Below are 57,671 nucleotides of genomic sequence, written 5' to 3'. Positions count from 1 at the left end.
AGGGATAGATTTAAAGACAGGAGAAAAGACTTTAACCCTTAAGCAGTTCGAAAAGAGATACACGCCCCGTTTCTTGAGAATTGCAAAAGAAGTTAAAAACTCTACGATGTTTCACAAGTACGAACAACTTGAGCCAGAAGAAAAGCAGGATAAAAAACTTATTCAGGCTATGAAAGAATTTGATGTAAATGTGAATATTAATTGGCTGCTTATGCATATGGGCGCCGCACATCGTTACCTTAGTAGAGATAAGGAAACGATTGCTGCTACGGGAGGTACAAACTGGAAAAAGTTTCTGCCACCGGGCTTTCAAAAGATATCTTTTTTCCCTAATCTGTGGAGTGAAGAGGAATTTAACGACTGGGGCAAACAATGGGTAAACCACATGTTTAACAGCGAAAACCGAAATAATTAAATTGAAAAAATTAAGCACCCTGATTCTTATCATTTTTGCATTTTTAGCTTGTAATGATGATAATGTTGTAGAAGAAAAGCAAAAAGAGGTAGCAGTTTTAAAGACTCCTCCGCAAGTCAAAAAGTATGGATTTGTTTTAAATGATTATGAAGTAGTAGAAGATACTATCCGGCCTGGTGATAGTTTTGGGAATATTATGGGTGAGCAGGGTGTGAGCCTTGCAAAAGTTTATGAAATTTCAGAAAAAGTAAACGATACCTTTAACCCCGCAAGAATAGTTGCCGGAAAAAAGTATATGATCCTTAAGGCTAAAGACTCTGCACAAACACCTCAATTTTTTATTTATGAAGAAAATAAAATTGATTTTACTGTGGTGGGGATTGGAGATGAAATCAAAGCCTATAAAAAACAACGACCAGTTTCTGTGAAGAAAAGGGAAGTTTCCGGCGTAATCACATCTTCGCTTTCTGAAGCAATGCAGGACCAGGGATTAAGTAATCTCCTGGTGTATGAGCTATCTAATATCTATCAGTGGAGTATTGACTTCTTCAGACTTCAGAAGGGTGATCAGTTTAAAATGGTCTATCATGAAAAGTACATAGATGATACTATTTTTGCTGGAGTAGATAGAGTGGAAGCGGCAGTTTTCAAGCATTCAGATAAGCCATTTTATGCATTTGAATATGAAACCGACAGTATTACTAATAAATCCAGTTACTATGATGATGAGGCAAAAGCTTTACAGAGCTTTTTCTTAAAGGCGCCCCTTGACTATAGTAGAATTTCTTCCCGCTACAGCAAAAGAAGGTATCATCCTGTGCAGAAGCGCTGGAAAGCACATTTGGGGACAGATTATGCTGCAGCTCATGGTACACCCATTGTTAGTACAGCAGATGGTACCGTTATTGCCGCAAGTTATACCTCAGGAAACGGAAACTATGTAAAAATAAGGCACAATAATAAATATACTACTCAATACCTGCACATGACTAAAAGAAATGTGAGAAATGGACAGGCTGTTAAGCAGGGTGATGTGATTGGATTTGTAGGTAGCACCGGTCTCGCAACAGGGCCTCATGTTTGTTATCGATTTTGGGTAAATGGAAAGCAGGTTGATCCTTACCGCCAAAACCTACCAACAGCTAAACATATAGAAGATGCTCATAAAGATGAGTATTATGCGTATATTAAACCTCTTAAGGAACAGTTGGATCAAATTCCTTACAAGAACATTTGAGAATAGTTAAACTAAAAATATTGCGATGAAAAATATAAATCCTACACAGACTGATAGCTGGAGAAAACTCGGAGAGCACTTTAAAGAAATTGGAAAACTTCAGATGAAGGATCTTTTCGAAGAAGATGAAAATCGCGGAGCGGACTTCAGTATTCACTGGGAGGATTTTTATTTGGATTATAGTAAAAACAGAATTACCGATGAGACGAGAAGTCTTCTTCTTGAGTTAGCCAGAGAATGTAAACTGGAAGAAGCGATCAGCTCTTATTTTGGAGGTGAAGTTATTAACAAGACAGAAGGTCGTCCTGTATTACACACAGCTTTAAGAGCTAAAGAAGATGAAAATGTTACTGTAGAGGGAGAAAACGTTCTTCCTGAGGTTCAGGAAGTAAAAGCAAAAATAAAAGCTTTTTCAGATGAGGTTATTGAAGGTAGCCGAAAAGGATATACGGGTAAAAAATTCACAGATATTGTGAATATCGGGATTGGAGGATCAGATCTGGGGCCCGTGATGGTAACAGAATCACTTCAATATTATCAGAACCATTTAAAGGTGCATTATGTTTCTAACGTAGATGGAGACCATGTACATCAGGCAATTCAGGATTTAAACCCTGAGACGACCCTGTTTATAATTGTTTCCAAATCTTTTACCACCCAGGAGACTTTATCCAATTCAATTACTATTAGAAGTTGGTTTAACAAAACAGCTCCGGAAGAGGCTGTCTCAAAACATTTTGTTGCCGTTTCCAGTAATGTGGAGAAGGTTAAGGAGTTTGGTATTGCTTCAGAAAATATTTTCCCGATGTGGGACTGGGTTGGTGGCAGGTTCTCACTTTGGAGTGCTGTTGGTCTCTCTATTAGTCTTGCTGTGGGATACTCAAACTTTGAAGCTTTACTAAAAGGTGCTCAGAAGATGGACACGCATTTTAAGGATACAGATTTTAATGAAAATATTCCCGTTCAGCTTGCGTTAATAAGTATGTGGTATAACAACTTTTTTAAAGCCGAAAGTGAGGCTGTAATTCCATATTCACAGTACCTCCACAGGCTGCCAGCTTACCTGCAACAAGCAATCATGGAAAGCAATGGTAAGAGTGTAGATAGAAACGGAGATAAAGTAGATTACCAGACTGGAACAATAATCTGGGGGGAACCAGGAACAAATTCCCAGCATGCCTTTTTTCAGCTAATCCACCAGGGCACAAAACTTATTCCTGCAGATTTCATAGGTTTTAAACATTCTCTTTTCCAGGATAAAGACCATCATGATAAGTTGATGGCCAATTATTTTGCGCAGACAGAAGCCTTGCTTCAGGGAAAGCCTGAAGAGGAAGTACGCTCAGAACTGGAAAAGAAATCGATGAGTGCAGACGCTATAGAGACACTGTTGCCTTTTAAAGTTTTTAATGGTAATAAGCCTACGAATTCAATCTTAATTGAAAAACTTACACCAGAAAGCCTGGGGAAATTAGTGGCTATGTATGAGCATAAAATATTTGTTCAGGGTGTAATCTGGAATATTTTCAGTTATGATCAATGGGGTGTGGAATTAGGTAAGCAATTAGCTTCAAAAATTCTTGCGGAAATAGAAAATAATTCCGTTGAAAATCATGATTCTTCTACTAAAAACCTGTTAAAATTCTTTTTAAAATAATTCTTTCGCTTTGTTTAGATCCTGTAAGTAACAATACTTTAGAGAATTAAAAAATAGCAGTAGTTTTGCACCGCGGTTGATGTTAAAGTTAAGAACCTTAACATTTGGATAAAGTATAGTCTTTAGGTTTTAGCTTCTTTTGCCGTGAATTTTTTAACTCAAAACAAACAAAGCGAAAAAATGAGGAAATTACTAGCATTAGCGTTGTGTCTAACATCTGCTACAATTTTTGCTCAAGGAACTGTTACCGGAACGGTAATAGATTCCGAAATGGATGGTCCCCTGCCGGGCGCAACTGTAATGGTTGAGGGAACAAACAATGGAACTACAACAGATTTTGATGGTAACTTCTCCCTGAGAGTAAATTCAGATTCGGGACAAATAAAAATTAGCTTCGTAGGCTATACCACAAAAACTTTGGATTTTGATCTTACCAACGGGTCTCAGGATCTTGGTGGTATAGTGCTAAATGCTGATGCCGGGGCTCTGGAAGAAATTGTAATTACAAGTTTTTCTTTGGCAATAGACAGGAAAACACCTGTAGCGGTTTCAACGATTAAATCTGAGGAAATAGAATTAAGATTAAGTAATAAAGAATTTCCTGAAATTCTTCAGTCTACTCCCAGTATATACGTTCATAAACAAGGAGGAGGATATGGAGATGCCGAAGTTCGAATAAGAGGTTTTGATGATGAAAACGTTGCGGTAATGATTAATGGAGTTCCAGTAAACGACATGGAGAATGGAAACGTTTACTGGAGTAACTGGGCAGGACTTTCTGATGTTACCCAAACAATGCAGGTACAAAGAGGTCTTGGAGCTTCTAAAGTAGCTGTGCCATCTATAGGAGGAACAATAAACATAGTTACCAAGTCTACAGATGCTGAAGAAGGTGGAAGTATATTTGCAACTACAGGTAATGACGGCTACCAGAAGTATGGAGGAACAGTTTCTACCGGATTATTAGATAATGGTTTTGCGGCTACAGTTTCTCTTTCTAAAACCACAGGTAATGGATTTGTAGATGGAACTGAGTTTGAGGGTTATTCTTATTTTGTAAACCTTGCAAAGAAATTTAATGAAGACCATGAGCTTTCTTTTACAGCTTTTGGGGCACCGCAAAGACACGGTCAAAGAGAAACTTCGCATTTAATACAAACTTTTCGCGCAAGCGAAAGGGGTATTAAATTTAATGGTGACTGGGGTTATTTAAATGGTGAAGTAAAACATGTACAGGATAACTTCTATCACAAACCTCAAATGTCTTTAAACCATTATTGGGATATTTCTGATAAAATGGAATTGTCTACAGCACTTTATGCCTCTTTTGGTACAGGTGGAGGTGGTGGTTACGAAGGTGAAGCCAACTTAAGAAGTATAGATTCTCCTTATAGAAATGGATATTTACAGCCATTAAATTTAGACCTTGTAGTAGCAGATAATATTGAAAACGGAGCACTTGGTTCTGAAACCATTCTATACGATTCCAGAAACGACCATAGCTGGTATGGCGCCCTATCAACTTTAACTACAGAACTAAATGAAGATATTGATTTGCTTGCCGGAATTGATCTGAGGTATTACGAAGGAAGACATTTTCAGGAAGTACGAGACCTTTTAGGTGGTACTTATTGGTTAGATGAAGGCAGTAATGAGAATAACCTAATAAACGTAGCAAGAGTTGGTGATAAAATTAACTATAATAACGACGGTTTAGTACATTGGGAAGGTGGATTCCTTCAGGCAGAATATTCTAAGAATGATCTGTCTGCATTTATATCTCTTGCCGCCTCTAACACATCCTATAAGAGGATAGATTATTTTAATTATCTTGATTCTGATCCCGAGCAGAAAACAGACTGGATTAGCTTCTTCGCTTCAAGTATAAAAGGGGGTGCAAATTATAACCTTAATGATAATCATAATGTGTTTGCCAATATTGGTTATTTTGAAAGGGCGCCTTTCTTTGACCAGGTTTTTCAGAATTTCGAAAATGATATTAATGAAGATGCTGAAAATCAAAAGATTTTTAGTGCAGAAGTGGGCTATGGGATCAGAAGTTCAAAGTTAAGGGCAAATTTGAACGTCTATAGAACGCATTGGCAGGATAAGCCTTTCACGCAATCTTTCTTTGACGATGAAACAGGAGAATCCTATTTTGCTAATATACTTGGGGTAAATGCGTTGCACCAGGGTATTGAATTTGATTTTAGTTATAAGCCTTTAGATAATCTTACTATTAATGGTATGGCTTCTATTGGAGATTGGAAATGGGATAGTAATGTTGAGGATGTAATGATTTTTGATGAAGAACAAAATCCTGTTTTAGACGAAGGTATTGATCTTTTTCTTCAAGATATTCCAGTAGGGGGTAGTGCCCAAAACACCTTCGCACTTGGTGGTGATTATGAACCACTTCCTGGAACAACAATTCGTGCAAACTGGACCTATGTAGACGAGTTGTACAGTCAATTTGATATACTTGGGGTTAGTTCTGGAGCAGATTACAGCCCATGGGAAATTCCATCTTATGGTTTACTTGATGTAGGTCTTACCCATAAATTTGAATTTGGAGGATTTGAAGCTATTTTAAACAGTAACGTGAATAATATTCTGGGTACAGAATATGTGAGTTTTGGTTTTGACGGTTCAGATTCTAATGCAGAAACTGCATCTGTATGGTACGGGTTTGGACGTACATATACTGTAGGAATGAAAATAAACTTTTAAAAAAACAGAGATGAAAAATACATTTTACATTTTAATGCTTTTCATAGGTGTCGCCATAACAGGTTGTGAGCCTATGGACGACATTTATGAAGATATTGATGAAAATATCAGCAATGTTGAAGGATCATTAGATTACAAATTAGAAGAGGAAGATTATGGATTTTTAGATCTGCCTGAGGAGCAGTATGAGTTTGATACGGAAGAGGATGCAAGGGCATTAATTCCTGTTTTGTTGTCAAATCGTCTTCCCGCTTTAGGTGGAAACTCTTCGGTAAATGTTAGTTATAACGTCTTTGCTCCTATTGAGCCGCAGGTTCATACTGTAAGCGCAGCAGATTATGAAGCTGCAGGCTTTTCAGACGGTTATCTTGCGAATATTTCGGAAATTCAGGATTTTTTACAGTATCAATTCCCACGAGCAGAGGCAGGTGATCATGTTGTGTTGACTTATAATGCCGTGGCAAATGAAATGCCGTATACATTAAATGCAGACGACTTTGATTTTATTGAAGAAGAATTGGGTGCCGATTATCCTGAACCAACTTCAAGTGCTGCGCAATATGGCAATTTCGAAAGAAGAGAAGGGAATGAAGCCTATTGGAGTAATGAAATGATCCTTGAAGCTATTGATGCCGTATTGCTCGAAAATCTTGAAGGTGTTGAGGGGCAGACTTACAATGTTAGCTATGACATATATGATGGATCAGCGGGTACTGAAAGTATGACCGTAAGGTTTGATGGAAATGCTTATGTGCAGTCTGGAGCTTCTGCTTATGAATTTGTAAATGCAGATTACGCACTGGTTGCTGAAGAATTAGCGGAAGAATATCCCGGGCCTGCTGAAAATACCGGGGACTTTAACAGTTTTACTGTAGATTCTGGTAATAGTAATTTCTGGACTGAGGAAATGCTGCTTGAAGCAATAAATATAGTTTTAATGGAGGAATTTCCTTCTGCAGAAGAAGGTGCTCAATTCGCAGTATCTTATGCGGCTTATGACGGTTCTGGTGTTTCTTCTCAAATGATGGCTGTTATCCTTCAGGATGGACAGTATGTAATTGATCTGGAAGGTTCTGTTTCCACAGTAGAAACCACAGATGTTTTTGCTTACACTAATGGAACGTGGAGTATGCCACTAACATTAGATAGTGAAGATTACACTACGATGGGGCAAACCTATCCTAATTTTGATGACGAAGCTGAGGCTTATCAAATGATCTCTGTATTTCTAGGACTTGAATATCCTTATGCAAGAGAAGGGGAGATGAAATCTGTTGCTTATGATTTTTATTCTGGTAGCACTTCAACAAGATATACGTTATTTGTATTTGAAGATGGTGAGTGGAATGCAATACCTAGAACTCTGGAACAAACTCTTCAATTTAGTCACAATGGATCTGAATGGGAACCAGATAACACCATAAGATATACCTTGGTTGCATCAGATTATGAATACATTGCAGCGGAGTTGGCAGCTGTTAGTGGTTACGAGGCTGCAGCCAGCAATTTGGCACAGTATGGGAATTTTAATCTTAATAACTGGGATGACGAAATGATCCTGGAAGCATTAAAGGTCTTTTTAAATAATTTTGACCCTTCTGCTGAAGTAGGTCAAAAATATATCCTTTCTTATGAAGTTTATCCTGGTTATATAATGACACAAATGAGGCTGATTAAAGATGAGTCTGGTGCCTGGGTTATTAATGAATAAATTTCAAACTGCATAAAAGTACAAGCCTCTTATCGATGTTTTCCGGTAAGGGGCTTTTGTTTAGTAGACAATGATGATTTCCAAATGTTAATTTTTAAATTTTATAAATGAAAAAGTTTTTCTTTCTTGCTTGTACTATTCTGTTTTTTGCAGGATGTAGCAGCGATGACGATAATGTAAATTCGGGTGAAAGACCTGAAGCAGGTGATCCTGTTGCCGTAGATGATGCGGTAACAACTTCAGAAAATGAAGAGTTAAATATTGAAAAAGACTTTCTGCTGGAAAATGACGAGTTAATAGATCGTTCCAGGATAAGTTCTTTTGATGAGGAAACTACCGAAGGTGGGGAAGTAATCGACAACCGCGATGGAACTTTATCTTATTTTCCTCCTGAAAATTTTCAGGGTGAAGATACTTTTTCTTACCAACTATGTGTGCCTGGTAGTGAGGGTAGCCGTTGCGCAACCGCAACTGTAATCATCACAGTAGGAGATGCCGGTGCCCCTGTAGCCCTAAGTGATACCTATGAAACCGAAGAAGGAGACGAGCTTCGCATTACAAATTATCTTTCTAACGACACCCTGCTGGACAATGCAGATATAACAGCAATAAACACCGAAGATACAAATGGTACAGCGGTGCTGGAAGAGGATGGTAGCATTACATACACCCCGGCAGAAGGTTTTTCTGGAGAAGATAGCCTTACATATACTGTGTGTGATAACGATCAAGAACCCGAATGTGCTACTGCGACTATTACAATAAATGTTATAGACGAAGGGTCTCCTGTTGCAAACGATGATACGGTTGTGGTCGATGCGGGAAATTCCGGTTTTGCCATAAACAACCTTTTAGATAACGATGATCCTATTGATGGAGCTGTACTTACTTCAATAGATGCTTCATCTGGTCAGGGAAATGTTACTTTAAATGACGATGGTAGCATAACCTACGAGCCGGTGGCCGGTTTTACGGGAGAAGATAGCTTTACTTACACTATCTGTGATGATGATCAGGATCCTACATGTGCAACTGCTACAGTTAAAATTACGGTAATAGAGCCAGTAGGTTTTGATATTCCTTCAGAACTTGAAGACTATTATGAGCAAGTTGTTTTTTCTCAGAATGAGGACTTAAACTATCATGTAGCTTCTGAAATAACTATAGGGCAGCACACAACTATTTTGAGTTATGGAGAGCGTCATAACTATTTATATGATGCAGATGAAGATCCCGACAACCCAGAAAATGTGATCTTAATGTATTCTGGGGAAAGCAGGTATTGGGAAGAATATACTTCAGGAAATAATTCCTATACCCCGCAAACCTTCAATACAGAACATATTTATCCTCAATCCAGGTTAAATGCAGCTAACGCGGTAACAGACCTGCATCATCTTCGTTCTGCAGATGCGGATATAAATTCCCTGAGACTAAATTATCCTTATACCGAAGGCAGTGGAGAATATGGACTGGTTGGTGAAAATGCCTGGTATCCCGGTGATGAATGGATTGGTGACGTAGCAAGAATGGTTATGTACCTTAACATTCGTTACGGGGAAGAATTTGATGAGGTAGGTGGTTTGGACCTTCTACTGAAATGGAACAGGATGGATCCGGTATCAGAACTGGAAATTCAACGTAATAATGTTATAGCTTCGGCACAGGGAAACAGGAATCCGTTTATAGATAACCCATATCTTGCTACTTTAATTTGGGGCGGAGACGCTGCTGAAAACCGATGGGAATAACGTTAGAAATAACAAGTTTATTATATGGTTAGCATTTGGAATGCAAGTGTGGCTTTCAGATTCTAAATTTTTCTTTTCAAATTTTTAAAAAGCGTCCCATAATGTGGGGCGTTTTTTTTTGTTTCAGTATCTTTATAAAAATTTCAAAACCCATGTATAACACCGTTCAGTTTATCCACTCCTATTGGGCATACCTCGTACTTATTGTTTTACTTATAGCTTCTTTTAACGCGATAATTGGTTTCGCCAGTAATAAGGAGTATAGTGCAACCAATTTCAGGATTGCTTTGTTTACCTTAATAGTTTCCCATATTCAGCTCTTAATTGGGATTGTTCTTTATTTAACACCTGGAAACCTTGCCAGATTCGATGGTGGCATGGGTGAAGTTATGGGTAATAGCAGCCTTCGACTATATTTGGTGGAGCATCCATTAATGATGATTATTGCATTGGCATTAATTACCATTGGTTACTCCAAGCACAAAAAGAAACTGACTTCAAGGCCAAAATTTAAGGTTCTTGCCATTTTTTATACACTTGGACTGCTTGTTATACTTACAAGAATTCCCTGGGATGCCTGGTTTTAGAACCGTTTAGCATGTAATATAAAAATCCCTGTGTTTCGGCACAGGGATTTTTTTTGCGGTAACTGTAACTGAATTTTGGTCGCTAAATATAATTTTTTCTCCTGAATTTGATTTGATCCTCCCAACCCTTCCGAAGGGAAGGAAATTATTTTACTGTTTTGATTTCCCCATAGAATAAGTGTATTCTCCCCCTCCGGGGAATTAGAGGCGGATTAAGATTTTATTAGGTATATATACACCGGAAAATGGTCACTATAACCACCCGTATACCCACCATATCCATAACTTCTGAAGGGATAGCCTTTATATTGACCACTGGGAGTAACTAGGTAATCTTTATTGAAAATACCCGCCCGGTAAAATTGATAACCACTAAAATCAGTTCCCGTTAATGCCTGAGTCATATAAATTTGATCAAATAAATTCCAGCTATCACGATAGGCCAGTGTTCCGTGTCCTTCTTTAAGCATTTTCTCCATAGGATTATAGAGCTCCTGAAACTGGAGGTTTTCTCTTGAAGCTTTTGTGTTGAGGACTTTTTTAAAGGATTTATTAGTAGGATCATCATTAAAATCCCCCATACTAATTGTTTTGGCATAAGGATTTATTTGATAAAGCGAATCAATGATCTGTTTATTTAGAAATGCAGCTTTTTCTCTCCGGTGGCTACTTTTCGCTTCCCCACCGCTTCGGGATGGCCAGTGATTAACAATAAAATACATTTCATCACCATCTAGAACTCCACTCACCACCAATTGATCCCGGGTGTAAACCCGCTTTGAGGGATCTTCGGTTTCGTAAAGAAGCAGACGGCGAGATACCGAATTCACGGGAGTAAAAATTCCCTTTTTGTACAAAAGTCCAACGTCCACGCCCCTGCTGTCCGGTGAGTCAAAATGAATTATTCCGTAGTTATCAGCAGCCAGATTGGGATGGCTTATTAAATCCTCCAGTACTTCCCGGTTTTCCAATTCGCATAAACCTATAACGGTAGGTGCAGTTCCGGCAACTTCAGTTCCAATTTCCGAAAGTACCCTGCTTATTTTGGCAATTTTGTCCCTGTACTTTTCTTCTGTCCAAACATCTTTGCCGGTAGGCGTCCGGTCCTCATCAAATGTCAGAGGATTGTCTTCAGTATCGAACAAATTTTCGACATTATAGAAGGCGACGCTTAAAATAGTATAGGAATTTTGCTCCTGGCTTATCAAATTATTGGAACAAAAAAGGGTGAGCCATATTGCAAGCGCACGTAAATAGTGAAGTTTTGGATTGTTCATGAAATATTTCAATTATATTTTTCAAGTTATTGAAAGTATGAAAGTTATATGAAATAAATTATTATCTTTCCCGACTTTTTGAGGCAAAAATGGGGAACAAATTTCTTCTGATTTTGCTGTGGATTTGGTTTCCCTACACCTCATTTTCACAAGCAACCTCCATTAGGGGTAGTGTCGTAGACGGTTATTCTCTGGAGGAAATCAGTTCAGTTAAAATAATTATAGAAGGCACCTTCATCGAAACAGAGACGGATGCCAACGGTGTCTTTTTATTTTATTCTGAAGATCTTCCGGAAGGGAATCAGGTTTTAGTTTTTACCAAATCCGGTTATGCACGGCAACGGATTCCGGTAGTTATTGCTAAAGGCCAACAAAAGGACCTGAGCCAGATCCTTCTTACACCAGATATTTCCGAAGAACAAAGGCAAATCGGTATCATTAGTCTTTCCGATAATGAATTAAATGAAGAAGAAGGTAGTTTCGATAATCTATCCGGACTTTTACAGGCTTCCAGAGATGTTTTCTTAAATGCCGCGGCCTTTGACTTTAGTGCCACTTTTTTCCGCCCCAGGGGCTTCGACAGCGATCAGGGAAAATTGCTCATTAACGGCATAGAAATGAACAAAATTTTCAACGGGAGACCACAGTGGAGCAATTGGGGTGGACTTAATGATGTGCAGCGAACACAAATCTTTTCCATGGGTATTTCTCCTTCCGAAGTAAGTTTTGGCGGTCTGGCAGGGACTACAAATATCATTATGCGTGCTTCAGAATATGGTGAAGGAGGCAGGATTTCCTACGCTGCTTCTAATCGCAGTTATACAGGACGGGTCATGGCTACTTACAATTCGGGAGAGTTGCCTGCCGGTTGGGCATATTCGCTTTCTATTTCCAGAAGGTTTGCTAAAGAAGGCTATGTGGACGGGACTTTGTATGATGCTAACTCCGTTTTCCTGACTGTAGAGAAGGATCTTTCGCGACATCATTCCCTCAATTTTACCGCATTTTATACACCAAATATCCGCGGAAAATCCTCAGCAAATACCCAGGAAGTTTTCGATCTTAAAGGGCGCAGGTACAATTCCTTTTGGGGTTATCAGGATAACGAAATTCGTAATTCCCGACTCAGGGAGATTAAAGAACCCGTCTTTATGCTGAACCATTATTGGCAAATTTCAGACAAAATTCAGCTTAATAATAATATATCTTACCAGTTCGGGAGTGTTGGGAACTCAAGGATTGATTTTGGTGGGACCAACCGTGTGGTTTTTAATGGTCAGGAAAGTTTTATTGGTGGCGGTGCAAATCCAGATCCGGCTTACTATCAGAAGTTGCCGGGCTATTTCTTAAGGTTTGAAGATAATGCCAATTATGAAGCTGCTTATCGCGCGCAACAACAGTTTGCCGATAATGGGCAAATTGACTGGCCCTCTTTGTACAGTTCAAATTTAAATGAAGCAGCCACAGGTGGTAATTCGATTTATGTTATTGCTGAAGACCGGAATGATGATCAAAATTTTACTACAAATTCCATTCTCACTGCACGACTAAAGAAAAACATCGAGTTGAACGCGAAAATCAGTTATACAAGCTTAAAAAGTGAAAATTTTGCTGCTGTAAAGGATCTTTTAGGCGGAACGGGCTACCTGGATATCGATTTTTTTGCTGAAGGAACCGCCGAAATGACCGAAGCTGATGCCGCGCAGAGTGATCTTCTAAACAGAAATAGAATTGTAACTGAAGGTGACAGATTCAAGTACAATTATGAACTTTTTGCAGATGTAGCTGAAGCATTTGCCCAAATTCAATATAAACTTAGCAGAATCGATTTCTTTGTTGCCGGAAATATTTCCCAAACTTCCTATCAGCGCAACGGACTCTTTCAAAATGGCACTTATGCTGAAAATTCCTTCGGAAAAAGTGAGGAACTTTATTTTACAAATTTCGGCATAAAGTCCGGTGCTACATATAAACTTTCTGGCAGGCATCTTATTACCACGAATCTTGCTTATTATACTAAAGCGCCCAATCTGCGGAATTCATTTTCAAATTCGCGGCAAAACAATGAAACGGTAGTAGGATTGGAGAGTGAACAGTTCCGGTTTGGAGATTTGTCTTACCGCTTCCGTTCTCCAAAACTGAATCTTCGCTTAACCGGTTATTATGCTGACATTCTTGATGCAACTGAAATTTCCTTCTATTATGCCGACGGACTTTCGGGGTTGGGAAGAACAGGAACAACAGCCTTTGTTCAGGAGGTTCTAACGGGAATAAGCAAGCAGCATCTTGGAATAGAGTTAGGAGCCGAAAGTCAGATAACTTCAACTATAAAACTTAAAGCAGCTGCAGCTTTGGGGCAATTTATTTATGCGAACAATCCCAATCTATATCTCACTTCCAGTAGTTTTGATGAAGCTGTGAATTACGGAACTTCCTATTTGAAGAATTACCGCATACCGGGCGGTCCGCAACGGGCAGCGCAGTTGGGCTTCGAATATCGCGATCCTGATTATTGGTGGTTTGGAACTACAGTAAACTTTTTTTCTCATGGCTTTGCAGATGTGAGTCCGCTTACAAGAACTGCCAATTTCCGTACAGACGCCGATGGTTTGCCAATTTTAAGCTATGACGAAAATATTGCGAGAAGATTGCTGAAACAGGAACAATTTGAGGATTATATGCTTGTAAATGTCATTGGAGGCAAATCCTGGCGGATTAAAGATTACTATCTGGGGTTTTTCTGTAGTCTCAATAACATTTTTGATGTTTTATACAAGACGGGTGGCTATGAACAGTCCAGAAACGCCAATTTTTTAAGTTTAAAGGAAGACCGGGAGCGCGATCAGCCCCTTTTTGCTTCCCGTTACTGGTACGGAAACGGATCTACTTATTATATAAATTTTTACCTGAGGTTTTAAGGTCGATAATTGCCATTTTTAAAGATGAACATTATGAAGAGGAATATTTATTTACTGCTGATAATTGCAATTTTCAGCCTTCTGCTTATTTCCTGTGTTAAGACAGACGATTATGATCTTCCGGAAATTGAAGATATTCTTGTGGATTTCGACGGAAATCTTACCAGCATTTCAGCAGTAAAAGGAAGTTACGATCCTATTGCAGATGAAATTTATACCTTCCAAAATACAGATACTTATTTTGAAGGTTATGTAGTTTCCAGCGATGAAGGTGGCAATTTTTATAAGGAACTTGTGCTTCAGGATAAACCGGAAAATCCCTTGGCCGGAATTGTTATTCTGGTGGACGAAAATTCCCTGCACGAAACCTTCAACTTTGGAAGAAAAGTTTATGTAAAACTGGATGGTCTTAGCCTGGGCTACAATAACGGATTGCTTCAGCTAGGCATTCAAAACAGGGGAGATGTAGTGGCAATTCCAAATGCCAAGATCGATGAACATTTGATAAGGTCTGAACAAACAGCAGAAATTGCTCCGCTTAAATTGAAGATAACCGACTTTAGGGATGAATATAAAAGTCTCTTTGTACAGGTGGAAAATGTGCAGTTTAACCGGAATTTAGTCAGGGACGAGCATATATATTCCTTCGCTTCAGAAACTATAGATCAATATGACGGGGAGCGGCAATTGGAAAGCTGCGAATCTGGCGCTACGGCCGTTTTAAGTACCAGCTCATTTTCTGATTTTAAGTCACTGTTACTTCCACAGCAATCAGGAAGTATTAAAGCGGTTTTAAGCCGAAACTTTTATGATGATTTTTACGTATTGGTGCTGAATAATCCACAAGATCTGAATTTTTCAGGGGAAAGATGTGATCCGGTTTTTATGAATTGTGGAGAAAATCCTACTGTGGGATCCGAAGTGCTTTTTAATGAAGATTTTACTGATGTTAATACACTTACTGCCTTAAATAGCCGCGGATGGAAAAACCTGAATGTTAGCGGCGGTAGCGAAAAGTTTAAACCCGGCACAAGAAACGGAAACAGATATTTCAGGATTTCAGCTTACAATACTACAGAGAATCCGTTGGAAGCATGGCTGGTTACTCCCGGCATAAACCTGGATAACACTTCTCAAGAAGTTTTTTCCGCAGATATCCTTGCTTCTTTTGACAACGCGACAATCCTTGAAATGTATGTTACTACAAGTTTTACCGGAAATCCCAAAACAACAGAATGGCAGTTACTGGATGGCAAAATTCCGGTAGGACCTTCGAGCCAGAATGGAACCGTTTTTAGGAATACGAAGATTGATATTTCCTGTCTGGATGGAACTGTAAATTTTGGTTTCCGTTATCTGGGAGCAGCCCCCGACAAAACCACTACTTACGATGTGGACAATGTGAGAGTGACAGGGACCGATAACCCTTAGAGCAGATCCTAATCAGTCACCACATGTATCTGGTAAACCTCGTAAATATCATCGTAGGGATATTTCATGTTTTTCTTTAAATGCTGAACAATTCCATCTTTTAATTCCTCAGAGGAAATGATTGTATCGGTTTTTAGAATCGTCGCTTCAAAATTAGCAATAGATTTATTGTTCCTTTCGACATTGGTGAAAGTTACATCTTTATTCAGGACCTTAATATTGGGAATTTTGTTTAGTTCACTGCCCAAAACTTCCGCAAGTTCTGTGTTCATACTAGCTTTTCTAAGGAATGGAGGCTGGCGAAACTGCCAGTACATCATCGCACCAATACCTAAAACCACAATCATAGTAGTTATTAAGCCTGTTTTCTTGCCTCCTCTTAAAAATCTGACACCATCGGGAGTTACTTTTCCGTAGAAATAGAAAACCAGCGTAGCGGCGAGGTGAATGCCCAGCAATTGAAGTAAGATTCGATACAGGCTGCTAAAAACTACCTGCCAGTCCATCATATAAAGTCCGGCGCCAATTAAACCTACCGGAGGTGCCAAAGAAGCTGCTACCAAAATGCCCACAGCTGCGCCTGAAACGAGACTATCTCGTTCTGACTGGCAAATATTAATTGCACCCGCAAATCCTGAAACCAGTGGCAGAAAAAGGGCAAATTTCGATACCTGGCTTACCTCTTCCATTAACGGAGTGAGAGTTTTTAAAGGGAAAAGAAGTGTAAGGAGAAAACTCGCAATTATACCTGTGAGAATGGCTACGGCGTATCTTTTAAGACTACTTGTTAGAAGCGGTATTTTTCCGGCTGCAGTGGCCAGAGCGGCATTCATGGCAGGTCCTGCGAAGGGAGCTACTAACATGGCTGCCACGAGTAAATAGGTGGTAGTAGTAAACAGCCCAATCCATACTATTATTCCTGCTACAAAAGAATAGCCGATAAGCCCAAACATTGAACCTACACTCTGGATGCCACCAAGATAAATTTCTAATGAACTCTTAGGTTTTACATCTGCAACCTGATCTGGAGATTCTGAAGCCGGAGGGTACAGGGTAATCACACCTCTGGGAATAAGAGTGATCTCGGGTCCTTCAAATTCGTCAATCTCTTTAAGAAAATTATTTACTTCCTGATTAGGAAGATAAACCATAAAAACATCTTCGCTTTCAGAAGAAATATCTATTGTGTTTTTTCCTTTAAACTTTTTAATGGCATCCAGAACCTTTTCTTTATTTCCTTTGGGAATCTTTATGGTAAGTTGGCGCATGCGTAGCTTTTTGTTAGTAAAAGATAAACAATGCCGAAAAAAGTAGAGGTAGCCTTAAGGGAATTTTATGTTTTTCATTGATAAAGTTTGCCGGAAATAAAATTTGTTTATAAAAAACGAAAAGCGAGACAAAGAATTTTACGCCTCTATATCTTCCTCTTTTTTCACTTTCGTATCCAAAGGCTCCATCACTTTTAAAGCTTTTTCTACAGAAGTGATTTTTTCGAAAGTGAGTAACAACCGCAGACCTGCGCGGGTTTTCTTCTCTTTCATCTTGCACTTTTGAGGATGCGATTGTACATAGTGAAGAACCTTGGTAAATGAGCTGGTTTGATAAAATCTCGATTGTTGGTCTGCAATAAAATAACCGATCAGCTTATTTTGTTTCAGTATCACTTTCTCCAGGCCAATATTAGCTGCAATCCATTTAAGGCGAACGCTGTTTAATAAATCCAGAGCCTGTACAGGTAGTTCGCCAAAACGGTCTACCAGTTCTGCTTCAAATTTCTGCAGTTCTTCTTCTGTGGCAATATTATTTAGCTTTGTGTAAAGACTTAGTCTCTCAGTAATACTATTAACATAATCGTCCGGGAAAAGAATTTCAAAGTAAGTATCTATCTGTACCTCTTTTACAAAGGTCTTTTCTTCAATATCCTCATTTTCATTGTAAAGATCCTTGAATTCGTTTTCCTTCAGTTCCTGTATGGCTTCATTCAGGATTTTCTGATAAGTATCAAAACCAATTTCATTTATAAATCCGCTTTGTTCACCACCAAGTAAATCTCCTGCTCCACGTATTTCTAAATCCTTCATTGCAATATTAAAGCCGCTGCCCAATTCTGAAAATTGTTCCAGGGCAGTCATCCGCTTTCTTGCTTCATCTGTCATTGCAGAGTACGGCGGAGTGATAAAATAACAGAAAGCTTTTTTATTACTTCGGCCCACTCTTCCGCGCATCTGGTGAAGATCAGAAAGTCCAAAGTTATTTGCATTGTTTATAAAGATAGTATTGGCATTTGGAACATCAAGTCCGCTTTCCACAATGGTGGTGGATACAAGTACATCAAAATCACCATGTATAAAGCTATACATTAACTTCTCCAGTTTTTTTCCTTCCATTTTTCCGTGGCCAATTCCTATACGGGCATCAGGCACGAGGCGCTGGATCATTCCGGCGACTTCTTTAATGTTTTCAACGCGATTATGAATAAAGAAAATCTGTCCGCCTCGTTGGATTTCATAAGAAACTGCATCGCGAATAGTCTCTTCAGAAAAACGGATTACATGGCTCTCTATAGGATAACGGTTTGGCGGAGGTGTAGTTATAGTAGACAAATCCCTTGCAGCCATTAAGCTAAACTGAAGGGTACGCGGTATTGGCGTGGCTGTTAAGGTAAGGGTATCGACATTTTCCTTGATGGTTTTGAGCTTGTCTTTAACTGAAACTCCGAATTTCTGCTCTTCGTCTACAATTAACAATCCCAAATCTTTAAATTTTACAGCTTTGTTTACCAACTGATGTGTTCCAATAACAATGTCAATTTTACCATTTTCGAGATCCTGAAGTGTCTCACGTCGTTCCTTTGCTGTTCTGAAACGATTTAGGTAATCTACAGTTACAGGAAAGTCTTTTAAACGATCTGTAAATGTCTGGTGATGCTGAAAGGCAAGAATCGTAGTTGGAACGAGTACTGCTACCTGCTTACCATTGTCTACAGCTTTAAAGGCCGCACGAATGGCAACTTCGGTTTTTCCGAAGCCAACGTCGCCGCAAACCAGGCGATCCATAGGACGCTCATTTTCCATGTCTTCTTTTACTGCCTGGGTGGCTGTACTTTGATCTGGAGTATCTTCATAGATAAACGAAGCTTCCAGTTCGTGTTGCATAAAAGAATCTGGTCCATAGGCAAAACCTTTCTGCAACCTGCGTTTTGCGTATAATTCAATTAAGTTATAAGCAATATGTTTTACGCGGGATTTAGTTTTGCTTTTTAGGTTTTTCCAGGCATTGCTTCCTAGTTTGTAAATCTTGGGAGCTTTGCCGTCTTTCCCGTTATATTTTGAAATTTTGTGTAGCGAATGGATGCTGAGGTAAAGAATATCACGCTCTCCGTAGAAAAGTTTAATCGCTTCCTGTTTATTGCCTTCAACATCTATTTTCTGTAGTCCGCCAAATTTTCCTATTCCGTGGTCGATATGCGTTACATAATCCCCAATTTCAAGACTGGTAAGTTCTTTTAGAGTTATCGCCTGCTTTTTGGCATAACCGTTCTTCAGGTGAAATTTATGATAGCGCTCAAAAATCTGATGATCTGTATAACAAACATTTTTAGCCTCTTCATCTATAAAACCCTGAAACATCGAAAGTACGATCGTCTGGTACTTTACTTCCCGCTCCTGGTCGTCAAAAATATCGTGAAAGCGCTTTGCCTGTTGCTGGCTAACGCAAAAAACGAAATTTTTATAACCCTCCTCCTGATTCTGAATCAGATTATCAATTAATAAATCGAATTGTTTGTTGAACGACGGCTGCGGTTTGGTTTGAAACTCAATGATTTCTTGAGGATTGAGGTATGCCTGATTGCTTAATTCCACAACAGAATAATCCAAAATCTGCTTTTTTAGAAGTGCCGCGTCACAAAACAATTCCTTTGGCTCACTGTGTTTTATATCTTCGGAAAGATTTTTAAAAGCTTCTTCGGCTTTGGTGAAAAGTTTGTCCACCTGGGAAGAGAAAACTTCCATGTCTTTTGTGAAAATCACAGTTTTTTCTGCTATATATTTCAGAAAACTTTCCCGCACTTCATCCAGCTTTTTCTTCTCCACATTGGGCATAATGGAGATTTTTTTGACTTTATCTGTAGAAAGCTGAGTTTCTACATCAAAACTCCTGATGCTGTCCACTTCATCTCCAAAAAATTCGAGTCGATAAGGTTCATCATTGCTGAAGGAAAACACGTCTATAATCCCACCTCTAACTGAAAATTCTCCCGGTTCTGTAACAAAGTCAACGCGACGAAACCGATATTCAAAAAGCACTTCATTTACAAAGTCTATCGAAAGGCTATCGCCAAGAGAGATTTTTAATGTGCTTTTGTCGAGCTCCTTCCGGGTAACCACTTTTTCAAAAAGTGCATCGGGATAAGTGACGATAATTGCCGGTTTCTTGCGGGAGTTTATTCGGTTTAAAACTTCGGCACGTAGTAAAACATTGGCATTATCGGTTTCTTCAATCTGGTAAGGCCTTCTGTAACTACCGGGGTAAAAAAGGACATTTTTCTCGCCAACCAGCTGCTCAAGGTCGTTCAGATAATAGGCGGCTTCTTCTTTGTCATTAAAAATCAGCAAAAAAGGATTTTCAGCTTCTTTAAAAGTGTTAGCAAGTACAAAGGAAAGTGATGAACCAACGAGTCCTTTTAAATGAATTTTTGCAACTTCTTTTTCAGAAATTGCAATAGCTTGCTGCAATTCCTGTTGGTGCAGGGATTGTGCAAAGCTTTGGGCAATAGCAGATTTACTCATTGCGGCAAAGATAATTCCTGAAATCATCCCTTCCAACAACTCAACGTTTTTTTAACGCTTTGTCTCTGCTGATGTTAAAGTTTAAATTCTATTTTATGAATTATTCTTCATTTTTGCCATAGGGCTGGTTTCTTTGTTTTTGTAGCCATGATAACTCGCATTAAGGAAAATTAATATAGCGCCTCCCATTGCAATCCAGGCCAGGATCTCATTTTCTCCGGTATGTCTTACGAAAATTGCCACCAGTGCCCATACGCCAACAAGTGCAAATTCCCGCATATTCCGGGTGTAAATAATGATGATATTGATAATTGTAGCAACCACGATCATGGTCACAGTCCATTGTACTTCTGAAAAAAGCCAACCATCCCAGCCAATTTTTGCCAGGTAAGCAGAAATATTTGCTATAGTGGCTACCGCAATCCACCCGGAATAAAAACATATGGGCCACCAGCTAAAAGCAATAACTTTTAGCGGCGCATCCCAGCGTTCCATGTTAGTATTCAGGATAATTTTGATTAGCGAAAACAAAATTAACAGCATTATGAGAACCGAGAGGCCTGTAAATTCATAAAGCCAGGCGAAGACCCACGCTGTATTGCCGATATTTGCCAAAATAAACCATGCACCTGTTTTTGCGATAAGATCCAGGTGTTTTTCGGTTTTAAAAGCGCAATACATCTGGAAAACTGAATAAGCCAACAACGCGATATAGATCACCGCCCAAATGGAAAAAGCATAGCCGGCAGGGGTAAAAAGGTTTTCATATTGGGCACTAAGGCTGCCAATCGTGTTTCCGTTTAATTTTACGGCCTGGGAGTAATAATTCACGGCAATAGCTAAAAGAACCGAAAGAAAATTAAGAACAGAGAGTTTTTTAGCCATAATACGTTGTTTAAAAGTTGTGATGAAAAAACGTGTAATTAATTGATGTCCTTTTGTGGTTTATGTAATTCCGTCCATTTAATCCCAAATTTTAGCAGAAAAAATAGTATCAAAAAGAAAGCGAAATGAACTAAAAGAACTCCAGAAGTCCATTCCACCCCAAGTTCTCCACTAAATAAGGTCTTTATAATTAATAATGAATTCGGATTCGTGTAAATTCCATAAGCGAAGTAAATTGACAAAAAGGAAGCTGTTACTAAAAAGCTAATTCCAAAAATTCTTCTTATCATAACGGTTTTTTTTGTTTCTGAATTCCAATTGATTTCAAAATGAAAGGAACAGACGACTTAATTTACTAAAATTACTTCATTTTTTGTTATCACGAAGATTTGGTCTTCTTCTTTGGGTTTTAAATAATAATTCCCTGTAAATTCGCCAAAAGCAGGCAGGATTAGTTGATTATTAGATTTGTAGAAGCAACGCAACTTTAGCTGCTGCCGGCCTTTGCCGTTTAATTTGTAGCCGGGATGTATATGTCCGCAAATGTTGAAGTCGCTCTCCTTTTCTTCCGGATGATGTGTAAGCCGAAAATTGCCAATTTTCAGCATTGGGTAAATTTGGATATTCAGTTCTTCATATTTCAGCGGAGAAATAATGTCGTGATTTCCTGCGACTAAAATTATTTCTGAAGTGACTGAATTTACCCATTCTTCAAATAAATTCCATTCCACATTAAGCGAACTGTGAAACAGATCACCCAAAAAGGCAATTTTCGCCGGATTGAAGTGTTCCACAAGCTTCGACAGCTCCATGAAATTCTTAATAATGGCCTTTTGCGGTACTGCGCTTCCAAATTTCCTGAAATGACTGATTTTTCCCAGGTGGACGTCGCTTATCAGCAGCATATCTTGCTCTTTCCAAAAGGCTGCCCCACTGGTGTGAAGCTGAAAATGGCAATTATCGATCTCAATGGTCATATTTAAGGTGCAATTGGGGAAATTCCTGAATATTCCGATATAACGGAAAAAATCAGATTCGGTTTAAAATTTCTGCTGCCTTTTCCAGCGTTTCATTTGTCTTGGCAAAACAAAACCGGAGTTGTTGATTGTCTTTTTTATCAATATTAAATTCTGAAACCGGAATAGAAGCTACTTTATGTTCCTGTGTTAAACGATTTGCAAAATCTGTATCCTTTTCATCTGTAATTTCAGAAAAATCAAAAAGCTGGTAATAGGTTCCTTTGGAAGGGATAGCAGTAAATTTCGTTCCTTCCATTAATTTGAGGAATTTGTCCCTTTTCTCCTGATAAAAACTACTTAAACTCAGATAATTTTTCGGATTTTTCAGATGTTCTGCGAACGCGCGTTGCATTGGATGGTTCACGCAGAAAGTAACAAGCTCGTGGACTTTCCAGATTTCTTTCATCAATTCTTCCGGTGCAACACAGTAACCCATTTTCCATCCCGTATTGTGAAATGTCTTTCCAAACGAGGAACAAACAATAGCTCTTTCAGCTAAATAGGGAAAGCGGGAAGCGCTCTGATGTTCGATATTATCAAAAATAATATGCTCATAAACTTCATCACTCAGCAGGATGATATTGGTGTTTTTAAGCAGGCCTTCCAGTTGCTGCATATCTTCTTTGGACATTACCGAGCCGGTAGGATTATGCGGAGTGTTGATAATGACCATTTTCGTTCTGTCATTTATTTTCTCCTTTACTTCCTGCCAATCGATACTAAAATTGCTTCCCTTCAGCTGAACAAGTATAGGTTTTCCATCATTTAATTTAATGGCGGGTTCGTAACTATCGTAAGCCGGTTTAAAAACTATAACTTCATCTCCAGGACGCACAAAAGCGGTAATTGCAGAGAATAAAGCCTGAGTGGCGCCGGAGGTCATGGTGATTTCAGAATCAACTTTATATTTTACGCCGTACAGTTTCTCAATTTTAGCTGAAATTTGCTCGCGTAGCTCCGGAATCCCGTTCATGGGAGGATATTGATTGTATCCGTCTTTCATGGCTTTATAAACCAACTCCTTTAGCCGTGCATCTGTTTCAAAATTTGGAAATCCCTGCGATAAATCGATGGCATTGTTCTCTCGCGCCATACTGCTCATTACAGAGAATATGCTGGTTTTGTTATTTGGGAATTTCGAAGGATGATTACTGAAATTGGGCATAGCTTTATTTTTTAAATAAGATGCATAAAAAATCCCGGATTCAGAAAGAATCCGGGATTGAATTATTCAAGTAAATAAACTACTATCCTTTAGTGGTAGCTTTCATGTATTCTCTATTCATCCTGGCGATGTTCTCCAAAGAAATTCCTTTAGGACATTCAATTTCACATGCGCCGGTATTGGTACAATTTCCAAATCCTTCAGCATCCATCTGTCTTACCATCGCTTTTACACGCTCGGTAGCTTCAATTTCTCCCTGCGGAAGCAGAGCATATTTTGAAACCACAGCAGAGGTAAACAACATTGCACTGGCGTTTTTACAGGCAGCCACGCAGGCTCCACATCCAATGCAGGTAGCTGCGTCAAAAGAAGCATCTGCATTTGTTTTTTCTACCGGAGTTGCGTTGGCGTCTATTGTGTTCCCTGAAGTATTAACGGAAATATATCCCCAGGCCTGCTGAATCCTGTCGAAAGCACTACGGTCCACAATTAAATCTTTAATTACAGGAAATGCTTTTGCGCGAAATGGTTCAATTACAATAGTGTCTCCATCTTTAAAGGAACGCATATGTAACTGGCAGGTGGCAATAAGTTTATCTGGCCCGTGAGGTTCCCCATTGATCTGAAGGGAACAAGATCCACAAATACCTTCGCGGCAGTCATGATCAAACTCCACCGGTTCCTCTCCTTTGGCTACCAGACTTTCATTCAGCACATCCAGCATCTCGAGAAAAGACATATCCCCTTCAATCCCTTCCATAGGATAATCTACCATTTTCCCTTTTACAGTGGCATTTTCCTGGCGCCATATTTTTAAGTTAAGCTTCATAGTCTAGATTTGAAGATTTGAAGATTAGGAAATTTGAATTTGAACTTAATTTCAAATTAAGAAATTCCCAGATTTTCAAATTATTTATAACTTCTTGTTTTTAATTCGATATTATGGAATTCCAGTTCTTCTTTGTGAAGTTTGGCTTCACCTATATTTCCGGTGTATTCCCATGCCGCAACATACCTGAAGTTTTCATCATCCCTTAAGGCCTCTCCTTCTTCAGTCTGATATTCTTCACGGAAGTGTCCTCCGGCAGATTCATTTCTGTTTAAGGCATCTTTTGCAAATAATTCTCCCAATTCAAGAAAATCTGCTACTCTGCCAGCTTTTTCCAGTTCAGAATTCTTTCCAGTGGATGTTCCCGGTACTTTTACGTTTTTCCAGAAATCTTCCCGTAGGGCAGCGATCTCTTTAAGAGCTTCTTTTAATCCCTGTTCGTTACGGGCCATACCACATTTATCCCACATGATTCGTCCCAGCTTCTTGTGATAAGAATCTACTGAATTTTTACCTCCGGCATTCATTAACTTTTCAATACGGGCCTTTACATCATTTTCAACAGCATCAAATTCAGAAGAATCGGTAGGAATTTTTCCTGTCCCGATATCTTTTGAGAGATAATCTCCAATGGTATAAGGCAGTACAAAATAACCATCGGCAAGTCCCTGCATGAGGGCAGAGGCTCCAAGCCTGTTTGCACCGTGATCTGAGAAGTTAGCTTCTCCCGCCGCATAACAACCTGGGATTGTGGTTTGCAGGTTATAATCTACCCATAAACCACCCATTGTGTAGTGAACTGCAGGATAAATCATCATTGGAGTTTCATACGGATTTTGATCTACGATCTTTTGATACATATCAAAAAGGTTTCCGTATTTAGACGCCACAGTATCTTTTCCTAATTTGGTGATTTCTTCTTTTGAAGGATTTTTACTTCCCATAGTGAAGGCTTTTTCCTTTCCGTAGCGCTCGATAGCACTTGCGAAATCAAGATAAACAGCTTCACCGGTTTTATTAACACCATATCCTGCATCACAACGTTCTTTAGCTGCTCTTGAAGCCACATCACGGGGCACAAGGTTACCAAAAGCAGGATAACGACGTTCCAGGTAATAATCTCTTTCTTCTTCGGAAAGGTCTGTAGGTCTCTTTTTACCTTCCCTTATCGCTTTTGCATCTTCTTTTTTCTTCGGAACCCAAATTCTTCCGTCATTCCGAAGGGATTCAGACATTAACGTGAGTTTTGACTGATGTTCTCCCGTTACCGGAATACAGGTCGGGTGAATTTGCGTATAACATGGATTGGCAAAAAACGCACCTCTCCTGTGTGCTCTCCATGCTGCCATTACATTGCTTCCCATAGCATTCGTGGAAAGGAAGAACACGTTTCCATATCCTCCTGAAGCCAGCACTACAGCGTGAGCGGAATGTCTTTCAATCTCACCGGTAAGCATGTTTCGGGCAATAATTCCTCTCGCTTTCCCGTCAACAAGTACCAGGTCCATCATTTCATGTCTATTAAAAGACTGGATTTTCCCCCGGTTTATCTGTCGGTTCATTGCAGAATATGCTCCCAGCAATAATTGCTGCCCTGTTTGTCCTTTCGCGTAAAAAGTACGGGAAACCAATACCCCTCCAAAAGAACGGTTATCAAGCAATCCACCATATTCGCGGGCAAAAGGTACTCCCTGTGCCACGCATTGATCTATAATACTTCCTGAAACCTGGGCAAGGCGATAAACGTTTGCTTCGCGGGAACGATAATCCCCTCCTTTTACGGTATCGTAGAAAAGGCGGTAATCTGAATCGCCGTCTCCCTGGTAATTTTTGGATGCGTTAATTCCTCCCTGTGCCGCAATTGAGTGCGCCCGTCTGGGGGAATCCTGGTAGCAGAAAGTTTTAACATTATAACCCAATTCTGCTAAAGTTGCCGCGGCACTACCGCCCGCCAATCCTGTTCCTACTACAATAATATCGATGTTACGCTTGTTCGCAGGGTTAACAAGATTAATGTTATTTTTATGTTTGTCCCACTTTTCCTCTAGAGGTCCTTCCGGGATTTTTGAATCTAAAACTGCCATAAATCGTACGTATTAAACGTTATTAAAATAGTGAAAAAGGGCTATGAAAATGAATCCTAGCGGAACGATAATCGAAAAAGCCACCGTAAAACCTCTTAATCCTTTAGAGTACTTGTTATGCCATCCTACAGATTGGAATGAGGATGAAAAACCGTGCAAAAGGTGAAGAGCCAGAAATATGAATGAAATAACATATAAAAGGGTTCTTATCGGACTATGAAATTTTGCAACTAGTTCCAGATAATACCTTCCCGGGTCTTCAGGATGGTTTTCAAAATATTTATGAGCGATTTCCGGAAACCAAAAATCATAAAGGTGAAGTCCTAAAAAAGCCAAAACTACCAATCCGGTTAATAACATGTTCCTGGACATCCAGCTGGTGTTGGTACTTGGTTTAAAGCTTACGTACTTAATGTTTCTTGCCTTCCTGTTATTATATTCAAGAACAAAACCCATAATAAAATGGAAAAGCACTCCTGCAATTAAGACAGGTTGTAGAAGAAACTGTACATAGAAATTAGTTCCCATAAAATGAGAAAACTCATTAAATGCTTCTGAGCTAAATACCGATATGGAATTAATTACTAAATGTTGAGCTAAGAAGAAGACGAGGAACAGTCCGGATAAGGCCATAGCAAACTTTCTTGCTATTGTAGAATTTAGAAAACCACCCATTTTAATTTTTTAAGAAATTTTACGAGCAAAAGTAAGTCTCATTCTTATTTTGGGCAAGTATTAATCGTTATATTAAACATTATTTAGAACCAGTTTAAAGAACATTGCACGGGTTGTAGGTTTTTATAAACGGGGCTCATTTTGTTATATTCTTTTTGCGGTCAAAGAAGGATACTTTTCTGGTTTTTACAAAAGCTTAACGCCTAATTATTCCGAAATTCGTAATTTCAGACAGGAGGAAGACTTCCCTGGTAATTAAATTTGATGTTGAATGGAATTTATAGATTACTACAAGCTATTGGAGTTGGAAAAATCTGCCAGTCAGGCAGATATAAAAAAGGCTTACCGGAAGCTTGCCAGAAAATATCATCCAGACCTTAACCCAAATGATAAAGAAGCACAGGCGAAATTTCAGCAGATAAACGAGGCGCATGAAGTTTTAAGTGATCCTGAGAAGCGAAAGAAGTACGACGAATATGGAAAGGACTGGCAACATGCAGATCAATTTGAGCAGGCGAGGTCACAACAGCAACAGTCTGGAAGCACAGGCTATGGCAATTTTGGCGGAGGAAAGGGATATTCTTATTCCGGGGATTTTGAGGATGATACCTTTTCAGATTTTTTCGAGCAGATGTTCGGCGGTGGCGCCAGAAATAGTGGATCGGGAAGAGGGACACAGTTTAAAGGTCAGGATTTTAATGCGGAACTTCAGTTAAATTTATCTGATGTTTACACGAGTCAGAAGCAAACCTTCACCCTAAACGGAAAGAAAATTAGACTCACCATTCCCGCAGGAGTGGAGAACGGACAAACGATCAAAATCAGGAATCATGGAGCACCGGGGATCAAGGGTGGTCCAAAGGGAGATCTTTTTATCACATTCAATATTATTAACAACACAAAATTTAAGAGAGAGAAGGAGCATCTTTACAGTACAGAGGAAATTGAATTGTATACCGCGCTTTTGGGAGGGGAGGTTACTGTTGATACTTTTGATGGTAAAGTAAAACTGAAGGTGAAACCGGAAACTCTGTCAGATTCACGGGTCAAATTAAAAGGAAAGGGCTTTCCAAAGTACAAAAAGGAGGAGCAGTTTGGAGATCTTTTTATCACCTATAAGATAAAAATGCCATCGAATTTGAGTGAGCGGGAAAAAGAACTTTTCAGGGAATTGCAAAAACTAAGGTCATGACTTCAGAAGATTTAATACCGGCAGAGGAAATTTGTACACTTTACAAAGTGGAACGTACTTTTATAAGTTCACTTTATGAAAGCGGACTCATCGAGATAGTCACCGTAGAACGGAAGGAATACGTGCCGTGCGATCACCTTCGGAATTTTGAGAAAATGATGAGGTTGCATAAGGACCTCGATATCAATATCGAAGGCCTGCAAGCCATACATCACTTACTGGATCAGGTTCAGAAGTTGCAAAAACAGAATGTGAGGCTTAAAAACCGTCTTTCCCTATACGAAAGCTAACCCGGCTTAAGAATGTGCAGATATTTAGTTGCAATTTAACAGCATTTAGAAGAGAGCTTTTTACTTTTGGGATCAGAATAGTAAAGAACTGCTTTGTGGTTTCTTTGAGCTGGAACATTACCGGCAAATTTCTTACCTCAAAGAGAATGCACTTTTTTAAAACTGAATTTGAAATAATTAAATTTAATAAATGAAGTATCACCAAATTGACTCTGAACTTTTTATAAAGAACCGAAAGAACTTTGTGGCTAAAATGAAGCCCCAGAGTCTTGCAGTTTTTAATTCCAATGATGTCTATCCCATAGGGGCGGACAGTACGATTCCCTTTGAGCAGAACCGGGATTTATTTTATTTAAGCGGGGTGGATCAGGAAGAAAGCATTCTTGTTTTATTCCCTGATGCACCTAAGAAAGAGCACAGAGAAATTCTCTTTTTAACTGAAACTAACGAGCATATTGCCGTTTGGGAAGGGGAGAAATTAACTAAGGACAAAGCTTTTGAGGTGAGTGGTGTAAAGACCGTTTACTGGATGAAGGATTTCGAAAAGATCTTTTTTGAAGTAATGACGCAATGTGAAACTGTATATTTTAATACCAACGAACATTATCGTTCTTCCCATAAAACAGAAACACGGGATATGCGCTTTATCAAATGGTGCAAAGAAAAATACCCTGCGCACCAGGTGGCCAAAAGCAATCCTATACTTCAGCGGTTGCGATCTGTTAAAGATCCAATCGAACTTGCGCTTATGCAGAATGCATGTGATATTACCGAAAAAGCTTTCCGTAGAACGCTTGCATTTGTGAAACCGGGAGTTTGGGAATATGAAATCGAAGCTGAATATTATCACGAGATGATCAGGAACCGCTCACGTGGCTTTGCATATACGCCAATTATTGCCAGTGGGAACAATGCCAACGTCCTTCATTATATAGAGAATAATCAGCAATGCAAGGCCGGGGATTTAATCCTTCTCGATACTGGTGCTGAATATGCCAATTATGCCAGTGACCTTACCAGAACAATACCGGTTTCCGGAAAATATTCAGAAAGGCAGAAGCAGGTTTACAACGCCGTAAATCGAGTAAAAAAAGAGGCTACCAAAATGCTCGTTCCGGGAACAATTTGGGCAGAATATCATAAAGAAGTTGGTAAACTAATGACTTCAGAATTATTAAGTCTTGGTTTGCTAGATAAGGCTGATGTTCAAAATGAAAATCCTGACTGGCCGGCATACAAAAAGTATTTTATGCACGGCACGTCGCATAACATAGGTCTGGATACTCATGATTATGGAATTCTTACCGAGCCAATGCAGGCGAACCAGGTTTACACCGTAGAGCCGGGGATATATCTTCCGGAAGAAGGGTTTGGTATTCGGCTTGAAGATGATGTTGTAATTCAGGAAAAAGGGGAGCCCTTTAATCTAATGAGAAATATTCCGATTGAACCAGACGAGATAGAAGAAATAATGAATACTTAGTGATTTAAAAAAACAGATTTACAGCCACGACAACATTAAATTAAAATTAGTGTCTTCGTGGCTTTTTAATTTTATTTTATGAAGATAAGCTATAGGGATACAGAGATATATTTTTCTTCTGAAGGAACGGGGAATCCGCTCATTCTTTTGCACGGATTTATGGAGAGCTCGAAAATATGGAATGATTTTGTTCCTTCTCTGGCTGTAAATCGCCAGGTGGTGTGTATCGACCTTCCCGGCCATGGGGAATCTGGATGTTTTAATGAAATCCATAGTATGGAAGACATGGCCAAGGCTGTAAAAGAAGTGCTGTGGAATTTGAATATTGAAAAAGCAGCGGTTGCGGGGCATTCTATGGGGGGTTATGTTAGTTTGGAATTGTCAAAAATTTTCCCTACTCTGTTAAGAAGTTTAACATTAATCAATTCTACTCCTGAAGCAGATAGCGAGGAGAGAAAAATAAATCGGGACCGCGCAGTAAGTTTGGTGAATAAAAATAAAAGCGCATTTGTAAAAATGGCAATTTCCAACCTTATGTTGCCGGACAGTTCTAAAAAGCATAATTCAGAAGTGCAAAATCTAGTTTCTGAAGCGTTAAAAATGAGTGGAAAAGCTATAACTGCAGCTACAAAAGGTATGAAAATTCGTTCAGATAATTTTGAACTGTTTGCAAAAATGGAAATTCCAAAAAACATTATTGCAGGAAAACAGGATCCGATTTTAGACCTGGATGGTCTAAAACTATTGGCAAATAAAGGAAAGTCCAATCTTCATGTTCTTGAGGGAGGGCATTTATCTTTCATTGAAGATAAGCAGGTTTTAAGAAAACTTTTACACTTGATCGATTAATTTTAACTTTTTATCTTAGTTTTTAACTTTTTTGTTTAATTTTAAATTTAGAAAATAAAACCAAATCTTTATGAAGGATAGAAACCCTAAGCTATTTTCATTCTCAAAGGTTTATTGCGGCATTTTTGGTCATAGCTTAAAAGTGTCTAAAAATGTCACAGAGCATGTTCATGAATACAGATGTGCTAAATGTGGAGTGGAAATGACGGACACAGCTAATGGATTTTTAGCACGCCTTACTCCGAAATTTAAGGAGACAAATAATTATCTGGCAAAGATTCACCAAAGAAGAAGAAATCGTAAAAATTTACTTGTTGCTGAAGCTTCTTAAGCCGTTCGGTAGGAACCAGAAATTTACTAATATAACTTTAGGAACAAGCTATCGGTTTTGTTCCTGCTAATTTCTTTAATCAACCTTTGACATGGCTTTCTGAGAAATATGAGCTGGTGAAGATCTATATCCTTTACCTGAAATTTAGTTCATTCTAAAGGGCAGTCTTTATTCTTTGGCTGAATTTTTCTATGAAGGTGGTATACGCCTGGCCTCCAAGACAAAGAATAGTTTGCTGAATTTTACTTTTCTTCCTCTTCTTTTTCCATAGAATTCCAGCCCCGGGCGATCAATGGAATTTTAGTATTTGCGCGGGTAATTAGATGCATACCTTCGTTTTCTTCGGTCATATGGCCAATAATTGTCAAATTTGGATTGGCTTTAATTTTATCAAAATCATCCTGGGAAATAGTGAAAAGTAATTCATAATCTTCTCCACCACTTAAAGCTATAGTGGTACTGTCAATATTGAACTCTTCACATACAGAAATGACTGCCGGATCCAGCGGAATTTTCTCTTCAAAAAGATTAACACCTGTCTTTGAGCTCTTGCAAAGATGTATTACTTCTGAAGATAATCCATCGCTAATATCAATCATGGAGGTCGGTTTTACACCAAGTTCTTTCAGTAACGGTGGGATATCTTTTCTTGCTTCAGGCTTTAGTTGTCTTTCAATAAGATAAGAATACTGGTCAAGGTCGGGCTGTGAATTAGGATTTGCTTTAAAAACCTGCTTCTCACGCTCCAGTACCTGCAATCCCATATATGCAGCTCCAAGATCCCCAGAGACGACAAGTAAATCGTTAGGTTTAGCTCCATTTCTGTAAACAATTTCTTCACTTTTAGCTGTGCCTAGGGCAGTGATACTTATCACTAATCCCGAAGTAGAAGAAGTGGTATCTCCACCAACAACATCAATATTATAGATGTTTGCCGCCAATTCTATACCGGAGTATAATTCTTCCAGAGCTTCTACCGGGAAACGATTGGAAACTGCAATGGAAACAGTAATTTGAGTTGCTTTTCCGTTCATGGCATAAACATCAGATGCGTTTACCATAACAGCTTTGTACCCTAAGTGCTTCAGTGGCATGTAAGCAAGATCAAAATGAACTCCTTCCACTAATAAATCTGTAGTTACAACACATTGATTGTCTTCAAAATCTATAACGGCAGCATCATCGCCAATTGCTTTCTTTGTAGATGGCAGTTTTGGTGCAAAACTTTTTGTAAGATGATCTATTAAACCAAACTCTCCTAATTCTGAAAGGTCTGTCTTTGTTTCCTGACTATTTTCCAACATGACGTACGAATTTAGAATGCAAAATAAGTGAATATTATTTCAACTGAAGCGTGTTCTTTGTAGTTTCTGAGTTCAAATAATCATGCTCTTTTAAATAAAGCTGGTGCTAATACACGCATAACCGGATTAGGAGATAGTTAATAATTAATCGACGTATATTCAGACAATTAGCATTTATAAAGGATCCTTAACACTTATTGAATTGCCCTATTAACCTATTCTTAAAACATATGCTCATACTATGGTAAACCGCTTGTTTTATAGTATATTTGTACCCAATTTAGAACTAATCTGTTTAAGCTATGATAAAAGTAAGCGAAGGCGCTAAAAAGAAGATTGCCGCTTTAATGACCGAAGAAGGTTATGACAGCGTGCAGGATTTTGTGCGTGTTGGTGTGAAGAGTGGGGGGTGTTCAGGTTTGTCTTATGAATTAAAATTCGACAAGGCAAAAGCCGAAGATGATAAACTTTTTGAAGATAACAATGTAAAAATAGTAGTAGATAAACGCAGTGTATTATATCTCGCCGGTACAATTTTAGAATATTCCGGAGGGCTTAATGGTAAGGGTTTTGTATTTAACAATCCCAACGCTCAACGTACCTGTGGTTGTGGCGAGAGTTTTTCACTGTAATAAGAGAATAAGTTAAGAAGTTAAAGAGTAAATGAGCAAGTATAAGTCCTTTGAAGATCTAGAAGTTTATCAAAAGGCAATCTCGCTTACAGTGAAAATCTTTAAACTTCAGAAAAGTGAAGAATTAAGAAGAGAGTTTGCATTAACAGATCAGCTTAAAAGAGCAACACTTTCTATATCAAATAATATAGCTGAAGGTTTTGAAAGAGAAACAGACAAAGAGCTTGTTCGTTTTCTGTACTTTTCGAAAGGCTCAGCAGGCGAGGTTAGAAATATTTTGAATATAATAAAAGAGACGAAAGTCTTAGGAGATGAGGAGTATGTTGTTGTGAAGAATGACGTTATTACCATTTCAAAACAGCTTTCTAACTATATAAAATATATCATTAAGAGGAGCGGGAAAATTATAGATTAAATTTTTAGATTTTTTTCTCTTTAACTCTTTTACTGAATTTAGAAACTATGGCATATACTGAAGATGATTTAAAAAAAGAACTCGAAACCAAAGAGTACGAATATGGATTTTATACAGATATAGAATCCGATACTTTTCCTGTTGGTTTAAACGAGGATATAGTTCGTGCAATTTCAAAAAAGAAAGAAGAGCCGGAATGGATGACGCAGTGGAGGCTTGAAGCTTACCGGGAATGGGAGAAAATGGAAGAGCCGGAATGGGCTAATGTACATTATGAAAAACCGAATTTTCAGAATATTTCCTATTATTCAGCTCCCAATAAAAAGCCGAAATATGACAGTCTGGATGAAGTAGATCCAGAATTACTGGATACTTTTAAGAAGCTTGGTATTTCTGTTGATGAGCAAAAGAAACTTGCCGGGGTTGCGGTAGATATTGTAATGGACTCGGTGTCTGTGACAACTACTTTCAAGAAAACGCTTGCTGAAAAAGGTATTATTTTCTGCTCAATTTCTGAAGCTATTAGAGAGCATTCAGATTTGGTGAAAAAATACATTGGGAGCGTAGTTCCTAAAAAGGATAATTATTATGCAGCACTTAATTCTGCTGTATTTAGTGATGGTTCTTTCTGTTATATTCCTAAGGGAGTTCGTTGTCCAATGGAGCTTTCGACATATTTTAGGATAAATCAGGCAGGAACCGGGCAGTTTGAGCGTACGCTAGTGGTTGCAGAACCGGGTAGCTACGTAAGTTATCTGGAGGGTTGTACGGCGCCAACCAGAGACGAAAATCAGTTGCATGCCGCAGTTGTAGAACTTGTGGCTCTTGATGATGCCGAAATTAAATATAGTACAGTACAAAACTGGTATCCCGGGAATAAAGAAGGAAAAGGAGGGGTTTATAACTTCGTCACCAAGCGTGGTTTATGTGAGAAAAACGCTAAGATCTCTTGGACACAGGTAGAAACAGGATCTGCGGTCACATGGAAGTATCCTTCGTGTATTCTTAAAGGTGATAATTCTGTAGGAGAATTCTATTCTATTGCAGTAACAAATAATTATCAGCAGGCAGATACGGGAACCAAAATGGTTCATTTAGGTAAGAACACAAAGAGTACAATTATTTCTAAAGGTATTTCTGCAGGACATTCCCAAAACTCTTACAGAGGGTTGGTTCAGATTAATGGTCGCGCACACAATGCCCGTAATTTTTCACAGTGTGATTCATTGCTGATGGGGAATAAATGTGGTGCACATACATTTCCATACATCGAGGTGAAAAATAAATCTGCCCAGGTGGAGCATGAAGCAACCACGAGTAAAATTGGAGAAGACCAGATATTCTATTGCAATCAGCGGGGGATAGATACAGAAAAGGCTATTGCCTTAATTGTGAATGGATTTAGTAAGGAGGTTCTTAATAAACTTCCTATGGAGTTCGCTGTAGAAGCTCAGAAATTATTGGAAATCTCTCTTGAAGGATCAGTAGGATAGTAACAGCAGTTAGGAAAAGAAGGATAATGAAGAAGTTGCTGAGTCTCTTTGCCATATTGATAATAATGATAAGCTGCCAGGATGAAGAAAGGCAGGAAATCGTGACTGAGCATGAAGTCGAAAAAGTGGAGGATAGCATCCCCACTCTTACCGGCGAATTTATTTATGTTTCAGATGCCGGAGTCTTCCGGGGACGGGATTTTGTGTACGGAGTGAAAATTGATTCCATGGCACAAGTTTTAGCCGATGAGGTACAGCCTTATAAGAAGGAAGATTTTGATATGGTTAAGGTGAAAATTAAAGGAAAAATCCAACCTGGCCGCCGGCAGGATGGCTGGAAGGAAGTAATTGAAATTCGGGAGATTTTAGAAATTCTTCAGGAGGACGAAACTTTAGAAACTAATAATTAGAACAAGAACAGTTTAAATCAATTCCGGGTTATCGGAATGCATACCATAAAATTATGCTTAAAATAAAGAATTTACACGCAAGTATTGACGATAAAGAAATCCTAAAAGGTATTAATCTTGAAATTAATCCCGGGGAGGTTCATGCTATAATGGGACCAAACGGTTCCGGAAAAAGTACATTATCCTCAGTTATCGCGGGAAAAGATGAATTTGAGGTGACAGAGGGTGAAATCCTTTTTGAAGACAAAGATTTGTCTGAGCTTGATCCTGAAGAAAGAGCGCACATCGGGATCTTTCTTTCATTTCAATATCCTACAGAAATTCCCGGAGTTTCCGTAACCAATTTTATGAGGACTTCCATTAACGCACATAGAAAAGCTCAGGGTCTGGAAGATATGCCTGGAAATGAAATGCTGAAGCTTATCCGTGAAAAATCTGAAATGCTGGAAATTGACAGAAAGTTTCTATCAAGATCTCTGAATGAAGGTTTTTCAGGAGGAGAGAAAAAGCGTAATGAAATTTTTCAGATGGCTATGTTGAATCCAAAGTTATCGATTCTTGATGAGACAGATTCTGGCTTGGATATCGATGCTTTAAAGATTGTTGCAGATGGTGTGAACAAACTTAGGAATGAAAATAATGCTGTTCTGGTTATTACCCACTACCAGCGTCTATTGAATTATATCGTGCCAGATGTGGTACATGTGCTTATAGATGGAAGAATTGTAAAAACCGGTGGCAAAGAGCTTGCTTTTGAACTGGAAGAAAAAGGTTACGACTGGGTGAAGCCGGAAAAAGCGGTTTAGCAATTTTATGATTAATAATTTGAAAAATTGCAGGTTTTTAGTTTTGGAAGCAATGACTTTAAACTTCGAACTTTTTAAACTTGAAAAATGGAATTAAAAGATAAATTAGTATCATCATTTTTGGCTTTTGAAGAAGACTTTGGAAACGATAATGATGTTCATGAAATACGAAGCCAGGCGATTAAGGACTTCGAGACAATGGGCTTTCCCAGCAGGAAGCAGGAGGACTGGAAATATACTTCCCTTAATTCTGTTTTAAAGCACGATTATAGTGTCTTTCCAAAAAAGGAAGAAGCCATAGAATATAAAGATATCAAAAAGTATCTTATTCACGATATAGATACTTATGATCTTGTTTTTATTGACGGAATATTTTCTTCACATCTTTCGCAGACCACTCACGATAAGATTGACGTGTGCCTGATGTCTTCTGCTTTGAATAATCCAAAATATAAACCTGTAATTGATAATTACTTCAATAAAATTACTCCAAAAACAGGTTTAAATTCGCTGAACACAGCATTTGCAAAAGAAGGCGCTTATATCCATATTCATAAAAATAAAATGGCAGATAAGCCAATTCAGATTATAAATTTCTCCACAGGAAATGAGTCTGCTTTATTGGTGCAACCGCGGAATCTGGTTGTGGTGGATGAGAATTCTCATGTTCAGATTATTGAACGCCATCAAAGCCTTACCGATCATCCGGTTCTTACTAATTCTGTTACTGAAATTTTTGCAGATAAAAGAGCTATCGTTGACTATTACAAGGTCCAGAACGATAAATCTTCGGCATCTTTAATAGATAATACTTTTGTGGAGCAAAGATCTGAGAGTCACGTTTCTGTGCATACGTTTTCTTTTGGAGGGAAGTTAACCCGTAACAATCTCAATTTTTATCAAAGAGGGGAACATATAGATTCTACCATGAAGGGGATTACCCTCATAGAAGGGAAACAGCATGTAGACCACAATACTTTGGTGCACCATATAGAACCAAATTGCGAAAGTCACCAGGATTATAAAGGGATTTTTGCAGATCAATCTGTTGGCGTTTTTAACGGAAAGGTTGTTGTGGAAAAGGAAGCGCAGAAAACAAATGCGTACCAGTCCAATAATAATATTTTGATTGACGATAAAGCGACAATTAATTCCAAGCCACAACTGGAGATTTTTGCTGACGATGTTAAATGTAGCCACGGTTGTACAATAGGACAATTGGATGAAGATGCACTATTCTATTTACGTTCAAGGGGAATCCCAAAGAAAGAAGCACGTGGATTACTAATGTATGCTTTTGCAAATAACGTACTGGAAAGTGTCAAAATTCCGGAAATCAAGAAAAGGATAAATAAACTTATCGCTTTAAAGCTAGGAGTGGAACTAGGGTTTAATTTGTAGAATTATCGGAAGAATCCATAAAAGCAAATCCTGAACTTTAAAAATGATAGAATGAGTATTGTTACTGATAATAATGTTTTAGATTTAGAAAAGATCAGGAAAGATTTCCCTATTCTTCAGAGGGAAGTGAATAATTACCCTTTGGTCTATTTCGATAATGCGGCTACTTCTCAAACACCACAGCAGGTTATAGATGCTATAGTTGAGTACTATTCAAAATATAATGCCAACATACATCGCGGTGTTCATACGCTCTCTCAGGAAGCTACAGATAAATATGAAGCTGCCAGAAAGAAGATTCAGAAGCATTTTAATGCCGAAAAATCTCACGAGATTATTTTTACTTCCGGGGCAACACATGGTATAAATCTGGTGGCAAGTGGTTTTGGTGCTATTCTTAAGGATGGAGATGAAATTCTGGTTTCTGCTTTGGAGCATCATTCGAATATCGTGCCCTGGCAAATGATTTGTGAAAAAACAGGAGCAAAGCTGAAGGTGATTCCCATGAATGAAGACGGGGAATTAGTTTATGCTGATTTTGAAGAATTACTTTCAGAAAGGACGAAAATTGTCTTTTTGAACCATGTGTCTAACGCGCTGGGAACAGTCAACCCCATTAAAAAAATCATAGATAAAGCCCATAAGGCAGGAGCAGCAGTTTTAATTGATGGCGCACAGGCGGCACCACATATTAAAGCAGATGTTCAGGCATTGGATGTTGATTTTTACGTGGTTTCTGCTCATAAAATGTGCGGACCAACAGGTGTTGGGGTTCTATACGGAAAAGAGGAATGGTTAAAAAAACTACCTCCTTACCAGGGAGGCGGTGAAATGATTGCCACGGTGACTTTTGAAAAAACAACTTATGCAGATCTTCCACATAAATTCGAAGCCGGAACTCCAAATATATGTGGCGGAATAGCTTTTGGTGCTGCCCTGGATTATCTCGATACTATAGGCTTTGATGCCATCGCTGCTTACGAGCAGGATTTGCTTAAATACGCCACCGATAAATTAATGAAGATCGAGGGAATGAAGATCTACGGAGTTGCCAAAGAAAAGACTTCTGTGGTATCTTTTAATATAGAAGGCCTTCATCCTTACGACATAGGAACTATAGTAGATAAACTGGGAATAGCCGTGCGTACCGGCCATCATTGTGCACAGCCAATCATGGATTTTTACAAAATTCCGGGAACGGTAAGAGCTTCCTTTTCGTTTTATAATACCAGAGCCGAAATTGATCGTTTTATAGAAGCGGTAGAAAAGGCTAAAGCAATGCTTTCCTAGATTGAAATTAATTTAGCAAGGAAGTGTCAGTTGTAATGAAGGAAGTGGAGAGTGAAACACTAAATTTGAAGAAACGTGAGTAAAGATATAAAGGAAATACAGGTCGAAATAGTTGATGAGTTCGCAATGTTTGACGATTGGATGCAACGTTATGAATATATGATAGAACTTGGTAAGTCGCTACCGCTTATAGACGAGAAATATAAAATTGAAGAAAACCTGATCAAAGGCTGTCAGAGCAAAGTATGGGTGCATGCAGAGCTTGAAGGAGACAGGCTTATTTTCACGGCAGATAGTGACGCAATTATCACCAAGGGTATTGTGGCAATTTTGATTAGGGCTTTTTCCAATCAACATCCCGCAGATATTTTGGAAGCCGACACCCAATTCATTGATGAAATAGGGTTGAAGGAGCATCTTTCTCCCACACGTGCGAACGGACTGGTGAGTATGATTAAACAGTTAAAAATGTATGCCGTCGCATACCAAACGCAATTAAAATAAGATGGAACAGGAAATAGATACCGAGGCATTAGGAGAAAAAATCGTAAAGGTTCTGAAAACCATTTATGATCCTGAAATCCCTGTGGATATATATGAGCTCGGATTAATATATGACGTGATGGTGAGTACAGATTATGAGGTGAAGATCCTTATGACGCTAACCACACCCAACTGTCCTGTAGCCGAAAGTCTGCCGCAGGAGGTTGAAGAAAGAGTAAAATCGCTTGACATGGTAAAAGATGCTGAAGTGGAAATCACTTTTGATCCACCATGGACCCAGGATTTAATGAGTGAGGAAGCAAAACTGGAACTTGGACTTTTATAACAAGGATTCAGGCAGTCTCTTGAAAACGGAATTAAAAAATAATCTTCGGAAGAGATCATAATAACTATTCCTGATTTTCAGAATACCTATTCGAATATATTTCCTGCATCTGAAAAATTATAAAAAATGTCTACAGAAATAATAAATAGAGTAGCCAACAGTAAACTGGTGACCTTTGATCTTGAAGACTATTATCCTTCTGGAGAACGGGTCCTTTTCGATATTAAAGACTGGCTGTTGGAAGGGCTGGTGCTTCGTGAAGGAGTATTTAGAGAAAAAGCTGCCCAGCACGACTGGAGTCAGTATAAAGATGTTTATGTGGCGCTAACCTGTACTACAGATGCTATTATACCGGCATGGGCTTATATGTTGCTGGCGACTTACCTTCAGCCTTATGCTAGAAAAACAGTTTCAGGAAATCTGGAAGATCTGGAAACAGTGCTATACACTGAAATTATTCAGAAGATGGATGTTTCAGAATTGAAGGATAAACCGGTTATTGTTAAAGGATGTTCTCATAAACCTGTTCCCAAGAATGCTTATTTACTGCTTATAGAAAAATTGCAACCGGTTGTAAAAAGCCTGTTGTATGGTGAAGCATGTTCATCTGTGCCTCTGTATAAAAAACCAAAGAATTAAGAATGGGTAGATTTTTACTTGTAGCATTAAGTTTTGTAATTACAGTAACGGTACAGGCACAACAGGAAATGCAGAAAGATTCTGTCCCGCCTAATGGATGGGATACAGAGGGAAATATCCAGCTTCTTTTTAACCAGTCAGCTTTTAATGCGGAGTGGACGGGAGGAGGAACTTCCAGTATTGCCGGGAATCTCACCGTTAATTATGAAGTTAACTATCGTAAGGATAATTTCACCTGGAGAAATACAATTTTGGGAAATTATGGGTTGACCAAAGTTAAAACAGATGAATTTCCAAGGAAGACCAGTGACAGGCTGGACCTAAACTCCATTGCCGGACTGGAAATACAGGAATCCGGATTTTATTATTCTTTCTTTCTGAATTTCAGAACTCAGTTTGACAAAGGTTACAGGTTTAGCGAAAGTCCTGAAGGGGAAACAATAAGAACAGAAACCACTCATTTCCTTTCTCCGGCATACCTTCAGGCAGGGCCCGGTATCATGTATAAGAAGAATGAAAATTTCGTAATTAACTTCGCCCCTGCAACTTCGCGATTCATTTTTGTAGATGATAGGTTCACAACAGGACCCAATTATCAGGATGGACAATATTTTGGAGTGGACAGAGGAAAAACTATGAGGTTCGAATTTGGTTCTTCTTTAAATATTCTTGCGAATTTCGAGTTGCTGGAAAATGTCATCATGAATAATTCCATCAATTTTTATCAGAATTATCTGGATAAACCTGGAAATATAGATATAGATTATTTGATGGATCTGGAAATGGATATTAACGAGTACTTATCTGCAAACCTCCTGTTCCAGGCAATTTATGATGACAATGCTGTAGCCGCTTTTCAGATACGGGAAGTTTTTGGAGTCGGCATCAATTACGGATTCTAAAAAAGATCAACAAATACTATAAATCAAAAGCCTGTTGCAAGAGTGACAGGCTTTTCTGAGTTAAATTTTTGTTGAATAAATCACACTAAAAATCACAATAACATTCTATTATGTAACTTTGTGTCTATGATTGAAAAAACCGATTTACAATACGAAAAAACGGTTCTTATAGGAATCGTTACTAAAAATCAGGGAGAAGATAAGCTGGAAGAATATCTCGACGAGCTGGAATTTCTTACCTATACGGCCGGCGGTGAAGTTTTAAAGCGCTTTACGCAAAAGGTAGATATGCCCAATCCTAAGACTTTTATTGGTTCGGGTAAAATGAACGATGTAAAGGAATTTGTGGATGAGCACGAGATTGGGACCGCAATTTTTGATGATGAGTTATCTCCTGCGCAACAAAAAAACATAGAGAAAATTTTAAAATGCAAGGTGTTGGACAGGACGAACCTGATTCTCGATATTTTTGCACAAAGGGCACAAACCAGTTATGCCAGGACGCAGGTAGAATTGGCTCAGTACGAATATTTGTTGCCACGGCTTGCGGGAATGTGGACTCACCTTGAGCGCCAACGTGGTGGTATTGGTATGCGTGGTCCTGGTGAAACCGAAATTGAAACAGATAGACGTATTGTTCGTGATAAAATTGCCCTTCTTAAAAAGAAAATTGAGGCAATAGATAAACAAATGGAAGTGCAGCGTGGCAACCGTGGTCAATTGGTCCGAGTTGCGCTCGTAGGGTACACCAACGTGGGAAAATCCACGCTTATGAACGTAATTAGCAAAAGCGAAGTTTTTGCTGAAAATAAATTATTTGCGACGCTGGATACCACCGTTCGCAAAGTAGTTATTCGAAATTTGCCATTTTTGCTTACAGACACTGTAGGTTTTATACGGAAGCTGCCAACTCAGTTAGTCGAATCCTTTAAAGGAACGTTGGATGAAGTACGCGAAGCAGATTTACTTCTGCATGTGGTCGATATTTCCCATCCTAATTTTGAAGAACATATCGATTCGGTGAACCAGATTCTGGATGAAATAAAGAGTTCTAATAAGCCAACATTGATGGTCTTTAACAAGATCGATCAGTACAAACCTGAAGTTATTGATGAAGATGACCTGGTAACCGAAAAAACCACTGCCCACAATACTCTTACCGACTGGAAAAGGACGTGGATGAATCGTATGGGAGAGGATGTGCTGTTTATTTCTGCCCTGGAAAAGGAAAATATTGAAGATTTTAGAAAGAAAGTTTATGAAGCCGTGAGGAAAATTCATATTACAAGATTCCCTTACAACAATTTCCTGTACCCGGAATATGACACTTACGGGGAAGAGCAGGAATAGTTTTTAACCTTTTAAAACCATCAATTATGAAAAAATTACTCGTTTTGTCGTTGCTTATAGTGAGCTTCTTTTCCATAAGCGCACAAAGCCTTGAAGGTTCATGGGAATTGGTGGAAGAAAATGGAAGGGAGATTACTGACAAAGAAGTGGTGAGGGTATATCAGGACGGATATTATGCGGAAGGTGCCAAAAATACTGAAACAAATGAATTTTTATGGGCACTTGGCGGCGAATATTCAGAAGCTGACTACCAGGAAATGCCAGATTTTAACACAAAAAATTCTGAAGTTGTTGGCCACACTTTCGATCCTAAACTTACTTTTCTCGATGGAAGTAACAAAATTGAGATTGACAATGTAACTGAAGTCCAGGTTTGGGAAAAGATCTCTTCAGAAGAAAATGATCTTAACGGAAACTGGGTAATTACCGGAAGAAAGAGAGACGGCGAAATTAACAAAATGACTCCCGGAGATCGCCGAACAGTAAAGATCCTGGGCGGTGGACGTTTCCAGTGGATTGCTTTTAATTCGGCGACAAAAGAATTAAGTGGTACGGGCGGCGGTACTTATTTTGCTGAAGATGGAAAATATATAGAAAATATTGAGTTTTTCTCCCGCGACAGCGGCAGAGTAGGCGCCAGTCTGGATTTTCAGTACGAAGTTAAAGATGGCGAATGGCATCATCAGGGCAAAAGCTCAAAAGGAGATCCCATTTACGAAATCTGGTCTCCTTATTCAAAAGCTTATACAAAGTAGAATAACACAACGGTATCAGGCCGCGCCCCTCCCAAAGCAATATTCTGAATTTTCGGGGCAAACTTTCATCACAGACCGATAATTGCCATTTTAGAAGCCCCGCCTTTTAAAATCAGTATTAACACATTAGCAAATTTGTGAATTGATTTCAAGCTGTCCGAGCTTCTTATCGATCCTGGTTCTCGAAACTCCGAACTCCGAACTCCAAACTCCTCGAAGCCGATAATTGCCATTTTAGGAGCCTCTCCTTTTTAGTCTATTCTCATTAGCACATCAACAAATCTTCAAATTCTCGATTTAATCTATATTTTGTGCTGAAATTCAAAATCTAACATTTCTTTTAACCTTTCAGAACTTATAATTTTTCCTTTTGAAGACGAATTATGATCATATTCCGGAGGAGCTAGCGTGTTCTGAGCAGCTTTTTCAGCATAATATGCTTCTTTTTCGGGATGTTCGGGAAAAACAGCGTTAAAAGTTGTTCCCCAGGCTTCTTTTTCAATGATTTTCTGAATAATTTCAATACAATCTTCCTGCTGAATCAAATTCACCGGTGCGTTTGGGTTTTTAATGCCTGTCCTGCCCGACAGAAAATTCACCGGATGCCGGTCTGCCCCAAGCAATCCTCCAAATCTTAATAATGTAGTACTGTAATTGTCATTTTCAGTCAGCATCTTTTCTGCAGCAATAATTTCCACGGCAGCCCGGGAATGGCCATTTGCAGGAGAAGTCTCTGTATAAACAGGAAATTCTTCCATGTCTTTATAAACCGAAGTGGAGCTCGCAAAAAGCACGTTTTTGATACTGCTTCTGGTTAAATGATCTAAAAGTTCCTTAATTTTTCCGGTAAAGTCTGCCTTGGGATCGCTGCGAAGCCCGGGCGGAATATCAAGAACAAGTATTTCTGAATCTGAAAGAAATGCATCAATATCGCCCTGAATCCCTTCAGCAAAAAGCTGTATCTGGTAGGGCAGGATTTGTTCTTCTTGCAGTTTGATTATTTTCTCTCTTCGGGTTGTAGAGCCTTTAATCGTGTGGCCTTTCTCAATAAGGACTTTTGCAAGTGGTAATCCCAACCAGCCGCAACCTAATATGGAAATATTCATATTTTTAATTTTTAGTGACTTCTTCAGAAGAAGTTTCAGCATTGCCTTTCCAGGTAATCTTCTTTTTTACAATCACGGCATCGTTAACTACAAATGGCCGCGGAATCATCCAATCCTGTCTTTCGGGAACATTTAAGGCTGAATTTTCCATTAGATCATAACTTGATTCGAAAAGTAAAAATTCAGGCTTCTTATCCTTCTTCAGACTAAAGTTGATCCGTAAAGTATCCTTCCCAACTGCGTGGTACAGCAAAAGCTGCTCTTTCCATCTTTTTTTGAAAACATGGAAATTGTTTTCACCAAGGAGAATTTCATCGGCCGTTTGTCCGTTGACTTCAAATTCTTCAAAATCGAGGTTCGTCTCTGCAAAGAGTTCTATCCGGTTTACATTTCGGTTTGGTGCGATCTTCAGCGAAAATTCATTTACCTTCTCAGTGCTGTCGATTAGCTGAAGAAGTATTGCCGGTTCCGGAATTTCAACTTCTGTTGCATTTGCACTGTAGGTGAATGAACTGCCGTACTTACTATCGAAATTTGACATTTTTAAGGGTTGGATCACCGGCTCGTCACCAAAATAATTAGCGGTCCATTCATCAGGCATTTTATCATAGGAAAACCACTTAGCTTTATCACTATCTGCATCCAGAAGGTAAACAAGACTATTAGGTTTCGGCCTTTCAGCAGTAAAGTCTGATTGAAAATGAGCGATTAAAAATAGTACATTGAAAACGACAAAAGATAAAACCGCCAGCGCTTTATTTCTTCTGAAATAGCCAAAAACTGGCAGCAACAATGAAAACAGAAGCACGGTCAAAATTGCTGAAACAAATAGAATATTAAGTCCAAGTGCAACCGGAAAAGCATCTAAAAACGGCATTAAAATAAAGATAGCGGGTAAGGATAAAATTGCCATCAGAAGTAAATTTGGCCGCTTTTGCCTGATCATTACGAACAATTGTAATATCCCAAAGTATGCTGGGATAATAAAATATGCGGCACCTTTAAGCGCAAAAGCCAACAGGCAACATAAAAGCAGCCAGAAGAAAAGTGGAGCTACAAATCTGGAAGCTATATCTTTTGACTTAGGAACTTTTCGGTAGGAGAAAAAATTCACCGTTAGGCTAAGAAAAATAGCGGCGTAGATATAGTAGTAGCCATTGTAGGTGAAACCCTGTTCCATTTCGGAATATTCAGGATAAATCATCAGGCAAAATTGCCACAGCAAATACACCAGCACACCGGAAATAATGAGGCTTTGCAGAAAAGGAACAAATCCTCTTAAAGCCGGTCTCAGCCTTAATCGTTTTATAGAAAATCCATATATGAGGACGGCGAGGAAAAGAATACCGGCGCCTATGAGCAGTGGAAAAATCCAGGAGAAGGGATAAGAAACAATTTTTCCGAAGGGGAGGTCGAAAAAAAGTAAATCTTCAGAAGAGTCCAGGGAAAGATCTGCGTCTTTAAAATAATAGAGCAGCGGCATAAGATAAGTTCCCTGCTGCGCCAGGGTTTCCTTATCTAGGTTTTCAGGAACGTCTGTGGCGGTGTGGTAATCAAAATGATCGTCGATAAAGGCAAAATTGAATCCGTTAATGTTGCCCTGCTCGCGCAGTACGGTTAAATCGGTGTCATTAGGCAGCATTTTATACACGCTGTATGCGAGGGAATTGGTAGCGGGAAACTGTGGATTTGCTTCTTTAAATGCTCTAATTAAAGCAGAATTGGACGTATTAGTTTCCAGGAACATGAAGGAATTTCCACCACTTCCGCGAGATTCAAAATTGAGAGCCAGCTTTGCATCATTAGCCCACGGATGCTCTTCAATAAAAAGTCCGGCGCCATTTAATCCCAATTCTTCGGCATCTGTAAACAGAAGAATAATGTCATTATTCTTATTTACACTATCAGCAAGAAAAGCTCTGACTCCTTCAAGAATTGTAGCGACACCGCTCCCGGCGTCACTGGCGCCAAAGGAAGAATGAGGGTTGCTGTCGTAATGTGTCATAAGCATCAGCGCCTCTCCGTCTCCCGAACCTTCAATACGGCTGAGGATATTTTGAGGTCGGGCCATTTCTCCGGAGTTGTTGAGGTGATAACCTTCCTGAATTTGTACCTGCAAATCCATTTCCTGGAGTTCATCGATAATATAATTTCTGACGCGGCTATGCGCTGCACTTCCTACAAAATGCGGCTGTTGAGCGATTTGTTCTACATGGGAAAAAGCACGTGTGGTAGAAAATTCGGTTTCCGGAATGGCTTGAGATGGGTCGTATTCTGGCTGACTACTGTAGTAATTTAGCCAGATGGCAAATAGGATGAGGAGAAATCCGAAAACCGCAGAAAATTTATTCAGCATAAAATTTAAAGGTTGCTGTTACAATAAGATCTAAAGTTACTTAAGATTTTGATCAAAAAAGAAAATTTTATCCAGCCATTCAGACTGTTTAAATTTTCGCTATATTTAATTACTTAACAATCAAAAACTTAAATTATGGCTATTAAAAGTTTTCAGGGAAAGCGCGCTGAGCCGGAAAAACCGGTAGAAGAGCCAATATTGGTAGAGGATTATATGTCTACATCACTCATTACGTTCAGGAAAGATGAAAAAATTGCAGATGTCATTGCAAAATTGGTTGCAAACCGAATTTCCGGAGGACCTGTTGTGAATGGACAAAATGAGTTGCTGGGTATTATTTCTGAAGGGGACTGTCTAAAGCAGATTTCTGATAGTCGTTATTATAATATGCCCATGGAAGATTTGACGGTTGAGAAGCATATGACCTGTAATGTGGAAACAATAGATGGGAAAATGAATGTCCTGGATGCCGCCAAAAAATTTGTGGAATTAAAGCACCGGCGTTTCCCGATTCTTGAAGACGGGAAGCTTGTGGGGCAAATTAGTCAGAGTGATGTTCTAAAAGCGGCAATGGAATTGAAAGGAGACACCTGGAGAACTTAATTCCGCTTTACGAGAGCGTAAAAGTCATTTTCCAGTGGCAGATATCCCTGGTCGTAAACAAAATAATATACCGTGCCGGTTTTGGTGGTATAAATGCCCGTGATATACTCAAAGCTAAAACCTTTAGCCAGCAATTTTGATTTGCTGGTTTTTATTTTATTCTCCGGATTCAGTTCCTGAAGTATGCGGTAATTTCTCCGTAACTGGTTGTTGGTGTTTCTTACAAGATTACTACTTTCCTTATTCATTTTATTATGATAGGCATTGCGACAATAGTCGCTACAAAATTTTTTATCCTCCCGGCCTACCAGTTTTTCGCCGCATTCTAAACAACTTTTTTGCATAGTAATAAAGGTACTAAAAAATTTTCTCAGCCCCATTTTGTAAGTTTTCCCTAAATACAACTGCTTGATTGTGTAATTGTTTGTTTCTGTTTTCTAAAGAGAATTAGATTTTGCATTTCCTATTGGTTGAATCCATCCACATCTTGGTTTGCTCCCTTACCTGATCCAGGTTTTTTTCAGAAGTAATTATTTAAAACTGCTTTTCTTTAAGTTCCATTGAACAATTCATAGGTTTTTCTGGCTGAAGATACTGGAAGTTGCTCCCATAAACTTAGGGCCGTTACCCATGACACCGGCGATAAGGTTCTATTTCGGCTTTTTCACTAGTAGTAGCCGCTATCTGTTTTTTAAAATGGCATTATAAAATTAAATTTTTTGTTAGGGATAAGCCTTTTAGAGAGTATTATTTTGAAACGAGGTTTGACTTCTCTTCTCGTCATCTCATATATTTATTCAGCTATTCGCTATTTCTTTAAAGCTTTCTGATAATATTCTCTGCAGCTTTTTTATATTAGTGAAAATTTAACAATTAACCAGGAGGAAATTAAATGAAGCCTAATAAAAACAGATGGCTAATTGCTTTATCGGCAATTGGCATACATATTTCCATAGGTGCAGCCTATGCCTACAGTGTTTATACAATTCCATTAGGCGAGAGCATGGGCTGGAGCGTCTCCTCCGTGACAATTGCCTTTACGGTAATGATGACCCTGGGTGGTGCTTCAGCAGCGGTTTTCGGAAGATTTGTAGAAAGAAACGGACCACGGAAATCTGCCATGCTCGCTGCTGTTTTGTTTGGTTTGGGACAGGCAGGATCGGGTTTTGCAGTCTCCATAGATTCTCTTACCCTTTTTATTCTCAGCTACGGACTCCTTAGTGGAATAGGCCTTGGAATAGGTTATATTTCACCCGTATCCACACTCGTAAAATGGTTTCCGGACCGCCGCGGACTAGCAACCGGGATGGCCGTACTTGGTTTTGGTTCCGGAGCGCTTATAACAGCTCCCGTAGCCGCCAGTTTAATGGAATCTGTAGGGATTGCTAATACTTTTTATATCCTCGGTGCAAGCTATTTTTTACTTATGACCGCCGGCGCCCTTTATATCGCGCCACCTCCATCCGGATGGATACCAAAAGGAATGAAAGAAACTGTGGCCTCGGGTAAGAAAAAAATCAGGGATCTGGCTCAACTAACCGGCAGGGAAGCTGTAAAAACAAAGCATTTCTGGATGTTGTGGATCATGATGCTTATAAATACAAGTGCGGGAATTATGATGATATCTGTGGCCTCACCAATGGCACAGACCATTGGCGGAATGACAGCCGGTGCCGCTGCAATTATGGTCGGTATAATGGGAATTTTTAATGGAGCAGGAAGAATCGGCTGGGCAGCAGCCTCAGATTATATTTCGCGTCCCGTCGTCTTTATCATATTCTTTATTATTCAGCTGGTGGCATTCGTCACTCTTCCGGTCATTGGAAGCGCAATTTTATTCCAGATACTCATTTTTCTGGTGGTAAGCTGTTATGGAGGAGGATTTTCTAATCTTCCCGCCTTTATTGCAGACCTTTTTGGCACAAAAGAACTCGGCGCAATCCACGGTTACCTGCTTACAACATGGTCTTTGGGCGGGCTCATTGGCCCAACGCTGGTATCACAAATCTATGCCGCGACGGGAAGTTATATTCCGGTTTTCTACGTTTTTATTGGGTTAATTATCGTAGCACTCGTTATTTCGATAATGCTGAAGGCAAATATTCGGGGAGTACGAAAAGAGCAGGCGCAAACAACACAAAAGGTTGCATAAATTTTTTCTGAAGATTTTTGGAATATGATCAGGAGTGATAAAATTTTCATTTTACAGAAGCAATTAAATTGGCAGGAGTAGTCCTGAAAGCCAATGCCGAAAATTGCCAATTTTCATACATCATGCTACGGAATCTTATTTTTTAAGCTGTAGTAGCTCCTTTTTTAAAAAAATCCTTATGAACTGGGGAATCAGAGGGTATTATTTTTGGCAAATATCGGCCTGAAGTGCATTATAAATGCAATTTTTTACTTCAGTAGAAGAAGAATTTAAGTAAAACTGAAGAAATGTTGTTCAAAAGTATTGTTTTAAATAAAATTTAGCCGCTTTTGATAATTTTCCTGCTACTACAGGTCGAAAATTGCCATTTTAAAGCATTGAAAAAAGACAATGAGATGTAAATAATTAATATATGAATTTGTAATGTCGAAAATTGCAATTTCAGCTCCGTAGTACAAAAAATACAATTTAAGAAACTTTAAAGCTAATCATGGGAGTTGAACAATGTCCGCTTTGTGAAAATGAGGGTGCAAGATCTTTTAAGTCTGAAAAGAATCAATTTCTCGAGTGCGTGCATTGTAAAGGGCTTTTTGTTCCTAAAGATTTTCTGCCAAAACCAAAGGATGAAATTGCCAGGTATACATCCCATAATAATGATGTAAACGATCTCAAATATCAACAGTTTGTTTCGCCCATTGTAAATGCTGTTCTTCAGGATTTTGATGCTTCCCTGCACAAGGGGCTGGATTTTGGCGCAGGAACGGGTCCTGTTATCTCGAAAATTCTTCAGGAAGTAGGTTACAAAATTTATCCTTACGACCCTTTTTTTCAGGACGACCGCCAGCTACTTCAGCATAAATATAACTTCATTGCCTGTTGCGAAGTGATGGAACATTTTCATTTTCCGCGGAAGGAGTTCCGCAAACTTAAAGAACTACTGCTTCCGGGAGGAAAACTTTATTGTATGACGCATCTTTATACTCCTGAAATTGAATTTGAAAACTGGTATTACAAAAACGATTTTACACATGTTTTTATATATCAGGAAGAAACCCTGAAGTATATCGCCAGGGAATTCGGTTTCGCTAACCTGGAGATTTTCAGCCGTCTTATTGTCTTTTCCAATTCCTAAATTTAGAATTTTGATATAGAATGAGCAGTGCCGTTTTTTTTATTCTGAAAAAAGGTTTCGTAAATTTTGAATAATAAAGATTATAGACATAGTTTTAACTTTAATGATAATCTTTTTAAACGAATAACAGTAAATGAAAAAATCCACTACCGGGTTAGGGTTAGCACTTTTTACACTTCTAACAATTCCAGATATGGCAAACTCGCAAAACAAAGAGGATTTACCTCCAGAAGCTACCGAATTTTATGAGCCAGTTCCTAAAAAAATTGAGGCAGGTTCACAGCCTGGCGAAGCACCATCAGATGCGATTGTGCTTTTTAATGGCACAAACCTGGATGCATGGCAAAGCGCAGAAGACAGCAGCGAAGCAAAGTGGAATGTTTCCAACGGGGTTTTTACAGTAAATCCAGGTTCTGGTCCAATTGAGACTAAGCAGGAGTTTGGCGATGTTCAATTACACCTGGAGTGGAGGGCACCTCAGGAAATAAAAGGAGAAGGCCAGGGCCGTGGCAACAGCGGAGTCTTTCTTATGAATAACTATGAAGTGCAGGTGCTGGACTCTTATGAAAGTAAAACCTACACAAACGGGCAGGCCGGGAGTATTTATAAACAATCGCCGCCGCTGGTAAACGTCACAAAATCTCCGGAAGAATGGAATGTTTATGACATTATCTTTAAAGCACCACGTTTCAATAAGGACGGCATGTTAATTAAACCGGCAACTGTAACCGTGCTTCACAATGGTGTTTTGGTTCAGGATCATTTTGAAATAAAAGGTCCAACGAGATATACCGGAATCCCGCATTACACTGCACATGCAGATAAACTTCCTATTCAGCTTCAGGATCACGGAAATCTTGTAAGTTTTAGAAATATTTGGGTAAGGAACTTAGACTAAAGCTTAAATTAATTTCTAAAAAAAATATGTATAATAAAAATACAAGAAGGAGCTTTATCAAGAAGTCATCCCTGGCGGCCGCAGGGTTAAGTTTGCCTTTTTCTGCAATGCCTTTTTCAGCAGATATTTTAAAAGTTGCTCCCAGTGATCAGCTAAATTTTGGTGTTATTGGTTGCAAAGGAATGGGATGGGCAGACATGCAGAGCCATTTTAAAATACCTGGAGTGAATTGTGTGGCGCTTGCCGATATCGACCAAAGAGTATTGGATGAGAGATCTGCAGGAGTGAAAGAAATTGGAGGAAAGAGTCCAAAGCAATATAAAGACTATCAAAAGTTACTGGAGGATAAAGATATAGATGCGGTGATTATTGGAACGCCAGATCACTGGCACTGCCTTAATACTGTACATGCTTTGCAGGCAGGAAAGCATATTTATGTGGAAAAGCCGTTGGCAAATAGTATAGAAGAATGTAACGTGATGTTGGATGCGGCAAACCGGTATGATAAAATGATACAGGTAGGGCAGTGGCAAAGGAGTGGTAAACATTATGATGAAGCGGTAAAATATGCGCAGTCCGGCAAACTTGGAAATATAAGGTTGGTAAAATGTTGGGCTTACCAGGGTTGGATGAATCCGATTCCTGTAAAACCTAATACTCCGCCACCACCGGGAGTAGATTATGATATGTGGCTGGGACCTGCACCAGATCGTCCTTTTAATGAAAATCGTTTTCATTTTGATTTTCGTTGGTTTTGGGATTATGCAGGCGGATTAATGACCGACTGGGGCGTTCATGAAATTGATATTGCACTGTATGCAATGCAGGCTAAAGCGCTAAAATCAATTATGGCTTCCGGAGGTAAATTTGCATATCCAAACGATGCTTCAGAAACACCAGATACGTTGCAAACTGTTTATGAATTTGAAGATTTTAATCTGTTATGGGAGCACGCCACAGGAATAGATGGCGGTAACTACGGAAGAAATGAAGGCATTGCTTTTATAGGAAATAATGGTACGCTGGTGGTTAACCGTGACGGTTGGGAAGTGATTCCGGAAGGTGAGAACAAAGACGGCGAATGGATGACCAAACTCGACAGCGTGGAACAGCAGGATGCACAGGGCAGTGCGCTGGACAATCATACCGCAAATTTCGTGGAAAGTATTAAAACCAACGACGCTTCCAAACTTAACTGCGGAATAAAAGCCGGACATGCGGCAGCAGTAACTGCGCATATGGGAAATATTGCCTATAAAACGGGACAGAAAATCTACTGGAATGAGCAGGATAGTTCCTTTAAAGGGAATGAAGAAGCCAATAAGCTTGTAAAGGCGAATTATCACAATGGATGGGAAATGCCGAATGTATAGAAAATAATAATGCAGTTCTGCAATAACAGGACTACATTATCACATTGTATAAGGACCACGGATACTTTTTAAGCTATTCGTGGTTTTTTTATTCCAGTGTTTATCAGTATTAATTCAAGAATATTTCTTGCCTGAAGATCACTAGTTCCCGGTCATTTTGAAGCGTGGTTACTTTTACAGTGTACTCTACTCCTGTTTCAATTTCCTTATCTATGTGGAAAATTTCATTAGATTTTTCGAAAGAATTAAGAGGTGGAACTGTTCCTTTGGCAATTTCTATAGAAATGTTCTTCCTGATAAATTCAATTTTAATTTCTGCTTGCTTTGATGCTACCTGTCCAAAATTTTCAACCTCAACACTAACATCATATCCTCCTTTTACTTTTGTAAATACTGGTTTTTGTGCAGATAATGCTGGTTCTAAATAGTCTATCCCGGGTAAACGTGCATATCCAAAAAGAATTTTTCCCTCATTAGTTCTTCCCAATAATTTGGCTACAAAATTTTCTTGTGTCAATCCATTTCCGGTGCCTTCAAAGGTCAATATAACATCGGCTCCAATCTCTTGAATCTCTATCAACTTACTGCCCCTGCCAAAATCTACTTCTTCAGATGCCCCAAAACGGAGTGAGTTAAAATTTATGTCTTGATGAGGGTCAAACCCTTCTTCTGCAAGTATCTTAATTTTAATCTTTTGCGTTTCGCTATTGATATCTTTCTTATTAAGAATCTGAATATGGCGGCTGGGCAATAGAGGAATACTTATATTTTTTGAACTGTGGTTATCATTTCCTTTGTCCTCATTTTTTAATACATCAATAACTGCAAAATTTGCCTGTATTGCTCTTCCCAGCTTATCCTGAAGGATTTTTATACGTTCATACTTAAACCAATCTACTTGTGTACCATCTTCATATACTGCAATCCCCGTCTTATATGCCATTCCCGGGTCCACCTTCCAATTTATACCGTCTTTAGATCTCAAGTAATATGCAATTCGTCCATACCAGTCGTTCACAATCATATGGTACTGAATATGATCCCGCCAAACGACCGGATCTTCAAATCTTCCATCTACAGGCGGATATACACTTCCCTGAGAGACCTGATAATAAGGAGAAATACCTGTTTTACTAAACCATACTCCACCACCTCTACAAATCATTAAATAAGAGCCATCTTCACGTTGTGCAAAGGTTAAATTGGAAAGGCCTTCAATTACAGGCCGGTCTCTTGAATCAAAATCAAAGCTATGTTTATCCCAGGGTCCGTTAATATTTTGAGACATGTAGTAGCCATCTATAACATAGATAACATATCTCCCATCACTCAACCGAAAAATTTCCGGATTGTGACCGGGGCCAATCTCATTTTTCACTTTATATGGACCAATAGAATTTTCAGAAACTGACTGGACGACATGAGATTGCGGCCATTCTCCATGCCCTTTGGGAGAATCTTCCTTCCAGCGGGCAACAAATAGGTGATATTTGCCATCTTCTGAAACTTTAATATTTCCTCCCCAATAAGACCATTCTGAATCTTCAATACCATTGTTAACATCACGGGGAATCACATTCTCTGCTCCCCATGCATCTTTACTGAGGGGACTCTGTATTGGAATTGGAAGAAATAAATCCATAAATCTACCTCCTTCTACTAAACCATTCCATTCTTTAGGAATTTCCCGTTCAATTATTTGAGCATTAGTATTTACTGTAAAATTATATAACGCCAGAAAACAGAAAACAAAAATTTTGTTATTCATAATTTTATTTTACGAGTGATACATTGGTTTTTTAAACATTTATACTCGTTCTTTGATTTTTATGTTATGTAGCTTGCCTTTTTTAAGGCAAGCCAGGAATAAAGGTAAATATATTTCCGCTCAATTTTTGCAGTTTGTCACCGCTATATCTTTGAAAAATGCGTTTCCTAATACAGTGGGAGCCACGAAACAATGGAGTTTGAATGTTGAAACCAGCTTATTCAATTATTCTTTGCTCAATTTAGCAATCCGAAATTCCTTACGTGATATTCGTACTTGCCAGGAAGTCCACCAAAATAAACTGTACCAAGTCGGAATGAAAAAACGAGTGAATCAATTAAGTATTTCACGAATCAGCCAATAAGCTTGTAAAGGCGAATTATCACAATGGATGGGGAATGCCCGACGTATAGAAAATATAAATACAGGTCTACAATAGGCAGACCTGCATTTATATTTTATAAAGAAAAGCACTTATAATCCTGAAATTTCACGTGTATTTCTATTATTATTCCGCTTTGGCACTCATCGGTGGCCCTAAGTATGAATCTTCGACTTCACCTGTTTTAATAAGGATCTTCTGAAGCACGATTCCCGGATCTATTGCCCATATTTTAATATTATGCGCACCGTCGTTTTCAAGATTGAAACTTGTGGTTACAGTAGTAGCATTATTCGCTACCGAAGTGTCCCAATTGTCTTCTGTATCTTCCTGTAAATTCAGGATCTTTGGCTCCTTGCCATCAATGGAAACCGCAAAACGTAATCCGCCCCTGTCTAGGAAATCCAGGCTGGGAGATAAGGTAAATTCCACTTCAACTTCTCCTGAACTAAATGTATAGAAATCATAATTAAGCGACGGATTATTTTCGCTAAATTCTCGTCCGGGTTTTATTTTTCCAGAAGACATGGCAGAACCTGTTTTTCCTAAATTTGGGATTAACTGCCATTCATTGTTACCATTTGTTTTTTCTGAATATTCGTTTGCAGGGATGGAAACATATCCGTTATTCTCCAAAAATCCTTTAGCTTCTTCTGAAGGATTTCTTATAGAAACCAGAACTTCAACCTTGGTTTTTTTAGGGCCTTTTATGGTTAGCGCAACTTCATGTTCTCCTTCCGGAGCTTCGTCCCAATTCACACTCACATAAATGCGTTCCTGTTGATCTACTTTACCTTTTTCTGAAGAAAGTTCTATCCAGTCTTCTTTATTCTTGATTTTGTACTTAAACTTTTCCTGTCCTTTATTAAAAATATCTATGTAATACGTCTGGTCATTGTAAGGATCAAAAATGGGAAGCACCGCTTCCTGTCCTTTTGCGGCTGTTGTGGGCCACGAATTTGTAGATCCTTCCACAGCAATACCCATAGCCGCTTCTTCCGGTACTTCTAACCTTTGTACTTCCGGCATACTTTGTTCTTCCGGTTGTTGCCAGTAGGTGTAGCCAATATGGTTTTGCGACATCATATGGTTCCATTTTCCATCGGCCAGTTCGTTATGGTAGTATTCAGTGAGTTCAGCATCTTTTTCGTAATACTGCTCAACGTCATTTGCATAATTATTTGCAATTGCCCTGCCTTGCTTGGCGTATAACCTGTTTTTAGCGGTAGCCACATAGAGCCTGTTGAGGTTTGCTGAAGCTTTTACCGGAAACAAAACAAGCTGATAAAAAGCATCCCGGTATCGCTGCGGAAGTTTATCATAAATTTGTTCGGCCTGTTCTTCAATTTTAGAGAAATCTTCCAAAACCCTTTCGGCTTCGTTATAACTGGTGATGCTATAGGTTTCTGCGCTTAAAAGTTCTGGCTTTCTGCGGCTGTTGTACTTTGTATATTTTTCTAGAATATTAGCTGTTTCTTCAGCATATTCTTCCCCAAACTGCTTTTCTGCCCATTTCCTGGTGTACTTAGGAAGATCTTCCGCAGTAATTCGCTCAGGATCCCAGGCGTAATCCAAAAAGAAGCTGGTAGGAAATTCCATGGGTTTGATATCACCTACATTTACAATCCATAACTCTTCAGCTCCAAATTTATAAGCGAGGTTCATTTGTTCCCAAACCCTGGAAATCTGGGTGGTGTTAATCCATTTATAATTTCGAGGTCCACCTACGTAGTCAAAATGATAATAAATTCCGTAGCCGCCTTCTCTTTCTTCTTCTTCAGGATTTGGCAGTTTCCTGATGTTTCCCCAGTTGTCATCGGCCAGCAATAGCGTAACATCATCTGGTACGCGCATTCCCTGGTCGTAATAATCCTGAACTTCTTTGTACAGTGCCCAAACCTGCGGAGTCTCTTCAGCAGGTTTTCCGGTTACTTCAGCAATAATTCGGCGTTGATCTTCCACCACGTTTTCCAAAAGGTCAATCGCGGTGCCTTCGCTCATTGGTTCATCGCCATCGCCGCGCATACCGATAGTAACCACGCTTTCATTATCGCCCATTCGTTCCATTCCTTCTCTCCAAAATTGCTGAAGATTTTCGGGATTGGTATTATAATTCCAGTCTCCCTCACCATAGCGGCTCCACTCAACGTGTGCCCGCATTAAGGGTTCATGGTGGGAAGTCCCTATTACCACACCATATTCATTGGCGATAATTGGGTTTTTTGGGTCATCATCATAAAATGCCCTTCCCCACATTGCCGGCCATAAATAATTACCCTTTAGCCTAAGAATTAGTTCAAAAACATGCTCATAAAATTGACTGTTAAAGCCACCAAAGTTTTCTGTAGCCCAACCGGAAAGAGCCGGAG

Annotated in this window: 47 protein-coding genes (2 of these 47 cut by a window edge); 32 read left to right on the top strand and 15 right to left on the bottom strand. The window is 39.0% G+C overall.

The features are described from left to right. The 7 genes from RM541_RS03320 to RM541_RS03290 form a co-directional block, all read left to right on the top strand. A protein-coding gene (locus RM541_RS03320; RefSeq protein WP_311498803.1) for a tryptophan 2,3-dioxygenase family protein crosses the window boundary here: on the top strand, positions 1 to 415 show its 3' end. It extends 554 nt beyond the left edge of the window; only the last 415 of its 969 coding nucleotides appear in the window; its start codon lies beyond the left edge, outside the window; it ends in the stop codon at positions 413 to 415. Position 416: 1 nt separating this feature from the next. Beyond that, positions 417 to 1,652, top strand: a complete 1,236-nt coding sequence (locus RM541_RS03315; RefSeq protein ID WP_311498802.1) for a peptidoglycan DD-metalloendopeptidase family protein — start codon at positions 417 to 419, stop codon at positions 1,650 to 1,652. Positions 1,653 to 1,677: 25 nt separating this feature from the next. After that, positions 1,678 to 3,309 carry a glucose-6-phosphate isomerase gene (gene pgi / locus RM541_RS03310; RefSeq protein ID WP_311498801.1) on the top strand — a complete coding sequence of 544 codons (1,632 nt, stop codon included), beginning with the start codon at positions 1,678 to 1,680 and terminating at the stop codon, positions 3,307 to 3,309. Positions 3,310 to 3,489: 180 nt separating this feature from the next. Beyond that, positions 3,490 to 6,039, top strand: coding sequence for a TonB-dependent receptor (locus RM541_RS03305; RefSeq protein WP_311498800.1), 2,550 nt, complete (start codon positions 3,490 to 3,492; stop codon positions 6,037 to 6,039). 10 nt (positions 6,040 to 6,049) lie between these two features. After that, positions 6,050 to 7,750 carry a hypothetical protein gene (locus RM541_RS03300; RefSeq protein ID WP_311498799.1) on the top strand — a complete coding sequence of 567 codons (1,701 nt, stop codon included), beginning with the start codon at positions 6,050 to 6,052 and terminating at the stop codon, positions 7,748 to 7,750. 107 nt (positions 7,751 to 7,857) lie between these two features. Then, positions 7,858 to 9,501, top strand: a complete 1,644-nt coding sequence (locus RM541_RS03295; RefSeq protein WP_311498798.1) for an Ig-like domain-containing protein — start codon at positions 7,858 to 7,860, stop codon at positions 9,499 to 9,501. 152 nt (positions 9,502 to 9,653) lie between these two features. Continuing rightward, positions 9,654 to 10,088, top strand: coding sequence for a hypothetical protein (locus tag RM541_RS03290; protein WP_311498797.1), 435 nt, complete (start codon positions 9,654 to 9,656; stop codon positions 10,086 to 10,088). Positions 10,089 to 10,300: 212 nt separating this feature from the next. Here the strand turns inward: RM541_RS03290 and RM541_RS03285 are convergent, their stop codons facing one another. After that, positions 10,301 to 11,365, bottom strand: coding sequence for an endonuclease/exonuclease/phosphatase family protein (locus RM541_RS03285; RefSeq protein ID WP_311498796.1), 1,065 nt, complete (start codon positions 11,363 to 11,365; stop codon positions 10,301 to 10,303). A gap of 89 nt (positions 11,366 to 11,454) precedes the next feature. Between RM541_RS03285 and RM541_RS03280 the strand changes: the two genes are divergently transcribed. Both RM541_RS03280 and RM541_RS03275 read left to right on the top strand, forming a co-directional pair. Next, complete coding sequence (locus RM541_RS03280) at positions 11,455 to 14,283, top strand: carboxypeptidase-like regulatory domain-containing protein (RefSeq protein WP_311498795.1); 2,829 nt, start codon at positions 11,455 to 11,457, stop codon at positions 14,281 to 14,283. Positions 14,284 to 14,316: 33 nt separating this feature from the next. After that, positions 14,317 to 15,714, top strand: a complete 1,398-nt coding sequence (locus tag RM541_RS03275) for a DUF5689 domain-containing protein (protein ID WP_311498794.1) — start codon at positions 14,317 to 14,319, stop codon at positions 15,712 to 15,714. 8 nt (positions 15,715 to 15,722) lie between these two features. Here RM541_RS03275 and RM541_RS03270 read toward each other — a convergent pair whose 3' ends face one another. The 8 genes from RM541_RS03270 to RM541_RS03235 form a co-directional block, all read right to left on the bottom strand. After that, positions 15,723 to 16,982, bottom strand: coding sequence for a DUF389 domain-containing protein (locus RM541_RS03270; RefSeq protein WP_311498793.1), 1,260 nt, complete (start codon positions 16,980 to 16,982; stop codon positions 15,723 to 15,725). A 138-nt stretch (positions 16,983 to 17,120) separates the two neighbouring features. Continuing rightward, on the bottom strand, positions 17,121 to 20,504 hold the full coding sequence (gene mfd, locus RM541_RS03265) for a transcription-repair coupling factor (RefSeq protein WP_311498967.1): 3,384 nt from the start codon (positions 20,502 to 20,504) through the stop codon (positions 17,121 to 17,123). A gap of 93 nt (positions 20,505 to 20,597) precedes the next feature. Beyond that, positions 20,598 to 21,389 carry a TspO-related membrane protein gene (locus RM541_RS03260; RefSeq protein ID WP_311498792.1) on the bottom strand — a complete coding sequence of 264 codons (792 nt, stop codon included), beginning with the start codon at positions 21,387 to 21,389 and terminating at the stop codon, positions 20,598 to 20,600. Positions 21,390 to 21,736: 347 nt separating this feature from the next. Next, entirely contained in the window at positions 21,737 to 22,366 is a 630-nt protein-coding gene (gene pdeM / locus RM541_RS03255; protein ID WP_311498791.1) for a ligase-associated DNA damage response endonuclease PdeM, read from the bottom strand. A gap of 52 nt (positions 22,367 to 22,418) precedes the next feature. Further along, a complete protein-coding gene (locus RM541_RS03250) occupies positions 22,419 to 23,573 on the bottom strand; it encodes a methionine aminotransferase (RefSeq protein ID WP_311498790.1) in 1,155 nt (384 codons plus the stop codon). A gap of 82 nt (positions 23,574 to 23,655) precedes the next feature. After that, entirely contained in the window at positions 23,656 to 24,402 is a 747-nt protein-coding gene (locus RM541_RS03245) for a succinate dehydrogenase/fumarate reductase iron-sulfur subunit (RefSeq protein ID WP_311498789.1), read from the bottom strand. Positions 24,403 to 24,482: 80 nt separating this feature from the next. Next, the gene (locus tag RM541_RS03240) at positions 24,483 to 26,486 is read right to left on the bottom strand and encodes a fumarate reductase/succinate dehydrogenase flavoprotein subunit (RefSeq protein ID WP_311498788.1); all 2,004 of its coding nucleotides are present in this window, start codon (positions 26,484 to 26,486) and stop codon (positions 24,483 to 24,485) included. A gap of 12 nt (positions 26,487 to 26,498) precedes the next feature. Then, a complete protein-coding gene (locus RM541_RS03235) occupies positions 26,499 to 27,161 on the bottom strand; it encodes a succinate dehydrogenase cytochrome b subunit (RefSeq protein WP_311498787.1) in 663 nt (220 codons plus the stop codon). Between the two features lie 271 nt (positions 27,162 to 27,432). On the opposite strand from RM541_RS03235, the gene RM541_RS03230 reads away from it, so the two are divergent. The 5 genes from RM541_RS03230 to RM541_RS03210 all read left to right on the top strand — a co-directional run bounded on the left by RM541_RS03230 (position 27,433) and on the right by RM541_RS03210 (position 31,306). Beyond that, the gene (locus RM541_RS03230; protein WP_311498786.1) at positions 27,433 to 28,353 is read left to right on the top strand and encodes a DnaJ C-terminal domain-containing protein; all 921 of its coding nucleotides are present in this window, start codon (positions 27,433 to 27,435) and stop codon (positions 28,351 to 28,353) included. Beyond that, the gene (locus tag RM541_RS03225; protein ID WP_311498785.1) at positions 28,350 to 28,643 is read left to right on the top strand and encodes a chaperone modulator CbpM; all 294 of its coding nucleotides are present in this window, start codon (positions 28,350 to 28,352) and stop codon (positions 28,641 to 28,643) included. The genes RM541_RS03230 and RM541_RS03225 overlap by 4 nt, the downstream gene beginning before the upstream one ends. A 190-nt stretch (positions 28,644 to 28,833) precedes the next feature. Beyond that, entirely contained in the window at positions 28,834 to 30,126 is a 1,293-nt protein-coding gene (locus RM541_RS03220; protein ID WP_311498784.1) for an aminopeptidase P N-terminal domain-containing protein, read from the top strand. 78 nt (positions 30,127 to 30,204) lie between these two features. After that, complete coding sequence (locus tag RM541_RS03215) at positions 30,205 to 30,975, top strand: alpha/beta fold hydrolase (RefSeq protein WP_311498783.1); 771 nt, start codon at positions 30,205 to 30,207, stop codon at positions 30,973 to 30,975. A gap of 70 nt (positions 30,976 to 31,045) precedes the next feature. Continuing rightward, the gene (locus RM541_RS03210; protein ID WP_311498782.1) at positions 31,046 to 31,306 is read left to right on the top strand and encodes a DUF1660 family phage protein; all 261 of its coding nucleotides are present in this window, start codon (positions 31,046 to 31,048) and stop codon (positions 31,304 to 31,306) included. Between the two features lie 242 nt (positions 31,307 to 31,548). Here RM541_RS03210 and thiL read toward each other — a convergent pair whose 3' ends face one another. Beyond that, entirely contained in the window at positions 31,549 to 32,610 is a 1,062-nt protein-coding gene (gene thiL / locus RM541_RS03205) for a thiamine-phosphate kinase (protein ID WP_311498781.1), read from the bottom strand. 302 nt (positions 32,611 to 32,912) lie between these two features. Between thiL and RM541_RS03200 the strand changes: the two genes are divergently transcribed. The 13 genes from RM541_RS03200 (at position 32,913) to RM541_RS03140 (ending at position 43,532) form a co-directional block, all read left to right on the top strand. Then, entirely contained in the window at positions 32,913 to 33,242 is a 330-nt protein-coding gene (locus RM541_RS03200; protein WP_311498780.1) for a HesB/IscA family protein, read from the top strand. Positions 33,243 to 33,273: 31 nt separating this feature from the next. Next, entirely contained in the window at positions 33,274 to 33,657 is a 384-nt protein-coding gene (locus RM541_RS03195; protein WP_311498779.1) for a four helix bundle protein, read from the top strand. 47 nt (positions 33,658 to 33,704) lie between these two features. Continuing rightward, complete coding sequence (gene sufB / locus RM541_RS03190) at positions 33,705 to 35,150, top strand: Fe-S cluster assembly protein SufB (RefSeq protein ID WP_311498778.1); 1,446 nt, start codon at positions 33,705 to 33,707, stop codon at positions 35,148 to 35,150. 26 nt (positions 35,151 to 35,176) lie between these two features. Beyond that, complete coding sequence (locus RM541_RS03185) at positions 35,177 to 35,560, top strand: hypothetical protein (protein WP_311498777.1); 384 nt, start codon at positions 35,177 to 35,179, stop codon at positions 35,558 to 35,560. Positions 35,561 to 35,613: 53 nt separating this feature from the next. Further along, the gene (gene sufC, locus RM541_RS03180) at positions 35,614 to 36,366 is read left to right on the top strand and encodes a Fe-S cluster assembly ATPase SufC (RefSeq protein WP_311498776.1); all 753 of its coding nucleotides are present in this window, start codon (positions 35,614 to 35,616) and stop codon (positions 36,364 to 36,366) included. Positions 36,367 to 36,453: 87 nt separating this feature from the next. Beyond that, positions 36,454 to 37,767, top strand: coding sequence for a Fe-S cluster assembly protein SufD (gene sufD, locus RM541_RS03175; RefSeq protein ID WP_311498775.1), 1,314 nt, complete (start codon positions 36,454 to 36,456; stop codon positions 37,765 to 37,767). 51 nt (positions 37,768 to 37,818) lie between these two features. Then, positions 37,819 to 39,057, top strand: coding sequence for an aminotransferase class V-fold PLP-dependent enzyme (locus RM541_RS03170; RefSeq protein WP_311498774.1), 1,239 nt, complete (start codon positions 37,819 to 37,821; stop codon positions 39,055 to 39,057). Between the two features lie 75 nt (positions 39,058 to 39,132). Next, positions 39,133 to 39,561 (top strand): SufE family protein, encoded by a 429-nt coding sequence (locus tag RM541_RS03165; RefSeq protein WP_349254610.1) that lies wholly within the window; start codon positions 39,133 to 39,135, stop codon positions 39,559 to 39,561. 1 nt (position 39,562) lies between these two features. Further along, a complete protein-coding gene (locus RM541_RS03160; RefSeq protein WP_311483550.1) occupies positions 39,563 to 39,886 on the top strand; it encodes an iron-sulfur cluster assembly protein in 324 nt (107 codons plus the stop codon). A gap of 126 nt (positions 39,887 to 40,012) precedes the next feature. Then, positions 40,013 to 40,525 (top strand): DUF2480 family protein, encoded by a 513-nt coding sequence (locus RM541_RS03155; protein WP_311498773.1) that lies wholly within the window; start codon positions 40,013 to 40,015, stop codon positions 40,523 to 40,525. A 2-nt stretch (positions 40,526 to 40,527) separates the two neighbouring features. Further along, on the top strand, positions 40,528 to 41,427 hold the full coding sequence (locus RM541_RS03150; protein WP_311498772.1) for a DUF3078 domain-containing protein: 900 nt from the start codon (positions 40,528 to 40,530) through the stop codon (positions 41,425 to 41,427). Positions 41,428 to 41,553: 126 nt separating this feature from the next. Continuing rightward, positions 41,554 to 42,777, top strand: a complete 1,224-nt coding sequence (hflX, locus tag RM541_RS03145) for a GTPase HflX (RefSeq protein ID WP_311493840.1) — start codon at positions 41,554 to 41,556, stop codon at positions 42,775 to 42,777. A gap of 26 nt (positions 42,778 to 42,803) precedes the next feature. Beyond that, complete coding sequence (locus RM541_RS03140) at positions 42,804 to 43,532, top strand: hypothetical protein (protein WP_311498771.1); 729 nt, start codon at positions 42,804 to 42,806, stop codon at positions 43,530 to 43,532. Between the two features lie 302 nt (positions 43,533 to 43,834). On the opposite strand, the gene RM541_RS03135 is transcribed toward RM541_RS03140, so the two are convergent. After that, on the bottom strand, positions 43,835 to 44,638 hold the full coding sequence (locus RM541_RS03135; protein ID WP_311498770.1) for a Rossmann-fold NAD(P)-binding domain-containing protein: 804 nt from the start codon (positions 44,636 to 44,638) through the stop codon (positions 43,835 to 43,837). 4 nt (positions 44,639 to 44,642) lie between these two features. Then, entirely contained in the window at positions 44,643 to 46,994 is a 2,352-nt protein-coding gene (locus RM541_RS03130; protein WP_311498769.1) for a M28 family peptidase, read from the bottom strand. 135 nt (positions 46,995 to 47,129) lie between these two features. Between RM541_RS03130 and RM541_RS03125 the strand changes: the two genes are divergently transcribed. Then, on the top strand, positions 47,130 to 47,597 hold the full coding sequence (locus RM541_RS03125) for a CBS domain-containing protein (RefSeq protein ID WP_311493844.1): 468 nt from the start codon (positions 47,130 to 47,132) through the stop codon (positions 47,595 to 47,597). Here the strand turns inward: RM541_RS03125 and RM541_RS03120 are convergent. Further along, the gene (locus RM541_RS03120) at positions 47,594 to 47,941 is read right to left on the bottom strand and encodes a hypothetical protein (protein WP_311498965.1); all 348 of its coding nucleotides are present in this window, start codon (positions 47,939 to 47,941) and stop codon (positions 47,594 to 47,596) included. The two genes, RM541_RS03125 and RM541_RS03120, sit on opposite strands and share 4 nt — an antisense overlap. A 548-nt stretch (positions 47,942 to 48,489) precedes the next feature. Between RM541_RS03120 and RM541_RS03115 the strand changes: the two genes are divergently transcribed. The 4 genes from RM541_RS03115 (at position 48,490) to RM541_RS03100 (ending at position 53,152) form a co-directional block, all read left to right on the top strand. Next, positions 48,490 to 49,749 (top strand): L-lactate MFS transporter, encoded by a 1,260-nt coding sequence (locus RM541_RS03115; protein ID WP_311498768.1) that lies wholly within the window; start codon positions 48,490 to 48,492, stop codon positions 49,747 to 49,749. A gap of 490 nt (positions 49,750 to 50,239) precedes the next feature. Beyond that, positions 50,240 to 50,881: a class I SAM-dependent methyltransferase gene (locus RM541_RS03110; RefSeq protein WP_311498767.1), complete on the top strand. Its 642-nt coding sequence runs from the start codon at positions 50,240 to 50,242 to the stop codon at positions 50,879 to 50,881. 133 nt (positions 50,882 to 51,014) lie between these two features. Continuing rightward, positions 51,015 to 51,779, top strand: a complete 765-nt coding sequence (locus RM541_RS03105; RefSeq protein ID WP_311498766.1) for a 3-keto-disaccharide hydrolase — start codon at positions 51,015 to 51,017, stop codon at positions 51,777 to 51,779. A 26-nt stretch (positions 51,780 to 51,805) separates the two neighbouring features. Next, on the top strand, positions 51,806 to 53,152 hold the full coding sequence (locus RM541_RS03100; protein ID WP_311498765.1) for a Gfo/Idh/MocA family protein: 1,347 nt from the start codon (positions 51,806 to 51,808) through the stop codon (positions 53,150 to 53,152). A 109-nt stretch (positions 53,153 to 53,261) separates the two neighbouring features. On the opposite strand, the gene RM541_RS03095 is transcribed toward RM541_RS03100, so the two are convergent. Further along, positions 53,262 to 54,920 carry a glycoside hydrolase family protein gene (locus RM541_RS03095; RefSeq protein WP_311498764.1) on the bottom strand — a complete coding sequence of 553 codons (1,659 nt, stop codon included), beginning with the start codon at positions 54,918 to 54,920 and terminating at the stop codon, positions 53,262 to 53,264. 508 nt (positions 54,921 to 55,428) lie between these two features. After that, positions 55,429 to 57,671, bottom strand: partial view of a glycosyl hydrolase 115 family protein gene (locus RM541_RS03090; protein WP_311498763.1) — the 3' portion only. Its footprint extends 625 nt past the window's final position; 2,243 of the gene's 2,868 nt are visible here — the last part of the coding sequence; its start codon lies off the right edge, out of view; the stop codon is at positions 55,429 to 55,431.

This window comes from Autumnicola psychrophila, assembly GCF_031846645.1.
Taxonomy (GTDB): Bacteria; Bacteroidota; Bacteroidia; order Flavobacteriales; family Flavobacteriaceae; genus Autumnicola; species Autumnicola psychrophila.
Note: the sequence above shows the minus strand (reverse complement) of the source record. Positions and strands in the feature narration are given on the sequence as shown.

Bases quoted from the DNA above. Each gene is read 5' to 3' on its own strand.
- RM541_RS03160 (WP_311483550.1), top strand. From the start codon at position 39,563: ATGGAACAGGAAATAGATACCGAGGCATTAGGAGAAAAAATCGTAAAG.
- mfd (WP_311498967.1), bottom strand. From the start codon at position 20,504: ATGAGTAAATCTGCTATTGCCCAAAGCTTTGCACAATCCCTGCACCAA.
- RM541_RS03115 (WP_311498768.1), top strand. From the start codon at position 48,490: ATGAAGCCTAATAAAAACAGATGGCTAATTGCTTTATCGGCAATTGGC.
- pgi (WP_311498801.1), top strand. From the start codon at position 1,678: ATGAAAAATATAAATCCTACACAGACTGATAGCTGGAGAAAACTCGGA.
- RM541_RS03285 (WP_311498796.1), bottom strand. From the start codon at position 11,365: ATGAACAATCCAAAACTTCACTATTTACGTGCGCTTGCAATATGGCTC.
- RM541_RS03300 (WP_311498799.1), top strand. From the start codon at position 6,050: ATGAAAAATACATTTTACATTTTAATGCTTTTCATAGGTGTCGCCATA.
- RM541_RS03135 (WP_311498770.1), bottom strand. From the start codon at position 44,638: ATGAATATTTCCATATTAGGTTGCGGCTGGTTGGGATTACCACTTGCA.
- RM541_RS03245 (WP_311498789.1), bottom strand. From the start codon at position 24,402: ATGAAGCTTAACTTAAAAATATGGCGCCAGGAAAATGCCACTGTAAAA.
- RM541_RS03095 (WP_311498764.1), bottom strand. From the start codon at position 54,920: ATGAATAACAAAATTTTTGTTTTCTGTTTTCTGGCGTTATATAATTTT.
- RM541_RS03185 (WP_311498777.1), top strand. From the start codon at position 35,177: ATGAAGAAGTTGCTGAGTCTCTTTGCCATATTGATAATAATGATAAGC.
- RM541_RS03155 (WP_311498773.1), top strand. From the start codon at position 40,013: ATGTCTACAGAAATAATAAATAGAGTAGCCAACAGTAAACTGGTGACC.
- hflX (WP_311493840.1), top strand. From the start codon at position 41,554: ATGATTGAAAAAACCGATTTACAATACGAAAAAACGGTTCTTATAGGA.
- RM541_RS03275 (WP_311498794.1), top strand. From the start codon at position 14,317: ATGAAGAGGAATATTTATTTACTGCTGATAATTGCAATTTTCAGCCTT.
- RM541_RS03305 (WP_311498800.1), top strand. From the start codon at position 3,490: ATGAGGAAATTACTAGCATTAGCGTTGTGTCTAACATCTGCTACAATT.
- RM541_RS03200 (WP_311498780.1), top strand. From the start codon at position 32,913: ATGATAAAAGTAAGCGAAGGCGCTAAAAAGAAGATTGCCGCTTTAATG.
- RM541_RS03225 (WP_311498785.1), top strand. From the start codon at position 28,350: ATGACTTCAGAAGATTTAATACCGGCAGAGGAAATTTGTACACTTTAC.
- RM541_RS03110 (WP_311498767.1), top strand. From the start codon at position 50,240: ATGGGAGTTGAACAATGTCCGCTTTGTGAAAATGAGGGTGCAAGATCT.
- RM541_RS03260 (WP_311498792.1), bottom strand. From the start codon at position 21,389: ATGGCTAAAAAACTCTCTGTTCTTAATTTTCTTTCGGTTCTTTTAGCT.
- RM541_RS03105 (WP_311498766.1), top strand. From the start codon at position 51,015: ATGAAAAAATCCACTACCGGGTTAGGGTTAGCACTTTTTACACTTCTA.
- RM541_RS03240 (WP_311498788.1), bottom strand. From the start codon at position 26,486: ATGGCAGTTTTAGATTCAAAAATCCCGGAAGGACCTCTAGAGGAAAAG.
- RM541_RS03130 (WP_311498769.1), bottom strand. From the start codon at position 46,994: ATGCTGAATAAATTTTCTGCGGTTTTCGGATTTCTCCTCATCCTATTT.
- thiL (WP_311498781.1), bottom strand. From the start codon at position 32,610: ATGTTGGAAAATAGTCAGGAAACAAAGACAGACCTTTCAGAATTAGGA.
- RM541_RS03235 (WP_311498787.1), bottom strand. From the start codon at position 27,161: ATGGGTGGTTTTCTAAATTCTACAATAGCAAGAAAGTTTGCTATGGCC.
- RM541_RS03195 (WP_311498779.1), top strand. From the start codon at position 33,274: ATGAGCAAGTATAAGTCCTTTGAAGATCTAGAAGTTTATCAAAAGGCA.
- sufC (WP_311498776.1), top strand. From the start codon at position 35,614: ATGCTTAAAATAAAGAATTTACACGCAAGTATTGACGATAAAGAAATC.
- RM541_RS03280 (WP_311498795.1), top strand. From the start codon at position 11,455: ATGGGGAACAAATTTCTTCTGATTTTGCTGTGGATTTGGTTTCCCTAC.
- RM541_RS03290 (WP_311498797.1), top strand. From the start codon at position 9,654: ATGTATAACACCGTTCAGTTTATCCACTCCTATTGGGCATACCTCGTA.
- RM541_RS03220 (WP_311498784.1), top strand. From the start codon at position 28,834: ATGAAGTATCACCAAATTGACTCTGAACTTTTTATAAAGAACCGAAAG.
- RM541_RS03230 (WP_311498786.1), top strand. From the start codon at position 27,433: ATGGAATTTATAGATTACTACAAGCTATTGGAGTTGGAAAAATCTGCC.
- RM541_RS03250 (WP_311498790.1), bottom strand. From the start codon at position 23,573: ATGCCCAATTTCAGTAATCATCCTTCGAAATTCCCAAATAACAAAACC.
- RM541_RS03210 (WP_311498782.1), top strand. From the start codon at position 31,046: ATGAAGGATAGAAACCCTAAGCTATTTTCATTCTCAAAGGTTTATTGC.
- RM541_RS03215 (WP_311498783.1), top strand. From the start codon at position 30,205: ATGAAGATAAGCTATAGGGATACAGAGATATATTTTTCTTCTGAAGGA.
- RM541_RS03125 (WP_311493844.1), top strand. From the start codon at position 47,130: ATGGCTATTAAAAGTTTTCAGGGAAAGCGCGCTGAGCCGGAAAAACCG.
- RM541_RS03270 (WP_311498793.1), bottom strand. From the start codon at position 16,982: ATGCGCCAACTTACCATAAAGATTCCCAAAGGAAATAAAGAAAAGGTT.
- pdeM (WP_311498791.1), bottom strand. From the start codon at position 22,366: ATGACCATTGAGATCGATAATTGCCATTTTCAGCTTCACACCAGTGGG.
- sufB (WP_311498778.1), top strand. From the start codon at position 33,705: ATGGCATATACTGAAGATGATTTAAAAAAAGAACTCGAAACCAAAGAG.
- RM541_RS03120 (WP_311498965.1), bottom strand. From the start codon at position 47,941: ATGCAAAAAAGTTGTTTAGAATGCGGCGAAAAACTGGTAGGCCGGGAG.
- sufD (WP_311498775.1), top strand. From the start codon at position 36,454: ATGGAATTAAAAGATAAATTAGTATCATCATTTTTGGCTTTTGAAGAA.
- RM541_RS03170 (WP_311498774.1), top strand. From the start codon at position 37,819: ATGAGTATTGTTACTGATAATAATGTTTTAGATTTAGAAAAGATCAGG.
- RM541_RS03150 (WP_311498772.1), top strand. From the start codon at position 40,528: ATGGGTAGATTTTTACTTGTAGCATTAAGTTTTGTAATTACAGTAACG.
- RM541_RS03140 (WP_311498771.1), top strand. From the start codon at position 42,804: ATGAAAAAATTACTCGTTTTGTCGTTGCTTATAGTGAGCTTCTTTTCC.
- RM541_RS03100 (WP_311498765.1), top strand. From the start codon at position 51,806: ATGTATAATAAAAATACAAGAAGGAGCTTTATCAAGAAGTCATCCCTG.
- RM541_RS03295 (WP_311498798.1), top strand. From the start codon at position 7,858: ATGAAAAAGTTTTTCTTTCTTGCTTGTACTATTCTGTTTTTTGCAGGA.